Annotated in this window: 52 protein-coding genes and 4 pseudogenes (1 of these 56 cut by a window edge); 18 read left to right on the top strand and 38 right to left on the bottom strand. The window is 57.2% G+C overall.

All coding sequences use genetic code 11. The annotated features are described in order from the left end of the window. From KL786_RS05905 to glaH, 8 genes and pseudogenes are all read right to left on the bottom strand, one after another. On the bottom strand, positions 1-689 hold the 5' portion of the coding sequence (locus KL786_RS05905; RefSeq protein WP_024075421.1) for an ABC transporter ATP-binding protein. It extends 28 nt beyond the left edge of the window; 689 of the gene's 717 nt are visible here — the first part of the coding sequence; its start codon is at positions 687-689; its stop codon lies off the left edge, out of view. Next, positions 689-1,447 carry an ABC transporter ATP-binding protein gene (locus KL786_RS05900; protein WP_023048108.1) on the bottom strand — a complete coding sequence of 253 codons (759 nt, stop codon included), beginning with the start codon at positions 1,445-1,447 and terminating at the stop codon, positions 689-691. The genes KL786_RS05905 and KL786_RS05900 overlap by 1 nt, the downstream gene beginning before the upstream one ends. Then, positions 1,444-2,397 carry a branched-chain amino acid ABC transporter permease gene (locus KL786_RS05895; RefSeq protein ID WP_024075422.1) on the bottom strand — a complete coding sequence of 318 codons (954 nt, stop codon included), beginning with the start codon at positions 2,395-2,397 and terminating at the stop codon, positions 1,444-1,446. Before KL786_RS05895 ends, KL786_RS05900 begins: the two co-directional genes overlap by 4 nt. Next, positions 2,379-2,690: pseudogene (locus KL786_RS29460) on the bottom strand (endonuclease); the annotation flags it as partial. The gene KL786_RS05895 and the pseudogene KL786_RS29460, both read right to left, overlap by 19 nt. A gap of 786 nt (positions 2,691-3,476) precedes the next feature. Further along, positions 3,477-4,928, bottom strand: coding sequence for an NADP-dependent succinate-semialdehyde dehydrogenase (gene gabD / locus KL786_RS05890; protein ID WP_063542906.1), 1,452 nt, complete (start codon positions 4,926-4,928; stop codon positions 3,477-3,479). A gap of 109 nt (positions 4,929-5,037) precedes the next feature. Next, on the bottom strand, positions 5,038-6,405 hold the full coding sequence (locus KL786_RS05885; RefSeq protein ID WP_023048105.1) for an aspartate aminotransferase family protein: 1,368 nt from the start codon (positions 6,403-6,405) through the stop codon (positions 5,038-5,040). A 238-nt stretch (positions 6,406-6,643) separates the two neighbouring features. After that, a complete protein-coding gene (lhgD, locus tag KL786_RS05880) occupies positions 6,644-7,873 on the bottom strand; it encodes an L-2-hydroxyglutarate dehydrogenase (protein WP_023048104.1) in 1,230 nt (409 codons plus the stop codon). A gap of 84 nt (positions 7,874-7,957) precedes the next feature. Further along, positions 7,958-8,935 carry a glutarate dioxygenase GlaH gene (glaH, locus tag KL786_RS05875; protein WP_023628647.1) on the bottom strand — a complete coding sequence of 326 codons (978 nt, stop codon included), beginning with the start codon at positions 8,933-8,935 and terminating at the stop codon, positions 7,958-7,960. Between the two features lie 192 nt (positions 8,936-9,127). Between glaH and csiR the strand changes: the two genes are divergently transcribed. After that, a complete protein-coding gene (gene csiR, locus KL786_RS05870; protein WP_023048102.1) occupies positions 9,128-9,847 on the top strand; it encodes a DNA-binding transcriptional regulator CsiR in 720 nt (239 codons plus the stop codon). Between the two features lie 377 nt (positions 9,848-10,224). Here csiR and KL786_RS05865 read toward each other — a convergent pair whose 3' ends face one another. From KL786_RS05865 to KL786_RS05810, 12 genes are all read right to left on the bottom strand, one after another. Continuing rightward, positions 10,225-11,184, bottom strand: a complete 960-nt coding sequence (locus KL786_RS05865; RefSeq protein WP_033902870.1) for an AraC-like ligand-binding domain-containing protein — start codon at positions 11,182-11,184, stop codon at positions 10,225-10,227. A 97-nt stretch (positions 11,185-11,281) separates the two neighbouring features. Further along, positions 11,282-13,372, bottom strand: a complete 2,091-nt coding sequence (gene capA, locus KL786_RS05860; protein ID WP_064361164.1) for a caprolactamase subunit alpha — start codon at positions 13,370-13,372, stop codon at positions 11,282-11,284. 35 nt (positions 13,373-13,407) lie between these two features. Beyond that, complete coding sequence (gene capB, locus KL786_RS05855; RefSeq protein ID WP_024075427.1) at positions 13,408-15,153, bottom strand: caprolactamase subunit beta; 1,746 nt, start codon at positions 15,151-15,153, stop codon at positions 13,408-13,410. A 300-nt stretch (positions 15,154-15,453) separates the two neighbouring features. Next, a complete protein-coding gene (gene ltrA, locus KL786_RS05850) occupies positions 15,454-16,827 on the bottom strand; it encodes a group II intron reverse transcriptase/maturase (RefSeq protein WP_049950174.1) in 1,374 nt (457 codons plus the stop codon). A gap of 499 nt (positions 16,828-17,326) precedes the next feature. Further along, positions 17,327-18,499, bottom strand: coding sequence for a porin (locus KL786_RS05845; protein WP_031637015.1), 1,173 nt, complete (start codon positions 18,497-18,499; stop codon positions 17,327-17,329). A 153-nt stretch (positions 18,500-18,652) separates the two neighbouring features. After that, the gene (locus KL786_RS05840; protein ID WP_041025104.1) at positions 18,653-20,014 is read right to left on the bottom strand and encodes a purine-cytosine permease family protein; all 1,362 of its coding nucleotides are present in this window, start codon (positions 20,012-20,014) and stop codon (positions 18,653-18,655) included. Positions 20,015-20,660: 646 nt separating this feature from the next. After that, complete coding sequence (locus tag KL786_RS05835) at positions 20,661-21,605, bottom strand: electron transfer flavoprotein subunit alpha/FixB family protein (RefSeq protein WP_023662939.1); 945 nt, start codon at positions 21,603-21,605, stop codon at positions 20,661-20,663. After that, complete coding sequence (locus KL786_RS05830; RefSeq protein WP_023048095.1) at positions 21,606-22,370, bottom strand: electron transfer flavoprotein subunit beta/FixA family protein; 765 nt, start codon at positions 22,368-22,370, stop codon at positions 21,606-21,608. Positions 22,371-22,426: 56 nt separating this feature from the next. After that, on the bottom strand, positions 22,427-23,665 hold the full coding sequence (locus KL786_RS05825) for a CaiB/BaiF CoA transferase family protein (protein WP_023048094.1): 1,239 nt from the start codon (positions 23,663-23,665) through the stop codon (positions 22,427-22,429). 26 nt (positions 23,666-23,691) lie between these two features. Beyond that, a complete protein-coding gene (locus KL786_RS05820) occupies positions 23,692-24,894 on the bottom strand; it encodes a 3-oxoadipyl-CoA thiolase (RefSeq protein WP_023048093.1) in 1,203 nt (400 codons plus the stop codon). A 9-nt stretch (positions 24,895-24,903) separates the two neighbouring features. After that, positions 24,904-26,445: a 3-hydroxyacyl-CoA dehydrogenase gene (locus KL786_RS05815; RefSeq protein ID WP_023048092.1), complete on the bottom strand. Its 1,542-nt coding sequence runs from the start codon at positions 26,443-26,445 to the stop codon at positions 24,904-24,906. 3 nt (positions 26,446-26,448) lie between these two features. Beyond that, the gene (locus KL786_RS05810; protein WP_023628973.1) at positions 26,449-27,234 is read right to left on the bottom strand and encodes an enoyl-CoA hydratase; all 786 of its coding nucleotides are present in this window, start codon (positions 27,232-27,234) and stop codon (positions 26,449-26,451) included. Positions 27,235-27,470: 236 nt separating this feature from the next. On the opposite strand from KL786_RS05810, the gene KL786_RS05805 reads away from it, so the two are divergent. The 4 genes and pseudogenes from KL786_RS05805 (at position 27,471) to KL786_RS05790 (ending at position 30,654) form a co-directional block, all read left to right on the top strand. After that, on the top strand, positions 27,471-28,337 hold the full coding sequence (locus KL786_RS05805; protein WP_023048090.1) for an IclR family transcriptional regulator: 867 nt from the start codon (positions 27,471-27,473) through the stop codon (positions 28,335-28,337). A 61-nt stretch (positions 28,338-28,398) separates the two neighbouring features. Further along, entirely contained in the window at positions 28,399-29,553 is a 1,155-nt protein-coding gene (locus tag KL786_RS05800; RefSeq protein ID WP_023048089.1) for an acyl-CoA dehydrogenase family protein, read from the top strand. Between the two features lie 214 nt (positions 29,554-29,767). Beyond that, a pseudogene (locus KL786_RS05795) lies at positions 29,768-30,223 on the top strand (IS5 family transposase); the annotation flags it as partial. A gap of 233 nt (positions 30,224-30,456) precedes the next feature. Continuing rightward, a complete protein-coding gene (locus tag KL786_RS05790) occupies positions 30,457-30,654 on the top strand; it encodes a tautomerase family protein (RefSeq protein ID WP_023048087.1) in 198 nt (65 codons plus the stop codon). A 39-nt stretch (positions 30,655-30,693) separates the two neighbouring features. On the opposite strand, the gene KL786_RS05785 is transcribed toward KL786_RS05790, so the two are convergent. Then, the gene (locus KL786_RS05785; protein WP_023048086.1) at positions 30,694-31,638 is read right to left on the bottom strand and encodes a LysR family transcriptional regulator; all 945 of its coding nucleotides are present in this window, start codon (positions 31,636-31,638) and stop codon (positions 30,694-30,696) included. An 88-nt stretch (positions 31,639-31,726) separates the two neighbouring features. Here KL786_RS05785 and KL786_RS05780 point away from each other — a divergent pair. The 3 genes and pseudogenes from KL786_RS05780 to KL786_RS05770 form a co-directional block, all read left to right on the top strand. Beyond that, positions 31,727-32,371: pseudogene (locus tag KL786_RS05780) on the top strand (NADPH-dependent F420 reductase); the annotation flags it as partial. Between the two features lie 83 nt (positions 32,372-32,454). Further along, on the top strand, positions 32,455-32,859 hold the full coding sequence (locus KL786_RS05775) for a DoxX family protein (RefSeq protein ID WP_023048084.1): 405 nt from the start codon (positions 32,455-32,457) through the stop codon (positions 32,857-32,859). A gap of 291 nt (positions 32,860-33,150) precedes the next feature. Next, positions 33,151-33,325, top strand: a pseudogene (locus tag KL786_RS05770) (transposase); the annotation flags it as partial. A gap of 308 nt (positions 33,326-33,633) precedes the next feature. Here the strand turns inward: KL786_RS05770 and KL786_RS05765 are convergent. After that, positions 33,634-34,428 carry an SDR family NAD(P)-dependent oxidoreductase gene (locus tag KL786_RS05765; protein ID WP_023628975.1) on the bottom strand — a complete coding sequence of 265 codons (795 nt, stop codon included), beginning with the start codon at positions 34,426-34,428 and terminating at the stop codon, positions 33,634-33,636. Positions 34,429-34,522: 94 nt separating this feature from the next. Next, the gene (locus KL786_RS05760) at positions 34,523-34,879 is read right to left on the bottom strand and encodes a putative quinol monooxygenase (protein ID WP_023048080.1); all 357 of its coding nucleotides are present in this window, start codon (positions 34,877-34,879) and stop codon (positions 34,523-34,525) included. 162 nt (positions 34,880-35,041) lie between these two features. Here KL786_RS05760 and KL786_RS05755 point away from each other — a divergent pair, with 162 nt between their 5' ends. The 5 genes from KL786_RS05755 (at position 35,042) to KL786_RS05735 (ending at position 38,524) form a co-directional block, all read left to right on the top strand. After that, the gene (locus tag KL786_RS05755) at positions 35,042-35,941 is read left to right on the top strand and encodes a LysR family transcriptional regulator (protein ID WP_023048079.1); all 900 of its coding nucleotides are present in this window, start codon (positions 35,042-35,044) and stop codon (positions 35,939-35,941) included. Between the two features lie 462 nt (positions 35,942-36,403). After that, complete coding sequence (locus KL786_RS05750; RefSeq protein WP_023048078.1) at positions 36,404-37,219, top strand: DODA-type extradiol aromatic ring-opening family dioxygenase; 816 nt, start codon at positions 36,404-36,406, stop codon at positions 37,217-37,219. Continuing rightward, entirely contained in the window at positions 37,216-37,887 is a 672-nt protein-coding gene (locus tag KL786_RS05745; protein WP_023048077.1) for an alpha/beta hydrolase, read from the top strand. The genes KL786_RS05750 and KL786_RS05745 overlap by 4 nt, the downstream gene beginning before the upstream one ends. A gap of 9 nt (positions 37,888-37,896) precedes the next feature. Then, a complete protein-coding gene (locus KL786_RS05740; RefSeq protein WP_223194054.1) occupies positions 37,897-38,229 on the top strand; it encodes an ArsR/SmtB family transcription factor in 333 nt (110 codons plus the stop codon). A gap of 10 nt (positions 38,230-38,239) precedes the next feature. Next, positions 38,240-38,524 carry a LysR family transcriptional regulator gene (locus KL786_RS05735; RefSeq protein ID WP_071576115.1) on the top strand — a complete coding sequence of 95 codons (285 nt, stop codon included), beginning with the start codon at positions 38,240-38,242 and terminating at the stop codon, positions 38,522-38,524. A 298-nt stretch (positions 38,525-38,822) separates the two neighbouring features. On the opposite strand, the gene KL786_RS05730 is transcribed toward KL786_RS05735, so the two are convergent. Beyond that, the gene (locus KL786_RS05730) at positions 38,823-39,812 is read right to left on the bottom strand and encodes a site-specific integrase (RefSeq protein WP_023628979.1); all 990 of its coding nucleotides are present in this window, start codon (positions 39,810-39,812) and stop codon (positions 38,823-38,825) included. A 117-nt stretch (positions 39,813-39,929) separates the two neighbouring features. Between KL786_RS05730 and KL786_RS05725 the strand changes: the two genes are divergently transcribed. Next, entirely contained in the window at positions 39,930-41,048 is a 1,119-nt protein-coding gene (locus KL786_RS05725; RefSeq protein WP_028688847.1) for a site-specific integrase, read from the top strand. A 329-nt stretch (positions 41,049-41,377) separates the two neighbouring features. Here KL786_RS05725 and KL786_RS05720 read toward each other — a convergent pair whose 3' ends face one another. From KL786_RS05720 to KL786_RS05705, 4 genes are all read right to left on the bottom strand, one after another. Further along, positions 41,378-41,611, bottom strand: a complete 234-nt coding sequence (locus KL786_RS05720; protein ID WP_023048074.1) for a hypothetical protein — start codon at positions 41,609-41,611, stop codon at positions 41,378-41,380. Between the two features lie 232 nt (positions 41,612-41,843). Further along, positions 41,844-43,088, bottom strand: a complete 1,245-nt coding sequence (locus KL786_RS05715) for an ATP-binding protein (RefSeq protein WP_023628980.1) — start codon at positions 43,086-43,088, stop codon at positions 41,844-41,846. Between the two features lie 240 nt (positions 43,089-43,328). Next, positions 43,329-43,529, bottom strand: a complete 201-nt coding sequence (locus KL786_RS05710) for a hypothetical protein (protein ID WP_370694611.1) — start codon at positions 43,527-43,529, stop codon at positions 43,329-43,331. Positions 43,530-43,930: 401 nt separating this feature from the next. Beyond that, a complete protein-coding gene (locus tag KL786_RS05705; protein WP_023628983.1) occupies positions 43,931-44,368 on the bottom strand; it encodes a hypothetical protein in 438 nt (145 codons plus the stop codon). 82 nt (positions 44,369-44,450) lie between these two features. On the opposite strand from KL786_RS05705, the gene KL786_RS05700 reads away from it, so the two are divergent. Beyond that, positions 44,451-44,741 carry a helix-turn-helix domain-containing protein gene (locus KL786_RS05700; protein WP_023628984.1) on the top strand — a complete coding sequence of 97 codons (291 nt, stop codon included), beginning with the start codon at positions 44,451-44,453 and terminating at the stop codon, positions 44,739-44,741. An 897-nt stretch (positions 44,742-45,638) separates the two neighbouring features. Here the strand turns inward: KL786_RS05700 and KL786_RS05695 are convergent. The 8 genes from KL786_RS05695 to KL786_RS05660 all read right to left on the bottom strand — a co-directional run bounded on the left by KL786_RS05695 (position 45,639) and on the right by KL786_RS05660 (position 52,867). Continuing rightward, entirely contained in the window at positions 45,639-45,956 is a 318-nt protein-coding gene (locus KL786_RS05695; protein WP_024075430.1) for a DUF3325 family protein, read from the bottom strand. A gap of 96 nt (positions 45,957-46,052) precedes the next feature. Next, on the bottom strand, positions 46,053-46,883 hold the full coding sequence (locus tag KL786_RS05690; protein ID WP_196448527.1) for a PepSY domain-containing protein: 831 nt from the start codon (positions 46,881-46,883) through the stop codon (positions 46,053-46,055). Positions 46,884-46,894: 11 nt separating this feature from the next. Then, complete coding sequence (locus KL786_RS05685; protein WP_196448528.1) at positions 46,895-47,035, bottom strand: PepSY domain-containing protein; 141 nt, start codon at positions 47,033-47,035, stop codon at positions 46,895-46,897. Further along, entirely contained in the window at positions 47,022-47,411 is a 390-nt protein-coding gene (locus tag KL786_RS05680) for a PepSY domain-containing protein (protein WP_090515957.1), read from the bottom strand. The genes KL786_RS05685 and KL786_RS05680 overlap by 14 nt, the downstream gene beginning before the upstream one ends. A gap of 278 nt (positions 47,412-47,689) precedes the next feature. Continuing rightward, the gene (locus tag KL786_RS05675; protein WP_023628987.1) at positions 47,690-47,848 is read right to left on the bottom strand and encodes a TonB-dependent receptor; all 159 of its coding nucleotides are present in this window, start codon (positions 47,846-47,848) and stop codon (positions 47,690-47,692) included. A gap of 1,462 nt (positions 47,849-49,310) precedes the next feature. Then, positions 49,311-50,171: a TniB family NTP-binding protein gene (locus tag KL786_RS05670; RefSeq protein WP_024075431.1), complete on the bottom strand. Its 861-nt coding sequence runs from the start codon at positions 50,169-50,171 to the stop codon at positions 49,311-49,313. After that, entirely contained in the window at positions 50,168-51,985 is a 1,818-nt protein-coding gene (locus tag KL786_RS05665; RefSeq protein WP_024075432.1) for a TnsB C-terminal domain-containing protein, read from the bottom strand. Before KL786_RS05665 ends, KL786_RS05670 begins: the two co-directional genes overlap by 4 nt. 264 nt (positions 51,986-52,249) lie before the next feature. Beyond that, positions 52,250-52,867, bottom strand: a complete 618-nt coding sequence (locus KL786_RS05660) for a dTMP kinase (protein WP_215516985.1) — start codon at positions 52,865-52,867, stop codon at positions 52,250-52,252. Between the two features lie 151 nt (positions 52,868-53,018). Here KL786_RS05660 and KL786_RS05655 point away from each other — a divergent pair, with 151 nt between their 5' ends. After that, complete coding sequence (locus KL786_RS05655; RefSeq protein ID WP_211365085.1) at positions 53,019-53,675, top strand: TetR/AcrR family transcriptional regulator; 657 nt, start codon at positions 53,019-53,021, stop codon at positions 53,673-53,675. Between the two features lie 10 nt (positions 53,676-53,685). Here KL786_RS05655 and KL786_RS29925 read toward each other — a convergent pair whose 3' ends face one another. Both KL786_RS29925 and KL786_RS05645 read right to left on the bottom strand, forming a co-directional pair. Continuing rightward, the gene (locus KL786_RS29925) at positions 53,686-53,802 is read right to left on the bottom strand and encodes an Atu1372/SO_1960 family protein (RefSeq protein ID WP_215516984.1); all 117 of its coding nucleotides are present in this window, start codon (positions 53,800-53,802) and stop codon (positions 53,686-53,688) included. 46 nt (positions 53,803-53,848) lie between these two features. After that, positions 53,849-54,319, bottom strand: a complete 471-nt coding sequence (locus KL786_RS05645) for a VOC family protein (protein WP_215516983.1) — start codon at positions 54,317-54,319, stop codon at positions 53,849-53,851. 158 nt (positions 54,320-54,477) lie between these two features. On the opposite strand from KL786_RS05645, the gene KL786_RS05640 reads away from it, so the two are divergent. Together KL786_RS05640 and KL786_RS05635 are read left to right on the top strand one after the other, a co-directional pair. Continuing rightward, positions 54,478-54,858 carry a RidA family protein gene (locus KL786_RS05640; protein WP_215516982.1) on the top strand — a complete coding sequence of 127 codons (381 nt, stop codon included), beginning with the start codon at positions 54,478-54,480 and terminating at the stop codon, positions 54,856-54,858. Positions 54,859-54,952: 94 nt separating this feature from the next. Beyond that, a complete protein-coding gene (locus tag KL786_RS05635) occupies positions 54,953-56,947 on the top strand; it encodes a peptidase U32 family protein (RefSeq protein ID WP_215516981.1) in 1,995 nt (664 codons plus the stop codon). Positions 56,948-57,151: the final 204 nt, after the last annotated feature.

The raw sequence follows: 57,151 nt of genomic DNA, 5'->3' as shown, positions 1-57,151 counted from the left end.
TGCGGCTGGCACTTCAGCTCGACGCTGGGCCCGTCGAACACCACCCGTCCCTTGACCATGATCATGCTGCGGTCGGTCAGGTCGAGCAGCACGTTGACGTTCTTGTCCACCACCAGAGTGGCGATACCGCTGGCCTTGATCAGGCGGATCACGTCCCAGATCTCCTTGCGGATCAAGGGCGCCAGGCCCTCGGTGGCCTCGTCGAGGATCATCAGTTCGGGGTTGGTCAGCAACGCGCGGCCGATGGCGACCATCTGCTGCTCGCCGCCGGAAAGGTTGCCGCTCAGGTGGGAGAAGCGCTCGGCCAGGCGCGGGAAGGTCGCCAGCACCCGCTCCAGGTTCCAGTCGCGGCGCCCGTCCAGGCCCGGGCGGGCGGCCATGATCAGGCTCTCGCGCACGCTCAGGTTGGGGAACATGCCGCGGCCCTCTGGCACATAGCCGATACCGCGGCGGATGATCTGGTGGGTGGCGCGGCCGCTGCAGCGCTCGCCGCGGATCAGCACCTCGCCGCGGCGCGCCGGCGTCAGGCCGAGCAACGAGCGAATGGTGGTGCTCTTGCCCATGCCGTTGCGGCCCATCAGCGCCAGGGTCTCGCCCGGCTGGATCTGCAGGTCGACGCCATGCAGCACATGACTGTTGCCGTAATAGGTGTGCAGGCCGGTGGCCTGCACCAGGGCTTGTGCGCTCATCAGAATTGCTCCTCGCCGTCGCCCAGATAGGCCTGCTGTACCGCCGGATCGTTGCGCACCTGGTCCAGCGGGCCACTGGCCAGCAGCTCGCCGTTGACCATCACGGTGAGACGGTGGGCGATGCTGAACACCGCATCCATGTCGTGCTCGACCAGGACCATGGCGTACTGCTGCGACAGTCTGGCGAGCAGTTCGACCACCCGCGCCGATTCGTCCTTGCCCATGCCGGCCATGGGTTCGTCGAGCAGCAGGAAGCTCGGCTCGGTGGCCAGTACCATGCCGATCTCCAGTTGGCGTTGCTCGCCATAACTCAGGGCATCGGCCAGGGTGTCGCGGTGGGCGGCCAGGCCGCAAAGCTCCAGCGCCCGTTCGGCGCGCTCGCGTACCTCGACATAGGCCTCGCAGCGGCGGAAGAAACGAAAGGAGTTCTTCAGCCGCGACTGCGCCGCCAGCCAGCAGTTTTCCAGGCAGGTGAAGCTGGGAAAGATGTTGGTGCGCTGGAAGCTGCGGCCGATGCCCAGGTGCGACACCCGGTTGGGCGCCAAGCCGGTGATGTCGCGGCCGTGAAAGAGGATCTGCCCGGCGCTGGGCTGAAGATGGCCGGACAGCAGATTGACCATGGTGCTCTTGCCGGCGCCGTTGGGGCCGATGATCGCGTGTACCTCGCAGGGCGCCACGCTCAGGGAAATGTCGTTGACCGCACGCAGGCCGCCGAAGGCCTTGCTCAGTCCGCGGGTTTCTAGAACATGGGCGGTCATACGCCGGCCTCCTTCTTCATCGCGTCGGGGGTGGATACCGTACTTGCGTCGCAGGCCGTGGCTGTGCGCCGGTCGCAGAGCTGCAGCAGCAACCCGGCGAGACCGCGCGGCAGCAACAGAACCATGGCGATGACCACCAGCCCCATGGGCAGCTCCCAGTGCGGGGTCAGGCCGGCGAACAGATGGTGCAGGCCCTCGAAGGCGAAGGCGCCGAAGATGGCGCCGAACAGGCTGCCCATGCCACCGAGGATGACCATCACCAGGGCGTGGGCCGAGAGCTGCCAGCCGACCTGGTCGGGGCTGACGAAACCGTATTGGGTGGCCGAGAGCATGCCGGCGTAGCCGGCGATGGTGCCGGCAATGACGAAGGCCGCCAGCTTGTAGAACAGCGGGTTGTAGCCCATGGAACGGACCCGTTCCTCGTTGTGCTTGATGCCCAGCAGCACCCGGCCGAACGGCGCGCGCAGGAAGGTGCGCAGCAGCAGATAGACCAGCACCAGGGAGCCGAGCACCAGGTAGAACAGGCTGCGCGGGTTCTCCAGGTCGAGCAGATGCACCCCGGCGATGGCCACCTCGGGCTTGAGGAACAGGTAGATGCCGTCCGAGCCGCCGGCGAAGGCCGAGTCGTGGAACAGGTAATAGAGCATCTGCGAGAAGGCGATGGTCGCCATGATGAAGAAGATGCCCGAGGTGCGGATGATCAGCAGGCCCATCAGCAGCGCAGCTGCGGCGCTGACGCCCAGGCACAGCAGCAGCGCCAGCCAGAAGTTCACCGCCTCGAACTCCGGGGCGAACAACACCAGGCTGTAGCCGGCGATGCCGAAGAAGGCCGCCTGGGCCAGGCTGACCATGCCGGTCACGCCCACCAACAGGTCGAGGCTGAGAGCGACCAGGGCGAGAATCATGATGTGGGTCAGTTGCTGCAGGTGGAAGGATACTGTCGATCCCAAGCCATAAGCAATTGCTGTTGCTGTTGCTGTTGCTGTTGCTGACAGGACATGGACATGCCATAGCGATCCTACGTGTAGAAGGTCGGGCAAGCGACCAAGCCTTTCACTTCATCACGCGGCACTGCTGCTCGCCCTACGAAATCAATGCGGGTACTACACGTTCCGTAATAAGGGACTGTGGCACCATGCCATAAAGGAAGTTGCTTCGCCTCACCGACTGACGGATAGCGGTTGGTCAGGTCAACTTTCATGGCACGGAAGACGGGGTCACCAGCTACGCAGTTCTTACGACCTTATGTGCCTCTGCTTGAAGATTTCTGCCAGTGGCTATTACGACTGGAGGGATCGTGATCCAAGCCCCGAATGCTCGCCTGATTGCGACCGAGCGAATTCAATGATGGTAAGTACGCCAACGGCCTGCTTTGCCAACTGCCCTACCCGACCGATGACACGCGTTTGATCATTGCAGCGGCACAGGAGGGAATCAAAAGGCTGTAACGAGAGGGTTTCAGCTATGCCAAAGCCCAAGTGTTGCTGCTAGACCTGTGTAAGCGTGATGAGTACACACAGGATCTATTCGCACAGGAACAGCCAGCTCGAACAGAAAAGCTAATGAGCACATTGGATGCAATCAACGGTCGCTGGGGCGCCTTAAATCATCGCACCAAACCATCTTAGAGAGAGTTCACCGTCGCCCCTAACATGGCATAGGTGATGGATATCACCTTTATCCATACCAGCAGGACTGGCTGTGAAGGCAGCATTACTTCGCCTAATCTAGCGCGGCGGGATTAAAAAGGCGCAGAGCCTAGGTGTAGGACTCCGCGCAACGCTCAATCGTTAGAAATGTTAGGCACCTAGCTCGAACAGGGGGCGCTGTCGACGCGGATACAGGCCTCCAGACTCTGGTTGCGCGGCAACAGCCGTGAGAAGTAGACGGTGACGTAGAAATAGCCCGCGTCAATCTTTGTCTGCGCCACAACCGATGTAGCATGCCCGGGTTTTATAGACCGGGCCAAGATTAATGATGCTCGCCAAGTGGGGCCTGAGCGAGAATCACGTGCCTATTCGCCGGGCTCTTAGATACCACCCAGGCAGAGGTACTTGATCTCCAGGTAATCCTCAATGCCGTACTTGGATCCTTCGCGACCCAGGCCGGATGCCTTGATACCACCGAAAGGCGCAACTTCATTGGAGATCAGCCCAGTATTGACGCCGACCATACCGTATTCTAGGGCTTCGGCCACACGGAACACGCGCCCCATATCGCGGGCATAGAAGTACGAGGCCAGGCCGAACTCGGTGTCATTGGACATCGCGATCACGTCGGCCTCGTCCTTAAAACGGAACAGCGGCGCCAGCGGACCGAAGGTTTCTTCCTTGGCTACGGCGGCGTTATTCGGTACGTCAATGAGGATGCTCGGCTCGAAGAAAGTGCCACCGAGGGCGTGCGGCTTACCACCAGCGAGTAGCTTGGCACCCTTGCTAATGGCGTCGGCAATGTGCTCCTGGACCTTGGCCACCGCCTTGGCATCGATCAGAGGGCCGGTGGTGATACCTTCGTCCAAACCGTTACCAATCTGCAACTTAGCTACCGCGATTTTCAGCTTCTCGGCGAAGGCATCGTATACGCCGTCTTGGATATACAGGCGGTTGGCGCACACGCAGGTCTGGCCATTGTTGCGGTATTTGGAGATCAGTGCGCCTTCCACTGCCTTATCAAGGTCGGCATCATCGAATACGATGAACGGCGCGTTTCCGCCCAGTTCTAGCGACACCTTTTTAATGTCCTTGGCACATTCGGCCATTAGCTGGCGACCAATTTCGGTGGAGCCAGTAAAGCTCAACTTGCGCACGATCGGGTTGCTAGTCAGTTCGCTGCCGACTTCGCCAGCACTGCCAGTGATTACACTGAACACGCCTTTGGGGATCCCGGCACGCTCGGCCAGCACTGCCAACGCCAGCGCCGAATAAGGCGTTTGCGACGCTGGCTTGAGCACCATGGTACAACCGGCGGCCAGGGCCGGGCCGGCTTTACGGGTGATCATGGCTGCCGGGAAGTTCCAGGGTGTAATCGCTGCCGTTACGCCGATGGGCTGTTTGATCACGATCAGGCGTTTGTCCGGTTGGTGGCCGGGAATTACGTCGCCATACACGCGCTTGGCTTCTTCGGCGAACCACTCAAGGAAGGACGCCGCAGAAGCAATTTCGCCCTTGGCTTCGGCAAGTGGCTTACCTTGCTCCATGGTCATGAGACGACCCAGGTCGTCCTGGTTTTCAATCATCAGTTCAAACCAGCGGCGCAGTTTGTTGGCGCGGTCTTTAGCTGTCAGTGCACGCCAGGCTGGCAGGGCATGATCTGCTGCTTCGATGGCTCGACGGGTTTCCGCTGCCCCCATCTTCGGCACACTACCCATAACTTCGTTGGTGGCCGGATTGGTGACCTGAATGGTCTGGCCGCTGTCCGCGTCCAACCAGGTTCCGTCGATATAAGCCTGTTGGCGGAACAATTGGGTATCTTTGAGTTGCATGGCGTGCTCCTTCGCAGACTGCATTCAGTGCTGCTCAGCTATTTTCCAAGCTATGAATTTAAGCCGAGGAGAGCCACATAAAAGCAATTCTCTCCTCCCCCGGATTGATCTAACCAACCCACTGAGTGGTGTCGTCCAGCGCCCTGGCAAAGCGCTCTACAATCATTCCGACTTCCTGTTCGTTGACGATTAACGGCGGGCAGAAGGCCACGGCATCACCCATGGCGCGAGTAATCATGCCGTGTTCCTGGGCTCTGCCGGCCATGTAGCGTCCGAGGGTGCCTAGCGCCTGATACGGCGCCTTGCTCACGCGATCGCCAACTAGTTCTACCGCAGCGATCAGTCCACAACCGCGAATTTCGCCCACCAAGGGATGATCGATGAAATGCTGTAGGCCGCTGCGCAACAACTGGCCCATTTGCGCCGCATGCTCGACCAGGCTCTCCTCTTCAATAATCTTCAGGTTCTCCAAGGCCACGGCAGTAGCTACCGGATGACCGCTGCCGGTGAACCCATGCCCAAGCGCGCCAAGCGCTTGGCTCTGATCAGCGATGCCCTCAAATACTGGGGCATTGATCAGAATCGCCGCTATCGGCTGATAAGAAGATGACAGTTGCTTGGATAACACCATGATGTCCGGCTGGATACCAAAGGTCTGGCTGCCAAACATCTGCCCGGTACGCCCAAATCCACAGATTACCTCATCGGCGATAACCAGGATGTCGTACTTACGGCAAACTTTCTGGATCTTCTCCCAGTAGGTACGAGGCGGCACTATGACACCGCCAGCGCCCATCAATGGCTCGCCAATGAACGCTGCGATAGTCTCCGGGCCTTCGGCGAGAATCTTCTGCTCGAGCTCGACGGCAAGGCGGTCAGCGAAATGCTCTTCACTTTCACCGGCAAGGGCGAAACGATAATGGTGCGGGCAGCCGACATGCAGGAAGCCTGGAAGCGGCAGGTCGAAACCGCGCTGGTTGCCTGGAAGGCCAGTCAAGCTTGCGCTGGCGACGGTGATGCCGTGGTAGCCGTTGACCCGACTGATGAACTTCTTCTTGGCTGGTTTGCCTAGAGCGTTATTGAGGTACCAGACCATCTTCACTACAGTATCGTTAGCCTCGGAACCGGAGTTGGTGAAGAACACCTTACTCATAGGCACCGGCGCCATCTCGATCAGCTTTTCGGCTAACTCGATACTCGGGCGATGCGATTTGTGACTGAACAGGTGATAAAACGGCAGGGTGTTGAATTGCTGCTCAGCTGCCTTGATCAGACGTTGATTGCTAAAGCCAAGCGCGGCGCTCCACAACCCAGCCATCGCCTCGATATAACCCTTGCCCTGATCGTCATAAACATAGATACCCTCCCCGCGCTCGATGATCAGCGGGCCAAGCTCCTGATGAAGGCGAGCATTGGTGTAGGGGTGCAGTTGATACTGAATGTCTTTTTCTGGCAGCGAGGATACTGACTGGTTCATGGGGCGCTCTCAATATGACTAACAAGCATGGTTTCTGGGAGTAGCCTTATAAGTAGGCATCCGGCTTTTGATCACAATCACACACTTCAATTCGGTAACGAGTTCAGTAACGATGACTTGGCTCGGGGACGTTAAGTGCACTAGCCGATAGCCTATTAGACTGAGCCGGTGCGGGGCTTGTCGTCTTGCGCACAGTCTTGTTCGTTCCAGTGCACTGCCGAATTCGCCCCGCACTGCCTCATGCGGGATGTTGGTTTTTTACAAACCTGGGTAGCCCCTGCAGCTGTGCATCAATCTGCTTGATGATGTAGGCGCCTATGGGAATTGCAGAGGTAGCCGCCGGCGATGGTGCATTGCAGACGTTGACGCTACGGCGGGTATTGCGGAACAGGAAGTCCTCGATCAACTTGCCGTCCGCTGAAACCGCTTGGGCGCGGACGCCGGCCGGGTAAGGCTTGAGATCCTGCAGCGTTAAGCTGGGGCAGTACTTGCGTACTTGCTGTAGATAACCACGCTTGAACAGCGAGTTTTTCATCTCGATCAGGCCGGGCCGCAGATTGTCCTTGAGCACTTTAAGAATGCCCGGATTGGTGAGCATTGCGAACGTGTCGGACAAAGATATGTCACGCTTGCGATAGCCCTCACGCTTGAGTGCCAGCACAGCATTGGGACCGACTGTCACACTGCCGTCGATCATTCGCGTCAGGTGCACGCCGAGGAACGGCATGGAGGGATCGGGAATCGGGTAGATCAGGTGATTGACGATCCGGTTGTGCTGCTCAGGCAGCAAATAGTATTCGCCACGGAACGGGCAAATGCTAAAGCCAGGATCTAAGCCCAGTAGACATACAATGCGGTCGGCCATCAGACCCGAGCAGGTCACCAAAAAGCGTGCAATGACTTCTTCATGCTGGGTTTTAACCCGCATCTCCGTGGCGCGCTCTTCCAGGCCGATGACTTCGCTGTCGTAGCGAATCTCGCCACCGTGCCTCTGGAACTCGCGAGCCATGGCAGCGGTGACCTCGGCATAGTTAACGATACCACTGGAGGGCACGAAGATCCCGCCGATTCCGGTGATGTTCGGTTCGCGTTCCTTCAGTTGCTCCGCAGACAGCCACTCGCGCTCCAGACCATTGGCTGCAGTGCGCTCCCAAAGCGCGCGCATGCGCTGCATTTCCACCTCATTGGTGGCGACCAGCAACTTACCGCACTCATCGTAGATAATGCCGTGCTCGTTACAGAACGATTTGGTAGCACGGTTGCCTTCCAGGCAGAACTTCGCCTTCAAGCTACCCGGCGTGTAGTAGACGCCGGCGTGGATGACCCCGCTATTGTGCCCCGTCTGATGCTTAGCTGGCCCGGACTCTTTCTCGAGCAACAAGATTTTCGACTCTGGGTAGGCCTTGATTAATTGCATGGCAGTCGACATGCCGATAATGCCGCCCCCGATGATCACAAAATCGTACACCGCTATCACCTCTACTCGATCTGTTTTGCCCCGTGGACAAACGACAAGGGCTAAACCGCGCAGCCCCTGTTCAATTAATGGCAATTATTGGCCTTGCTGATGGCCGAGTTTGGGGTAACTGAAGTAACCGCGCTGGCGCATCAGTTCACGGCGCAGCCCAGGGTGAGGGGTGAAACGATCGCGGCCATGCAGCCAATACAGGTTATTAATCAGCAGGAAGCAGCCAACTGGCACCGGCACGGAAAGCTTCTGTTTACTGCCCTCCAGGGAGATAGACAGGTCGGTCAGCCAGTTGCCCTCGTCGAAGTCTTTGGGCTGAACAAATTGATCGATATAGCGAATAGTCGGCCGCCCTTCGGCGTCGACATCAAAGATCGAATGGAACACGTCCGTATCGACCCTTTTACTCGGCGGCGCGGTCCAGCGCATGACGCGCCGTGCTAGCGGATGATGGAAGAAAGCATGGCGATCCTCCCAGTCGTCCAGATGCAGGATCAGCGAGTTGCCACCTTCGATATTCTGCTCATCGATCTTCATCATCAGCACGTAGTCGGTGATCTGATCGACGAAAGTACCATCGTTGTGCAACTCCATTACCCGGTGAGGTTGGCGCAGGTAGCTGTCCGAATTATCGACGTTCTCGACCACGAAGCGTGCGTAGAACTGGCCGCTCATCGCATCAAAGTTCGACCGCCCCAGCAGGTGGGCCACAGCAGTCGAGAATTTGACCATATCATCAGCTTGTGCCACATCATTCAGGGCCTCCTGCTTGATTAACAGCCCTCCGGTGGCACGATCCATTAGGGCGTTGAGTAGCACCGGGCGCAGGCTGTTACCGCAGAGATCGTCAAGAATTTTGGCGAAGCGAAATCGCAAGAAGGACTTGTATTCCAGCGCCTGCACCGGCCACTCGGCCACTGCTACACAGAAAGCCTCTATCGTCGCCTTAGTGAAGGTCAGCTCGAACAAACGGGGCGACTGAGCGGAGGGTGAAAGAGAAAACCCCTTAACGGCGGTCGGTAGCGGCATCACAAGATCTTTGAGCTGGGTAAAGGCATTCATGGCAGAGTCCTGACGAAAAAATTGTCTGTACGCCGCCCCGAGATTTACCAGAACAGCCGGACTAAAAATATAGCTATTTTATAAAAATGTCTACGCTTTTATAAAATAGCGACACTCGGCAACTGCATCTCCACTTAGTAAATATTTCTGCAGTTGCGTATGATGGATAAAACCCGTTGAGGAGCATGGTTTATGGATACGCTCGCCCCCCGCCAAAACTCAGCAGTCAGCGGCTATGAGTGGCTCAAGCGGGACATAATTCAGGGCATGTTCAAGCCCGGAGAAAAACTGCGAATGACTGCGCTTAAGGAGCGCTACGACCTAGGCGTAGGCCCTCTGCGTGAAGCGCTATCGCATCTGATTGCGGAAAATCTGGTAGTAGCTATCAGTCAGCGTGGCTACCGCGTCGCTCCTATGTCGCTGAGCGAAATGCAGGACATCTATGACGCACGGGCCAATCTCGAAGCGCTGGTACTTAAGCTCGCCATCGAACGCGGCGATGACGCCTGGGAGGCCCAGGTGTTGGCCTATTCGCATACATTGGCCAAGGTAATGGAGGTCAAGACCCAGGAGCAGATGCTGGAAATATGGGATGCCCGACACAAGGCCTTCCATACAGCTATAGCCTCCGGCTGTGGGTCTAGACACCTGCTGCAGGCGCGCGCCTATCTGTTCGATCAGGCCGAGCGCTATCGCCAGCTGTGGCTGCGGCGCACGGTGCTATCCGAGGAGGCCTTGTCCCTGAAACGTCAAGAGCACAGCGAACTGGTAGAAGCTATCCTTGCCCGTGACGCAACGCGAGCAAGCGCCATGATGCAGGCTCATCTGATGACACCAGTACCGATCATCGAAGGGATCATGCGCAACAGCAACCTGAGAGCATCCCAGTCCGCCCCTGAAATCATGGGATAGTTACCGTGTCTCGCCCTTAGAGGGGGTGCCTGCGGAATTTCAGCATGTTTTTTGCAGGACAGACCTGAAGCAATTACTACCCAACACCATAGCTTTGCACCTAGCATGGTTCCGTCTTACGCTTGTGAAGCCTGCGCCGCTCTCAGCCCGCTCGCGTGAACCTAAAACAATAAGCTTGGCTTGATCAGCAACACCAGCTACGCATGAGTTTGCCAATGCAGACGACAAAGGCTTACCCAAGTTAGCGCCCGTATGGAATATCAGACGCCGATATATAACTGGTACTCCCGCAACGGTGAAAAGGCGTGGAGCCTTTATGGGGAGCTACGCCGAGTGACTTCTAATCCCCCAGAGCACATTGACAATAAAGTAACCGGCTACGGCTTTAACGAAACGGCTCGGGCTTCACTGGCAGTACAACTAAAGTGCTGGCGAAAATGCCGGGAAAATTGTGCCTGATCACTGAACCCCCAACGATATGCCAGCTCACCGATTGATAGGTGGCAGTGGGGATCACGTAGGCGTTGATATACAGCCTCCAATCGTTTCAGGCGAATCCATTCACCGAGACTGTAGGGCGTACTGAAAAATAATTTATGCAAATAGCGAACCGATAAGCCGCAGGCCTGAGCAATATGCTGCGGGTTTAGTTCAGCTGAACACAAGTTTCGGTCGATGTAGTGCTCGATACGCTGCAAATGCAGGGCAGCTAGACTCGAACTCTCACTATTAAGGACGCGCTCATCTTGGCGCAGAGCCATTAACAACGTCGAAAGCACCTGTTCCAGCAGCATATGACGGGCATCCGCATCGCATTCGTCGAAGCGCGCGGCACACATCGCCAGTTGATCAACAAAAATTCGTCCCAATCCACGCCGAGCCTCGAAACAGAAACGGGTGTAGCGCTCGGCTCCACGTATCTGTCCATGTAGCGCGCGCTCAGGCAGCTTGAATACCCAAAGGTCGTTGTCGCAGGAGTAGTGAAAACGATAAGGCGCATCGCCTCGCTCGAAGATGAACCCACCTGGCTTACAATGGAGCTCACGACCGTCTTGCTCGAAGTGTACTTCGGTAAGGCGCGGCACTGTTACAAGGTAACAGGGTTCAGTATCTTCGCTAACCTGGCTCTCGCTGCGCGAATAGCCTAGCTGACTGGAGCGCAGGCGCGATAACGCCAACGGCGTACTGCCCGTTTTCCAAATTTTCAGGCTGCCTTGGAAAATGGCGCTGGAATTGAACTCCAACGACAATGGAAAATATGTATTGCCGATGGCTTCGGCCCAACGCGATTGCCTTTCTCCCTCAGGCCAATACCGCGTAGACAATTGATCTGTCATGAAAGGTCCTCAATTTGTAGTTATTATGAGGGCGGCACCAACGGTGAATGCCGTCGGTGCCGTTGTTACACAATCCTTTGTTAAAAATCCCTGACGGTCAATGACCGGGAGTCAGTTCATATGTGGCCGAGGGATCCAGACTGACCCGCCAGCCCGGTGGAACAAGGATGTTTGTGGTCGCTTCCTCAATCACACAGGGACCTTGAATAATCTGCCCTACTTCTATGCGGTCGCCGTTGTACACAGGCGTGTCCTGCCAATCGTCTTGCGCATTGAACAGCATCGGACGATGACCAGCCGGAATCGCGGCCGTTGCCTTGAGCGGGGTTGCAAGTTCAGGCATTGGTGGACGCTGTAACCGCGCGATCACCGAGCACTCTAGATTAACTAGTTCGACCGGGCTGTTAGGCTCACTGTAGGAAAACAGCGCCTTGTGCCGCTGGTGGAAGGATTCGCGCAGGGCCGCCAGGCTGCTACGGTCGAGCCGGTCGCAGCTCAGTTCGACGCTGCACTCGTGGATCTGTCCGAGGTAACGAATCTCCAGGCTGTACTGGCATTCAATACGATTGTCACCACCGAAACCATCGTCTCGCAGGTTCGTCATACCACGCTCGCGTAACTGCTGCAGGGCCTGGTTTAGTTGCTCCAAATCGACGAACTCGTCATCCAAACGCATCGGCAAAGTAGTCAGCTGATCATAGCGGATGTCAGAGAGAATCTGGCCGAAGGCGCACAGCCCCGAAGCCACCTTGGGAATCAGCACAACCTTGCTGCCGATTTCCTCAGCTAGTCGCATCACGTGCATGCCCGCTGCACCACCGGCACCGATCAGGGCGAAGTCACGGGGATCATAACCACGCTCAATGGACACGCGGCGGATACCACTAACCATGCTCAGGTTAACCAGGGTAATGATACCGACGGCCGCGCGCTCGACACTGATACCCAGCGGTTCGGCAATTTTACTGCGGATCGCATCGATCGCGGCTTGTCGATTTAGACGGATGCTGCCACCGAGCAGTGCACCATCAGCCAGATAACCGAGCGCCAGGTTAGCATCGGTTACAGTCGGCTCGACCCCACCCTTTCCATAACACACAGGCCCGGGGTTAGCCCCGGCACTGCGTGGACCGACCTGGAGCATGCCGAAGTCGTCAAGGTGGGCGATCGAGCCACCGCCGGCGCCAAGGGTTTCCACCTGAATCATTGGCACGCCGATACGGTAACGGAGGAAGTCGCTGTCTTTGCTGAAGTTGGTGCGACCGCCTTTGCTAAGAGTGATGTCGAACGAGGTACCACCCATATCGACGGTGATTACGTTGTCGATACCGAATGGCTGGGCCACGCACAAGCCGGCTTGCGGGGCAGATGCCGGACCGGAGTTGATCGCGTTGACCGCCCGCTCACGCATTACCACGCCAGGAGCCAGACCTCCGTTGGACTGGAAATAGCGGGTAGGCTGCTGCGCGCCCAGCTCCTCGAACAGCGCGTCGATGCGTTCGATATAACGACCCATCACTGGGCTAAGGTAGGCGTTGACCACGGTTGTCGAGGTGCGTGTGTATTCGCGAATCTGCGGGAACACCTCGTGGCCGCTGCAGACAAATACGTCAGGTAAAGCCGCACGCACCATAGCCATAGCGCGCTGCTCGTGACTAGGGTTGCGCACCGACCAGACGAAGGAGATCGCCACCGCCTGCACCTGTTGTTCGCGGAAGTAGTCGATGGCGGCATGAATCGCCGCCTCGTCTAGCGGGCTGAACTCGCTGCCGTCACTGATAATACGCCCGCCGATTGGACGGCGCAGGTGGCGCGGCACTAACATATGCGCCGGTGGATAAGTGGCGTCATAGCGATGGCCATCTTCTTTGTGGCCAAGGCGAATTTCCAGGCTGTCTTCATGGCCATCGGTACACAGCAGGCCCACCTTGACCCCGGTCTTTTCGATCAGTGCGTTGAGCGCCACAGTCGTCCCGTTGATGCACAGATCGCAGTCGGCAATGATCTCGGCTGGTGTACGGCCGAGGGCATCGGCGATTTGCGCCAGACCGTTGCGTATGGCCAGGGTGCCGTCATGTGGGGTGGACGGCGCCTTGAACAACTGCACGTTGCCCTGATGGTCGGCGAGGATGAAATCAGTGAAGGTGCCGCCGGCATCGATGCCCAGGCGATATTGTTGTTTGCTCATTTTCGAATTCTCTGCATTGCTCAAAGGGGCTGTGCTCAGTGCGCGGCTCGGTGTGCGTGGGTTGCGGCTTCATCGAGTTGGCCGTTGCCGTCAATCACTACGCCGTATTCAAGGCGCGCGCCGTCAATCGAGACCAAGCCGTTGCGCACATCGGCTAGAACCGTGGCCAGCGGACGACGTAGTGGGTCGCCATAGCCACCACCGCCCGGGTTGACGTTGATTACGCGCTCACCTGGTTGTGCGGTCAGCAGAGTGTTCTGGATGTAATGGTCTTCCTCACCGTCGACATGTCTATGGATCAAGCGGCCGAGCTTGGGCTCGAGCAGAACATTCTTCGCCCCTGCCGCACCGGCGGTAGGCAGCTGCCGGCCCTCACCGAAACCGACCACGGTCATGGCGTGCTTCAGCGGCTCGAGCTCCAGGCGAGTACCAGAGCCACCGCGGAATTCACCGGCGCCACCACTGTCGGTCATCAGGCTGTAGCGGTGTATCAGTACCGGATAGGAGTACTCAAGCAGTTCGATATCGCCGGACATCAGCGCGCCGAAGCAGCACAGCGGGCCGCAAGCAGGCCAACCATCCATAGCCTTGTTAGCGCCAGCGCCGGAGATGACCGAGGCCAGCACCATGGTCACATATTCATCGTTGTTGTTGCGTGGGTCGTGCCCAGCGATATTGATCCCGCTGGCATGCCCCCAGGAGGCGGTCACACGCTCCGGAGCCGCCTGTTCAAGGGCCAGACGCACGGCATCGGCGAGGGTTTCCATCGGAGTAGTGGTGCAGTTGACGTGCGGTGCCGGCTCCTGGGCGTTGCACAGAGTACCGGACGGGCCAAGGTCTACACTCACGCAGCGATAGAGGCCTTCATTGTAGGGCGGTGGCACCTGGGCGAACATCATCAGTCCGAGGTAAACCCCGGAGATCGAATTGCCCGCGTAGGAGTTGATGAAGTAAGGCACCTGCGGCGGGCTCTCTATCAGAACGTGCGCCTCGTCGCCGCGAATTTCCACCTGGGCAGTGATCGACAATTCTCCCAGACCATGACCGGAGTCTTCGAGAATGGCAGTGCCGCTGTAGAAACCGTCTGGCACATCACGCAACAATGCGCGCATATGACGGTCTGCCATATCTTTCAGCTCGGTAATGCACGCTCGGACCTGGTCGACGCCATAGCGATCGAGCAACTCGATCAGGTGACGCTCGCCCACGCTGCAAGCACCGTACTGGGCATTCAGATCGCCTTCTTGATAGGCGCGGGCGCGCATGTTGGTCAGCAGCAGGTTGATTACGTCTTCCCGGCGCTGGCCCTGGGCCCACAACTTGACAGGCGGGATGCGCAGGCCCTCTGCGTAGATTTCTTTTGCGTCCGGGTTGTAGCCGGCCGGTACCGGGCCGCCAATATCGGTCAGGTGGCCCTTGCAGACCGTCCAGAACACCAGCTCGCCCTTATAGAACACCGGTTTGTACATGCAGCAGTCGAGGATATGACTGCCCATGTAGGCTGGATCGTTATGATAAATAACATCGCCCTCGGCAATCTCATCACCGAAGAAGCCAGCAACGCATTTCATCGCTGGGATAAGCGAACCGAGATGAATAGGAATGTCCTGGCCTTGCAGGATCATTTCCGGGAGGTGATCGAAGAGTGCGTTGGAATAGTCGTGGGCGAGGTTGAACACGCTCGAGCGACTGGTCTTTTCCAGCGTCAGGGTCATTTCTCGCTGGGCTGTTTCGAGCGCACCGCGCACGACTGCCAGGGTGATCGGGTCTACTGTGTTCATGGGTCACCACAAATCTTGTTTTTGTCTGGGGAGGCGTGACGGATGTCTTGCCCACATCGCTAAGGTACGCGCGGGCCTAGCGGCTGGCTTGTCTTCAAGCGCACCGTTTTTTGGCCTGAAGTGAACTGTTTCTACTGGTGCATCTACTCAAGATCTAATGCCGGGAGGCCGGAACGCTGCGATCGGGTAGGAGGCGGCCTCACGGCCGCCGTCCTCCCACACCACCGTGCGTACGGTTCCGTACACGGCGGTTCAGGCCATGCGGTTAAGCCGATTGATCGTATCCAGTATCGAGACCAGTCAAAGTCTGTCCCATAGCTTCTTCGGCAGCGCCTGATTCATATGCGGCGCTCCTGAGTTCCACCACGGGCCTCGGCCATTGAAGGCCGACTTGCAGGCACGCTCCTCGCTCAATCCCAGGCGCATCAGGTTGCGCGCCCTCGTAGAGGGCTGCTTCCATTGCCGCCAGATGACACAGCGAAGTTTGTGCCTGACCCAGCCATCCAGCTCTTCCAGTGGACGCTTGCTCTGGCTGAGCTTGAAGTAGCCTGCCCAGCCTCGCAGCACCGGGTTTACCCGCTCGATGACATTCGCCATCTTGTGGCCCCGCACCCCTCGCAGCAGTTCCCTGAGACGGTCGCGCACACGGCGCAGGCTCATGGTTGCCACTCGCAGTCTAGGCTGCGAGTGCCAACTCATCCCATACCCCAGGTAGTCGCATTTCCACGACCCAGCCACGCGACTCTTGTCCCGATTCAGTCTCAGTTTCAGACGGTGATTCAGGAACCGCTCGACACTGGCCAGCACTCGTTCGCCAGCACGCGGACTACGGACATAAATGTTCGCGTCATCGGCATAGCGCACGAAGCGATGGCCTCGCCGCTCCAACTCACGGTCGAGTTCATCGAGCAGGATGTTCGACAGCAGCGGCGAAAGCGGGCCGCCTTGCGGCGCCCCCTCCTGCCGATGGCTGACAACCCCGCCCGACATGACGCCCGCTTCGAGGTAACGGCGGATGAGTCTGAGCACCTGTTTGTCTTCGACATGGCGCTCAACACAGAACATCAGGATGTCGTGGTTGACCCGATCAAAGAACTTCTCCAGATCGAGTTCCACGCAACACCTATGACCCGCCGCCACATGGGTGCGGGCCATCTCGACAGCCTGGTGAGCGCTTCTGCCCGGACGGAAGCCGTAGCTATAGTCCGAGAACAGCGGATCGAAGATCGGCGTGAGCTGTTGCAGCAGGGCTTGCTGGATCAGGCGATCCACGACACTGGGAATGCCCAGTTGCCGCATACCGCCCTGCGGTTTGGGAATTTCGACCGCCCGCACTGCCTGGGGATGGTATTCACCTGCCAGCAGCCTGACCTTCAGGATGGGCCAATACTGTTTCACGTAGCCTGCCAAGTCGGCGACCGTCATGCCATCGGCACCCGGCGCCCCCTTGTTGCTGACCACGCGCTGATACGCACGCTTGAGATTGAGCGGCGCAAGCACCCGCTCCATCAGCGTGTCCGGCTCCGCGTTCATCCACGTCACCGACGCCGCCGATACCTCTGCGCTGTCAGGCGTCATCCTCGGCCTCTGGCCGGGACTCGGGGTGACAGTCTTCTCTTGGAGAAATTTCTGCATTTCGGTTATCGACGAGACGCTGACGCCTACTGGCGGCATGACCTGTTCGGCCCTTGATGGCGTGGTTGACCGCCACTTACTACGGCCTCGGCTGACTTCTGCACGCCCATCCCGTCGCCTCTCGACAATCGGTAGCACAATGGCAAGCGTACAGATCTCCCAGGGTAATTCGCGCGACCTTCCTGCTTATGCCTGTCGGATCTACGTCGCAGCGTTCCGTGCAAGTATCGGGCTTTGGCGATTATGGCCACCTCACCCCGCTGCGCCGCCTCATCCGCTTCCTGTTCGTCAGGCCAGCATTTTGTCTCGGGCTTCCTTCAGATTCGCAGTCGCCCGCGACACCCTTGCCTTCAGCTAACACTTCCCCTTGCCGGGTGTGTAGAGGACTTTCACCTCCAAGTCGCCAGGCTCACCACCACAGTGAACCCGACAGCGCCAGTCACGGCGCTACGCGCCATGCCTGGCGCACCATAAAAAAACGCCAGCACATGGCTGGCGAAAATAGGAGCGTGAGTGGTTGCTAGGGGCGCTTATTGCCTCAGAAGTAGTAACCGATATTGGTATACAACTGGTTTTCCCAGCGTTCGCTACCGCCGGCGCCCAGGCTCTGGGTGTAGCTACCGCCACCGATGTAGGGATCGTGCTTGCCGTGCAACCACTCGACGGCGATCCATAGGTCTTTCAGCGAGAAAGATGTGCCAAGGATGAAGCGCTGGGAATCCTCGAAGCTGGACTCATCCTTGTCGAACAGGCTGTAGTTACCGTAAACCTTGACACCAGAGAGCCACCCGAGTGAGCCAGGAATGTCATAGCTGAGGTCGGCTACATAGAGGTTACCCTTGGCGGCAACGTTAAAGGTGCCGTCGAAGCTGCCGAAGCTAACCAGCTTGTCTCTGCCGGGATTCTCCGGGCTCATGTCCTGGCGAGTGGCTTGCAGTTGCACGCCCCAGGGGCCATTCTTGCCCGAGTAGTGGACTGCTAGGGCATTTCGGCGGCCGCTATCACGACTGTCCTGGTTCTGCAGCGTCGAGGTCAATGCCGAGGCGCCGATCTCCGACTGCCAGCTCCCAAGCTTTAGGTTGCGGGCCAGACGCCCGACTAAGATGTCGCGCTCGTGGTTATCGCTGCCGTCGACGACGTAGTCATCTGCCGTAGCAACACTGGTTGCATAGGTCCGCCCGCCGCGGCTTGTACCTTGACCCTGATCAGCCGGGCTTAGGTAGTAAGCGAGTTGGAAGTTCCAGTCATCCTGCTGCTGGATGTATTTAACACCAAGGTTCGCAATGTCTTCCAGGCCGATCACGCTGCCCAAGGTCAAGAAGAAAGTGCTGCCGGCATAGGGCAGCAGGCCGAACGGAATCTTGTTTAGTCCCACCTGAATCTGACGCGACTCATCGAACTTGTAGCCGATCCATGCATATTCGGCGAAGGCGATGTCACCGATCTTGTCGGTATAGTCGAAAGGGTAAGCGTCGCCATAGAAACGGTATTTAGCCGCGCCGATCCAACTATCGGAGTTGTAGGTAGCGGTGAGAAAGGCAGTATCGAAACTCAGCTTCTCGATATCCCGGTCGGGGTCGTAGTCGATACGCGCACGCACGGCGCCGCCAATGTCCAAGTTGTCATTGATAGCCACCGCACCTGCGGGTAGCGCGAGCGATGCCAACAATGGAAGTAATATGAGAGTTGCTTGTGGGTGCAGGTTGATCATTTTCATGAATTGGCTCTTAGCATTGTTAGTCTTTTTTTCAGCTACGCAGCACTAAGCCGCTGCGGTGTTGCGGCTTAGTTTTGGATCGGGTTTGGTAGCTGCAGCAAGTTGCCGGAGCCGAATACATCGGCCCGGTGGGCGCCGATATTGGTTTCAGCTGCAGCTGGTGCGGACAAACCAGCTGCGTTTGGCGCTGTTGAGTAGCAGCCAGTAGCTGGCGAACGCGCAGACAAAGGTCACCGGCGCTGAGAAGGTCGCCAGCGTTGCTCCGCCGAAATTCAGCAGCACTATCCCCAGGCCAGCGGCAAAGAACCAGGCGATCAAGCCGCACGGGTTGAAGGCGTTGACTCGTTCGAGAGCGAATTCAATATTGCCCTCGAACAGCTGGGTATATTTCGGCGAGAAAATATGCGCCAAAGCGATCGCTACCCAAGCCACTACAAAGATGCTCTGGTATGCCAGGGCTTGCAGAATGTAGCTGAACACATTGAGCAACATCATTGTGTAGACCACGATGCCAACTACTACGGCCCATGCCATATAAGGCACAGCCGCCAAGCCAAAACGGCCGAAGAACGCATGCATGTTGCTAGCGGCCATGAAGAAATTTGCGGTATTGATACGGGTCTGGCTGACCCAAACGAACAACAACCCCCAGATACCCATCAGCTCGACAATGGCCAGCACCACCGAGACCTCAGACAGGCCGCCCTCTGTGGGAATGGTGGCGGCGAGAAAGATGCCGACCAGACCGTTAATAAGAAAGGTGAAGATATAGAATGGTAGGCCGAAGTTAAATTTAGCGTGGTAGCTGGCGTCCTGCTTACGACCGAAGCGTGCGTAGTCCCAGGTGTACATCATGAGAATCCACACTCCCATGAAATAGGTGAAACAGTCCCACCAGCCATTACTTACTGGCCCGCTCTCAGGCCCCATTTCCAACCAGGCAGAACTGTAGCCGTATTCACCGACGGCCATCGCTACTACGGCAATCAGACCAATCAGGTAGAGCGGCAGCAGCACGCCATTGAACTTATCCAGCCAGGTCTGCACGCTACCGAACACCAGTGGCACGCTGTATAGCACCACTATTAGGCAGGCTTGATTGAGCGTGATGTCGGACACGTAGTGTTGGATAGCAATGGCGATCACCGAGCCTTCAAACACGCTGTAGTAGATCGCCGTGGCGAAGAAAATCAGGGTGGCCAGTGCTGCGCCGGCGCGTCCGAATAGCACCCGGGAGAAGAGTGCGACCGATAATCCGGTCTTAATGGCGTAGCGGGCAATGACCCCGTTGATGGCCGCATAAGTTACGACCGACAAGAGTAAGCCGATTATGGCATTCATCGTACCAAAGCTCATTGCCAGGGTGGCGGACACCACCAGCCAAAACATAGCACTGCAGATGGCCCACCAAGCCATCGTCAGTGAGCCTTTGCTCATGCGGTGTTCTTCCGGAACCGCGACGGTGCTGTAGTCGATACTATCGACCTGTTTTTTGATGTTTCCGGCCATGGCTCTTCTCTTGTTTTTGTAATGAGTGGAGTCATGATCATAAGTACTTCAGGCGGGCGACCACTTGCTGCTGAGCGCACTCTCTTTTGTCATACCTGAAGCTTCTTGCTCTCTGGAAGATGGCCCACCCAGACGAAACTCCTCCAGCGGAAAGCGATGAGAAAATCTCTCAGGCTGTCCAAGTCAGAATAAAAGACCTCAATGACGCTATGGCTTACATCTCTTTCCGAGAGAGCGTTATTAGCGAGCGAGTCACCTAACAACACCTACACTCAGCGTGATAGCCAGACAGACAACATAGCGCTTAAACGTTTCAAGCCAGTAGGACTACAAGCAAAGCACTCAATGACGGGCTCGAGGCCGATTCAATCTCGGCACAACCACCCTAAGCCAGCAACCAGCACTACATGCTACAAGAAGTCAAAACCGGGTACAAAACCGGGTACAAAGAATAACGAAAACAACCAGAATGCCTAAGCTCAAACGCTCAAGCATCAGACTTACCGCATAACGTGTAAGTCAAAAAATTGTCTTTCCCGCACGTCAACTCTATGTTTCAAATGCATTAGCCCTGAAACCCGCACGCCACTTGAGTATGCACGCATAGCACAATTCTATAGGTATTGCAACACATTCCTTTAGGGCTTCAGATCACTTGCTGCAACTGCGGCACGACCTCGAACAAGTCACCCACTAGACCGTAATCCGCCACCTGAAAAATCGGCGCCTCTTCGTCCTTGTTGATTGCCACGATGACCTTGGAGTCTTTCATCCCGGCCAGGTGCTGGATGGCACCGCTGATGCCGACGGCGATGTACAGCTGCGGCGCGACGATCTTGCCGGTCTGGCCAACCTGCATGTCGTTGGGCACGAAACCGGCGTCGACCGCAGCGCGCGAAGCACCGACGGCGGCGCCGAGCTTGTCGGCCAGGGCATACAGGTGCTTGAAGTTGTCGCCGTTCTGCATGCCGCGACCGCCGGAGACGACGATCTTGGCCGCGGTCAGTTCCGGACGATCGGACTTGGCCAGCGCCTCAAAGACGAAGGCCGAGATGCCGGCGTCGCCGCCAACGGCCACGGCTTCCACGACAGCACTGCCGCCTTCGCCGGCCACCGGATCGAAACCGGTGGCACGCACGGTGATCACCTTCACCGCCGCCGAAGACTGCACGGTGGCGATGGCGTTACCGGCGTAGATCGGCCGCTTGAAAGTGTCGGCGCTTTCCACGGCGATGATTTCGGAGATCTGGTCGACGTCCAGCTGGGCGGCGACGCGCGGCAGGATGTTCTTGCCGTTGCTGGTGGCGGCGGCGAGGATGTGGCTGTAACCCTTGCCCCCTGCTTCTTGAACAAGAGCAGCTACCAGCGGCGCAACGTTTTCCGGCAGCTGATGGGCGAAGGCGGCGTTGTCGGCCACCAGCACCTTGGCCACGCCGGCGAGCTTGGCAGCCGCTTCGGCGGCGGCGCCACAGGCGGCACCGGCAACCAGGAGGTGGATGTCGCCACCGATCTTCTGCGCAGCGGCCACGGTGTTGAGAGTGGCCGGCGCCAGGGCGGCATTGGTGTGTTCAGCGATAACCAGGATAGTCATTTAGATTACCTTCGCCTCGTTCTTCAGTTTCTCGACCAGTTCCGCCACCGACTTGACCTTGATGCCGGCCTGGCGGGCAGCCGGCGCTTCGACTTTCAGGGTCTTCACGGTGGACGCGGTGGCAACGCCCAGGGCGTCCGGGGTGAGCACCTCCAGCGGCTTCTTCTTGGCCTTCATGATGTTCGGCAAGGAGGCGTAGCGCGGCTCGTTCAGACGCAGGTCGGTGGTGACGATCGCCGGCAGGTTCAACGCCACGGTCTGCAGGCCGCCGTCGATCTCGCGGGTCACGTTGACCTTGTCGCCCGCCACTTCGACCTTGGAGGCGAAGGTGCCTTGGCCGAAGCCGGTCAGCGCGCCGAGCATCTGGCCGGTCTGGTTGTTGTCGCTGTCGATGGCCTGCTTGCCGAGGATCACCAGCTGCGGCTGCTCCTTGTCGACCACGGCCTTGAGCAGCTTGGCCACGGCCAGGGAGTTCAGCTCGTCAGCACCCTCTTCCTTGACAGCCTCGACCAGGATGGCGCGGTCGGCACCGAGGGCCAAAGCAGTACGCAGCTGCTCTTGCGCCGCCGTCGGGCCGATCGACACCACGACGATTTCACTGGCAACGCCCTTCTCTTTCAGGCGTACGGCTTCTTCCACGGCGATTTCGCAGAAGGGGTTCATCGACATCTTAACGTTGGCGAGATCGACGCCGCTGTTGTCCGCCTTGACGCGAACCTTGACGTTGTAATCGACCACACGCTTGATCGCTACGAGGACTTTCATAAAGGCTCCATGGGAAAAATTGCCCCGGCAAGCTGGCTGGCCGGGGCATGGCAGGTTCAGCGTTCACCAAGCTGTTCGATGATGCCTTGTGCCTTCAACTCGGCCAGGCGCTCATCATCGAGACCCAACTGGCGCTTGAGCACCTCATCGGTATGCTCACCCAGCATCGGCGCGGGGCGCAGGTACTCGACCGGTGTGCGAGACAACTTGATCGGACTGCCGACCGTGACGAAGTCGGCTTTCAAGGGATGGGGAATGTTGACCAGCATGTTGCGCGCCAGTATCTGTGGTTCGTCCAGCGCCTGGGCAATGCTGTTGATGGCCCCTACCGGTACGCCCTGCGGGTGAATGCGCCCTACCCACTCATCGGCGAGCCCTCCGAGAAAGTGACGCGACAGGATGGCAACGATCTCCTCGCGGTTGCTGACTCGGTCGGCGTTGCGCGCGAAACGCGGATCTTTCGGCAGCTCTGGCAGGCCGATGGCGTCGCACAGTGCGACGAACTGTGAGTCGTTGCCGCAGGCAATGATGAAGTCGCGATCACTGGCGCGAAACACCTGGTACGGCACAATGTTGGCGTGGGCGTTGCCATAACGCCCGGGCGGCTTGCCGGAAGCCAGATAGTTCTGGCTCTGGTTGCACAGTGTGGCGACCTGAACATCCAGCAACGCCATATCGATATGTTGACCAAGCCCGGTCTTTTCTCGGCTGAGCAGCGCAGCTTGGATAGCCACCGTCGAGTACAGGCCGGTCATCAGGTCCGCGAAGGCAACGCCTACCTTTTGCGGGCCGCCACCGGGCAGATCGTCGCGCTCGCCGGTGATGCTCATCATTCCACCCATACCCTGAATGATGAAGTCGTAACCCGGTTCTGCGGCGCGCGGCCCGGTCTGGCCGAAACCCGTCACCGAGCAATACACCAGGCGTGGATTGAGCGCAGCGAGGCTAGCGTAATCCAGCCCGTACTTGGCCAAGGAACCGGCCTTGTAGTTCTCGATCAGTACGTCGCAACTGGTAGCCAGGGCCCGCACCATTTCCTGCCCCTCGGGGCTGGCGATGTTTAGCGCCACCGACAACTTGCCGCGATTGGTGGACTGGTAATAAGAAGCCTCGCCGGTGGACTCGGCGTTCTGCCCCTTCATCCATGGCGGCCCCCAGCCACGGGTGTCATCACCCGCGCCCGGCCGTTCGATTTTGATCACTTCGGCACCCAGATCGGCCAGAGTTTGGCCGCACCAGGGACCAGCCAGAATGCGGCTCAAGTCGAGCACGCGATACCCAGTCAAAGCACCCATTTCATTTCACCTTTGCTTGCGCGCACTTACACACGCTCCATCACCATGGCGAGGCCTTGGCCCACGCCGATGCATAGGCTCACCACAGCGTAGCGTTTGCCGCTCTGTTGCAGCGCGCGAGCGGTGCTCAGGGCCAGGCGCGCACCGGATGCACCTAATGGGTGGCCGACGGCGATGGCGCCACCGTGTGGGTTTACCCGCGGGTCGTTGAACGCAACACCCAGACCTTTCAGGCAGCCCAGCACCTGGCTGGCGAACGCTTCGTTGATCTCGATAATGTCCATATCCGCCAGGCTGAGCTGCGCGCGAGCCAATGCCTTATGAATAGCCTCCACCGGGCCGACGCCCATAATGCGCGGGGCCACACCCACGGCGGCGGCCGACAGAATGCGCGCCATCGGAACCAAGCCGTGCCGTTCGCCCGCCGCGGCCGAGCCAATCAGCAATGCCGCCGCGCCATCGTTGACGCCTGATGCGTTGCCGGCGGTAACCACACCACCTTCGGAGAGAGGATTCAGGCGAGCCAAAGCGATCAGGTCCGATTGCGGGCGCGGGTGCTCGTCCTGCTCCACCACATTGGGTGGCGTCTTGCGCCCGGTGGGCACGCTGACCGCGAGCAGTTCTTCCTGAAAGAAACCTGCGCTACGTGCGGCTTCATAACGGGCCTGAGAGCCGGCAGCAAAGACGTCGGCCTCAGCACGGGAGATGCCGTACTCCTGAGCCACGTTATCGCCCGTTTGCGGCATGCTGTCGTTGCCAAACTCGGCGACGATCTTCGGGTTGGGAAAACGGGCGCCAATGGTACTGTCGAACACCGTCAGTTCGCGGCTATAGGCCGCTTCTGCTTTAGCCATGACAAAGGGTGCACGGGACATACTCTCCACCCCGCCGGCGACAAACAGTTCGCCTTCGTTACAGGTCACTGCGCGGGCGGCATCGATCACCGCCGCCAGACCACTGGCGCACAGGCGGTTAACTGTCTGCCCAGGTACGGTCACGGGCAAGCCTGCAAGCAGTGCGGCGTGACGCGCGATGTTGCGGCTGTCCTCCCCTGCCTGGTTGGTATTGCCCAGAATCACGTCCTCGATGGCTTCGCCAGGGATGGCGTGGCGAGCGAGCAATTCGTGGATCACATGGGCGGCGAGGTCGTCTGGGCGTACCGAAGCGAGTGCGCCGCCGTGGCGGCCAAATGGCGTGCGCAGTCCCGCGAAGATGTAGGCGTCGAGCATGGGAAAATCCTAGCGTTGAGGTTCAGTCGGGAGTGGTTCGTTGTGACGCAATGAAAGGCCCAAGGCGGCCCGTCGCCGCAGCCAGGGACCCGGCCGATAACGGGGATCGCCCGTCAGTTCGGTCATGCGTTCAAGAGTGGTGAGCAAACGCTTGGGCCCGACACTATCGCCCCAGGCCAGCGGACCTTGCGGATAACCAAGACCACGGCGCACGCCTTCATCCAGGTCATCGACACTGGCGATACGCTGCTGAACGATATCGCCCGCCAGGTTGACGATCATGGCCAGTACCCTTTGGGCCACAAAGCCGACACTGTCATTGATCACACTGACGCCCACGCCATCGCGGCCCAACAGCGCATGGGCGGCATCGCGCATGTCGGCATGGGTAGCGGGATTTAGCATCAGCGTGCGGTAGCGGGCGATATCCAGCAGCGGGTCGATGCACACCGTGCGCTCAGGATCGGTGCCAAACAGGCCGACGGCGCCGGTGGCATCCAGACCGTAAGGTGCCAGCAAACACAGGGCCTCGCTGCTTGGGACCGTGCCCTCTTCGACCCGCGCGCCCACCTGCTGAAGAAGCTCGGTGAAACGTGCACGATCCTCGGGGTTTTCAGTGCCAAGCCAAACCGGCGGAAATGCTTCCAGCGCAGGTACTGCCTGTGCGGCGGGTGGATCGATCATCTGGCCGTCGGCGTATCGGTAAAACCCACGCCCGACCTTGCGCCCGACGTAGCCGGCATCCAGCATCTGGCGTGTTAGCGCTGCAGGCCGATACCGCGGTTCCTGGTAGAACTGGTTGTAGATCGACTCAATGACTGGATGGGAAACATCAAGAGCCGTCAGATCAAACAGCTCCAAGGGCCCCATGCGAAAACCCAGACCCTCGCGCAGGATACGGTCTACCTCGGCGGGTTCGGCTACGCCTTCCTTGAGAATTTGCAAAGCCTCAGTGCTATATGCACGGCCGGCGTGATTGATGATGAACCCTGGTGTGTCCTTCGCCCGAATACCCCTATGCCCCATGCGGGCAGCCAGGGCTCGGAGGCTGTCGCCTACCTGCGGGTCAGTCGCCAGACCATCGATGACTTCCACCACTTTCATCAGCGGCACAGGGTTAAAAAAATGAAAGCCAGCGATGCGTTGGGGAAGTCGGCAATTGCGAGCAATGCTGGTGACGGAGAGCGATGAGGTGTTGGTAGCCAGAATGCAGTCATCGGCAACCACGGCTTCCAACTCGGCGAGCAAGCCCTGCTTGGCGTCGAGGCGCTCGATAATGGCTTCCACTACCAGGTCGACGTCGCTCAGTTCCGTAAGGGCGCTCGCCACTTGCACGCGGGAGAGCGTGGCCAGCGCATCGGCGTTGGCAATCTTGCCTTTGTCGACCAGCTTGTCCAACGTGCCTTTCAAGCTTTCGCGGGCGCCCTGCGCAGCGCCTTCGCGACTATCAAACAGCGTGACGCGAATGCCCGCCTGAGCGGCGATCTGAGCAATACCTGTACCCATGACTCCGGCGCCAACAACCGCCATCCGGTTAATTTCACGTGTCATCGCTCATTCTCCTGAGAAGATCGCTTTGCGTTTTTCCAGGAAGGCTTGAGCGCCCTCTTTCTGGTCGCTCGAATCGAATAGCAATTGGAAGGCCTTGCGCTCCAACACCAGCGCGCTCTCCAGCGGCAGGTCAGCACCGGCCAGCATCACTTCTTTGATCTGCGCGACGGCTAGCGGCGGCAAGGCGGCGATTTCAGTGGCCAGCTCTAGTGCACGGACAATGGTCTGCTCGTCGCCCACCACTTCACTCAGCATGCCCATGGCCAAGGCTTGCTGGGCCGAGACCAAGCACCCGGTAAGGGCAATGCGCATTGCCTGGAACTTGCCGACCGCGCGGATCAGACGCTGAGTACCGCCGGCGCCCGGCATCAGGCCGAGTTTGACTTCTGGCTGGCCAAAGCGCGCCGACTCGCCGGCGACGATGATGTCGCAGTGCATGGCCAGCTCACAGCCGCCGCCAAGGGCGAAACCATTCACTGCAGCGATGACCGGCTTGGGGCAGCGGGAGATGGCTTCCCACAGCAGCTCGGTATGGCGCAGGTACATTTCAATCGGGCGCGCTTGGGCAAACTCGCGGATATCGGCTCCGGCCACAAAACAGGTGTCACCGCCGGTAAGTACAATCGCCCGCACCTGCCCATTGCGAGCCAGTGCCCGAAAGTGCTCGGCGAGTTGTTCACGCACCGCGCTATTGAGCGCGTTCTTGGCTTCTGGCCGGTCGATGCGTACGACGGCAACGCCGTCTTCTCGAATTTCCAGGTTCACTACAGATTCAGGTTCGTGACTCATACCCACCTCTAAACACGTTTCGCTATACGAAATTGCATTTCGTATTTACGAGATATCATAGGTAGGGTCGCGAATTCATGTAAATCAGAAATCTGAACTATTTTATTATTTCTTTATTAATCAATATATTATCTATCTAAAAATGAGCGTTTTGCATTTCATCTCGGCTCAAATATAATTTCGCCTGACGAAACGTACTTTTATTTGCTTGCAATTTCCAAAAATGAGGTTCTACCATGGCACGCAACAAAGCGGATCAGCAGAAGGCTGAGAGCAGCACTGGAGCGGATGAAATCGCTTTACTGAAGATGGGCATGCTCGACCCGGCCAGTGCGTCGAGTGAGGACGAAACCAGCGGCCAGTTCGTGACTGCGCTGGCACGTGGGCTGGAGCTGATGCGGTGCTTTACCCCGCGCGACAACGTGCTGGGCAATCAGGAACTGGCGCGGATGACCGGGCTACCCAAGCCGACCGTGACGCGCTTGACCAACACCCTGATGCGCCTTGGCTGCCTCAAGCGTGAGGTGCACTCGGGCAAGTACCAGCTGGATGTCGGTGTGCTGGGGTTCGGCTACGCCATGCTGTCGAATCTGTCGATTCGCTCGGTGGCGCACCCGCTGATGGAAGAGCTGGCCAATCACGCTCAAGCCGCAGTGGCAATGGCGGCCCGGGATCGCCTGCAGATGGTTTACCTGGACGTCGTTCAGGGCCAAGGCAATACCACGATGCGGCGGCAGATCGGCAGCTACTTGCCACTGGCGCAAAGCTCGGCGGGACGCGCATGCCTGGCGGCGATGCCAGAGAGCGAGCGAGAGTTTCTCCTCGACCACATGCGCCAACGCGAAGCAGCACAGTGGCCGGTGATCCGCAAGGGCCTGGATCGCGCGTTTCGCGATTACACCGATTACGGCTTTTGCCTATCGATCGGCGAGTGGCACCGCGACGTCAACTCAGTCGCCGTGCCGCTGTTACACCCGCAGTTCGGGTTACTGACCTTCAACTGCGGTGGACCGAGCTTCCAGCTTCCACGGGACAAGCTCACTGACGATATCGGGCCTCGCCTGATCAACATGGTTAACAACATCGGCGCCGCCGCTCGGTAACCCTTCAGGGTGACGGTGCACCGTACTACATCGGCCCACTTCCGGGCCCAGAGGAGCGCACATGATCCGTGATACCGAAACCCTGCAGATTCTGCTGGATTCTCTTCGCCAGTTCGTCGGTGAGGTACTGATTCCTCGGGAAAACGAGGTGGCTGAAACGGATGCGATCCCTAAGGACATCGTCGATCAGATGCGCGAGATGGGCCTGTTCGGGTTAACGATTCCGGAAGCCTATGGCGGCCTGGGCGTGACTATGGAGGAAGAGGTAAACATCGCCTTCGAGTTGGGTCGCACCTCACCGGCTTTCCGTTCCTACATCGGCACCAACAACGGCATTGGCTCAATCGGCATTTTGCTTGACGGTACAGAGGAGCAGCGCAACCAGTACCTGCCGCAACTGGCAAGCGGCGAGCTGCTCAGCTCGTTCTGCCTGACCGAGCCAGATGCCGGCTCCGATGCGGGCTCGTTGAAAACCAATGCTGTGCGTGACGCTGACAGCTACATCCTCAACGGTACCAAACGTTACATCACCAACGCGCCACACGCGGGCATTTACACGGTGATGGCCCGTACCAACCCGGAAATCAAAGGCGCCTCCGGTATCAGCGCCTTTATCGTTGAGCGCGGCACACCCGGCGTGTCGCTGGGCAAGACGGACCACAAGATGGGCCACAAAGGCGCCCATACCTGCGACGTGATCTTTGAAAATGCGCGAGTGCCCGCCAGCCAGTTGATAGGCGGCGTCGAAGGCGTTGGTTTCAAGACCGCGATGAAGGTGCTGGATAAGGGCCGCCTGCATATCGCTGCACTGAGTGTCGGCGCAGCCGAACGCATGCTGGACGATGCCCTGCACTATGCGCTGGACCGCAAACAGTTCGGCCAGCCCATCGCGGAGTTCCAACTGATCCAGGCGATGCTGGCTGATAGCAAAGCCGAAATCTACGCGGCCCGCTGCATGGTGCTGGATGCCGCGCGCAAGCGCGACGAGGGCAAGAACGTCAGTACCGAAGCCTCCTGCGCGAAGATGTTCTCCACCGAGATGTGCGGTCGTGTCGCCGACCGCTGCGTGCAGATCCACGGTGGCGCCGGCTACGTCAGCGAGTACGCCATTGAGCGCTTCTACCGTGACGTGCGGCTGTTCCGTATCTACGAAGGCACCACACAGATTCAGCAGGTGGTTATCGCCCGTAACATGATCCGCGAAGCGCAGCGGTGACACGGCACCTGCTCTGACACCAGTTGGGCTCCAGTCGCGCCGAGACTCAATAGCGCCACATCCTGGCTTCAAGGTAGTTGTTCGACATGAGTGCGTGTTCCACTGGTGTGGTCCCGAAAGCCTCAGCCTGCGAGCTTCCCGTCAACCTACCCCCAGATGAACTGCGGGGTAGCTGCACGAAACTGGAATTCCAACTACGCCACAGTAGGTCGCACAGCACAGTGCAGGCGCTGCCAGCGGCAACGATGAGGCTATAGGGAAAAGTCGAGCTGGCAATACCAGCAAGATTCACCTGGCGGTGGACGCCCACGGCTTGCCCATCGAGTTTGAAATCACAGGTGGCCAAATCAATGACTGCACTCAGGCACCCGCGTTGATTTCCAAGCTCCCGGCGGCAGAAACCATCGTCGCGGATAAGGGCTATGACAGCGAGAGAATCCGGGAGCAGGTTGAGCTACAAGGGGCCAAGGCCGTGATCCCGAGAAAGCGTAACTCCGTGAAAGGCAACGCGGATCTGGACAGAGGTCTTTACCGCAATCGGCACCTGGTGGAAAACGCCTTTGCCCGGCTGAAGCATTACCGGGCGGTGGCATCTCGATTCGACAAGCTCAAGAGAAATTACGAGAGCGTGGTGGCCATGGCCTGTGCCTTCCTATGGCTACCCATGTGAAATGGCAACAGCCCCTAGCGGTACTTAGCAACTGTTGATCGCCGGTGCGCCGGTAAATGGCGGGCTGATTGGAGAAATAATTTCTACATATAGGCGATTTACAGCGTGTTTATCGCCTTCTGTATCTCTCCTATTCTCTCTCGACTGCTCTGCTGCATTGATTGGCTGAGCCCGGACTGACCGCATGGTTAGCCCTAATCGCGCTAAACCCAACCTGAATAGAGGATCACTCCATGCCCGTTGTACGAGTCAGCTGGTTCGAAGGAAAAGACCACGCCGCGAAGGAAGCTGTCGCTGCAGAAATCACCCAGAGCATCGTGAAAAACACCGGTACCGATGCCAATTACATCTACGTCATTTTTGAAGACGTGGCGCCATCGGATTGGGCCGGTGCAGGCAAGCTGTTCGGCGACGATCCGAAGAAGACCTAAGGTCATTCGGCGTTAATGGCCAGTGGGCTGCAAGGAGTGTTACATCTTCTTTGCAGCCCGGGCTTGGCTCTTTTGTGCTGGGTAGCCGGACTCCCAGTCGACCTGCTCAAACTGTTCGACCAGAAAATTGATAAATGCCCGCACCTTGGATGCCAGGTGTTTGCGGGTTGGGTAGACGGCATAAATACCCAGTTCTACCGAGCGATACTCCGGTAGCAACTCCACCAGATCACCCCGCCGAAGATCCTCACTTACCATAAAGCTTGGCTGCAGCAAAATGCCGCCAGCAGTCAACGCAATAGATCGGCATGTATCACCGTTATTGCAGCGAATGACCGAACGCGTGTTGACCTTATGCTCGCCATCGGGCCCGGTAAAACTCCATTCGTTCCCACTGGAAAAGTTGCTATAGGCAATCACCCGGTGCTCGGCCAGGTCTTGCGGCACTTCTACTGGTGCATGGCTTTTGATGTAGCTCGGGGCTGCACACAGGCGCATCCGCGTGCTGGCAAACCGGCGCCCCACCAGTGAAGAGCTTTCCAACCGGGCGATGCGCACCGCGACGTCATACCCCTCCTCCACCAAATCGACCTGGCGATCGTTCAGGCTGATATCCAGCTCAATCTTCGGGTTTTGCTCCAAAAAGGCAGTCCACAGCGGCGCCAGGTGCAACACACCAAAACTCACCGGCGCATTGACCCGCAGCACGCCGGCAGGCTCATGGTTGCCCGAAGAAACAGCGCTTTCCGCCTCCCCCATCAACGCCAGCACTTCCCGCGCTTGCTGGTAGAAAACCCGTCCTTCTTCGGTCAGTGATAAGCGTCGCGTGGTGCGTTGCAGCAGGCGTACGCCCAGGCGTTCCTCCAGCGCATTTACATGCCTGGAAACGGCGGCCTTGGACATTTCCAGCGCATCGACGGCACCGACAAAGCTGCCCTTGTCGACCACGGCGCAAAACACCTGCATCTCCAACGCGCGATCCATTATTGCCTCACTTATCGGAACTATAAGTCACATTAAATCATGTTTATCTCGTAAATCGAATCTTTAAACTGGATCCCATCACACACAGCACGAGGCAAAAGACATGAACATTACCCTTATCGGTACCGGCAACATGGGCTCGGCTTTCGCTCAACAGTTGTCCCAGTTTGGACACCATGTTCGTATCACCGGCCGTGATCTGGACAAGGCGCACGCCCTCGCCGCGCAGCATCAAAACGTCGAAGCATTCGCCGCTGATCAGGCCCTTGGCCAGAACGAAGTGGTGATCGTCGCCACTGCTTACCAGGACGCCTTAACCGCGCTGAAAAGTCTGGGCAGTCTCGAAGGCAAAGTGGTCATCGACATCACCAACCCGCTGACAGCCGACTACATGGGTCTGACCATCGGCCACAGCACCAGTGCAGCGGAGGAAATCGCCAAGGCGCTGCCAGGTGTGGAGCTGGTCAAGGGCTTCAACACCCTGTTCGCCCAAGTGCTGGCCAGCGGTCCCACATTTGCCAACGAGCAGCAAGGCAGCGTGTTCCTGGCCAGCGATAGCGCACGAGCCAAACAAACCGCCGTTGCTCTTGCGCAAAGCCTGGGTTGGAAAACCGTGGATGCCGGCGGTTTGGTAAACGCGCGTTATCTGGAAGCGTTGGCCGGGTTGAACATCTACCTCGGCTATGGCGCAGGGCTCGGCACGCAGATCGCGCCGGTCTGGCTCAATCGTTAATTCCCACTTACCCAATGCCTGGCGCCACGGCCGAAACAGCTGTGGCCCCGGGCAACCCACACTCCCCGTATTGGAAAACACCCATGACCGCCGCTAGCCGCACCCTCCCCTATGCCGCCCTGGTACTACGCCTAATCCTTGGCGTGATGTTTCTCGCTCATGGCCTGACCAAGCTGCTGGTGTTCACCCCGGCCGGCACAGCAGGTTTCTTTGAGTCCGTTGGCTTCTCCGGCTTTCTTGCCTATCCGGTCATTGCCTTTGAAGTGGTCGGCGGCCTGTTCCTGATCCTTGGTGTACTCGCTCGCTGGGTAGCGGCCCTAGCCACCGTGCAACTGCTGGTGGCAGCAAGCGTGCACTTCGGTAATGGCTGGAGCTTCACCAACGCCAATGGTGGCTGGGAATACCCGGTCTTTCTGGCATTCACTGCACTGGCCTTGGCGCTGCTGGATGACGGAGCCTTCGCCTTGAAACGTTCAGCACGTAACTAACCGCTCGCTGCTTTCGGCCAGGTTGCCTTTGCCGGGTTCTCGCCAAACTTGGCAAGGGTAAAATCCAGAAAGCTTTTCAGCCTTGGTGTCATGCCCCGGTCCGGCGTACGCAGCACATGAAAGGGTCGAGTGGGCATGGGATATCGAGGCAGTTGGACGATCTATCCGCTTGGCTTTCAAGTCTTAAATAAACAAGGTAATCCCCCGGCTTAGCCGAGGGACTCCTTGAGGTTGACCGTGTGATGCGGTCATCAGGAACCTTCTATCTCGACCAAGAGATAGGGGTACCCAATGAGAGATTACCAAAGCCTTGCTCACACGAAGTGGGACTGTAAGTACCACGTTGTATTCATCCCGAAGAGGCGTAAGAAGGCGATCTTCGGAGCGATCCGCAAGCACCTGGGGGGAGGTGCTACATGAGTTGGCGAGGCAGCGTGAGTGCCGGATCGTGGAGGGTCACTTGATGCCAGAGCCGAGCCCGAACGATAATTTCAAGATGGAGCCGGACTAATGCGACGCGTCGTTCAGCCGACGCGTATCCGGACTTTCAATCCGTAATTCACTAACCCACCGACTTCAGTCGGTGGTTGTTTAGTGCTACCACCGGCGTAGACGAACTGATGATTGATGCGCGCATCTACGACCCGACGGCGCGTTGCCGTTCGTATCAACTGGCAGCGGAATCGATTGGAGATCTGCTCACTCACTGACAGCGTGCGCGCCGGTGACCTTCAGGTCACCCGTGCGGAACACACGTGCCAGGTAGTCAAGGGTTCAGAGGATATCGTCCACCACGCCGCCATCGACCCGCAGCGCAGCGCCGCTGGTGGCTGACGCCTGGGTGGAGCAGATATAGACGACCATATTGGCGACCTCATCGACCGTGGCCGCACGTTGAATCAACGAGGTGGGACGGTGGGTCATGACGAATTCGGCAGCGACGGCCTCCAAGGATTTGCCGGAGCGGGCAGACTCTCCTTTGAGCAGCTCAGCCAAGCCATCAGACAGTGTCGGGCCTGGCAGCACGCTGTTAACGGTTACGCCGCTGCCGGCCACACGTTTGGCCAAGCCACGCGACAACGCCAGTTGCGCCGTCTTGGTTACGCCGTAATGAACCATATCGGCCGGGATATTTCGGGCTGACTCCGAGGAGATAAACACCACCCTACCCCAACCTCGTTGGACCATGGCTGGAACCAACGCGCGGCTCAGGCGAACACCGGACATTACGTTAGTTTGCCAATAGTCTTCCCAGCAGTCGTCATCGGCCTCGAAGAAATCGGCCAAACCATAGATGCCGGCGTTGTTGACCAGAATGTCGATGGTGGGAAGCGCAGCTGTAAGAACGCCAACGCCGTCGGCATTGCCCAGATCAGCCGCGACTCCGCTGAAGGTGGCCTGCGGTACCGCTTCGCTCAAACGTGCCAGGGCTTTTTCGACCGAGCTGTCACTCCGCCCGTTGATGATCACGATAGCGCCGGTGAGCGCCAGGCCATGGGCAATGGCGAAGCCGATGCCGCCTGTGGAGGCAGTAACCAAAGCGGTCTTGCCGGCAAGATTGATGTGCATGCGTATTGACCCTCTAGCGCCAGGTAGTACCCGGCAGGTTAGATCGGTTGCTGAATAGTCAGCGGTCTTGTCCGCCGGCTACTGACTGGCGGTGTCAGGTCCGGGTAAACCCATCAAACGGATTCATGTACACCGCGCCAAAGGCATCCAGGTGCTTGCGCGTCGGCGCGTCTGGGTTGCCATAAACTAGCAGGCTGGTGATTTTCACCAGCTCGAGAAACTTTTCGCCGAACGGCGCGAAGGTTTCTTCAATATGGTTAACGACAGCATCGGCACGGTAACGCTCGATAATGTGCACCTCAGTGCGAGCCTCGTTGACGCTGTATTCGTACATCAAGGTGCCAGGCTCTTCGCTCGTAGCGGCGACAATCTTGGCAACCAGCGTTTTAAATTCAGGGAAGTCTTCCGGAGCCAGGCTTAGGGTAAAAATGCTGATGACTTCGTCTTTCATGGGGCGTCCTCACAGAAGTAAATGACCAACCCCATGCGATAGATGCAGAGGGTTGCTGAGTCAGCAGCCATGCTAAGGTAGAGCAGCAAGCTGATAAACAACCTTGAAATCACAGATAGGTAGCGTAATTTGCTACCAACTCTTGCGCCTAGGAAAACGGCAATGACCTCCGAAGATTCCTTCAGCGGCATCCATATTTTTCTCGCCACCGCCCGCTCTGCGACCTTCACAGAGGCAGCCGAGCGCCTGGGGCTGTCCAAGTCGGCCGTAGGTAAGGCGATTGCACGGCTGGAGGCACGGGTGGGTACCAGCCTGTTTTATCGCTCGACCCGCCGCTTGTCCCTGTCTCCGGATGGCGAGGCCTACTTCACCGTGTGGTCCAATGCGCTGGAGGAGATCAAGGCCACCGAGAGCAACCTCGGCAACAAGTTAGGCGTGCCCACAGGGCGCTTGCGGGTGGACATGCCGGTCGCGTTCGGTAAACAGGTGGTACTGCCGGTGCTACTGGAGATGAGCAAACGCTTCCCGCAGTTGCAACTGACCTTGACCTTTAGCGACCAACTGGTGGACCTGACGGAAGAAGGTATCGACCTGGCCATTCGTTTTGGCAGCGTCGACAACGTCCCCGGCCTGGTGGCCAGACGCCTGACGTCACACCGCTGGGTAACCTGTGCAGCGCCGGGTTATCTGGAAGAATATGGTACGCCGTTGACGCTCGAGGACATGGGCCAGCACCGCAGCATCGTCGGCTATCGCCGCGGCAGCCTAATGCCCTGGAAAATGGCCCAGGCCGGGCAATCCTTGAAGTTCTCGCCACCACCGACCTATCAGTTTGACGATGCCGAAGCGATGATTGAAGCCACGCGAGCCGGCCTCGGTATTTGCCAGATGCCGCTCTGTCTATTTGAAAAGGACATCGCCCAGCAGGTTGTTGTTACGGTACTCGAGCCCTTTGAACCGGCGCCTGTCGAGGTCCACGCACTATGGTCGAAGAGCAATCATCTGCGGCCCAAAATTCGTTACCTGGTCGACGAGTTATTGAAGCTGTATGGCCACAGCTAACGGCAGAACGGACAGCTACTGCGCGACCTTGGCGCGGGGTTGATCAACGCCAGCCCCATTAACTCAGGGTGCCACTCAGCAGCCATAGCGATGAGCGCGGACTGATCTGTAACAAAGCCAGGGAGCCCCCAAATACTAGAGCCCGCCGACCAGGGATCTACTCACCAACCTGCGTTCTGGCCAGGCGCAGGGGGCAATATTGGCACCTTGATGTGTAGCTCAGCGCTCCGGCTGGCAGCGGCCTGAAGAGTCGACAAGTGACCGCCAATTATCCCGGTTTTCGAGATAGTTATTCACCAATATCTGAGTTTATCTCCAAAATCGAATCTATAAACTTTGAGCCATCCCCAGCCAATCAGTGCGCTGTGGGTAGGCAGGTCAGTGAGCGGCGCACACGCTTTGCAACGCCGATCAGTCCACCTCTTGCTGCTGCGGCCCCAATATCTAAGCAGGATTTCAACCATGAGTCTGGCCTATCCAGTGTTGTTCGTGTCCCACGGAGCACCAACCTTTGCCATCGAACCCGGCCAGGCCGGGGCACGCCTGGCTGAGCTAGGCCGAGCGCTGCCACGGCCTAGCGCCATCGTAATCGTCTCTCCTCACTGGATGACCCGTGGGAGCGTGCGTGTAGGCAGCAGCAAGGCGCCGGAAACCATTCACGACTTCGGAGGCTTTCCGCAAGCACTGTATCGCCTGCAATACCCTGCAACCGGCAATCCTGCATTGGCCGAGCAAATCTGCAACCTGCTTTCCCGCAATGGGATTGCCGCAACTACCGAATCGAATCGAGGCCTGGACCACGGCGCCTGGGTGCCGTTGCTGCACCTATTGCCCACTGCGGATATCCCGGTGGTCCAAGTGTCCATGCCCCACCCGCTCAATCCATTGGGTGCCTGGCAGCTTGGCCAGGCACTCAAGCCGCTGCGCGATCAGGGCGTGCTGATCATTGGCTCCGGCAGTCTGACCCATAACCTTTATGAGTTCCGTAGCAACTACGGCGACCCGGCTGAGTACGTAGCGCGTTTTTCCGACTGGATCCGTGACGCCCTGCAAGCCGGTGACCTGCCAGCGCTGCTCGCCTACCGCCGCAATGCCCCGGAGGCCGAGCGTGCGCACCCCAGTGAAGAACATTTGTTGCCGCTATTTCTGGCGCTCGGTGCCGCAGGCGAGCACTACGCCGTGGATGTGCTAGAGGGCGGTGTCGCCGACGGCGTACTGGCTATGGACAGCTACCTGTTCAAAAGCCCAACCGCCACTCAGGAGATTACTCAAGCATGAACCTGCCACTAGCCATTTCAGAACTGCAGCAAGAACCGCAATCCGGCCTTGTCTATCGTCGGGTAATCCGTGCTGCTGCCCCTCGTGCACGTCTCCTGCTATTGCATGGTGTAGGCGGTAATGAAACCAATCTGGCAGGCCTTTCCGGCTTTATCCCAGAAGGAATTGAAATATTGCTGGTACGCAGCCGCCTGCAAATCGCAGCTGAGGGCTTTGCCTGGTTTCAGGTAAATTTCACCAACGAAGGCCCGGTGATCGTTGAAGAGCAAGCGGAAACCAGCCGCCAGAAACTAGTGGAGCTTGTAACTGCCTTACCACAAATGCCTACAGTGATAGCTGGCTTTAGCCAGGGCGGTATTCTCAGTGCAAGCGTCGGGCTTAGCGCCCCTCATTGCGTGCTAGGCTTTGGCTTGTTCAGCGGCAGAATTCTCCCTGAGCTGGCACCACACATTGCCAGCGCTCAAGCATTGAGTTCGCTATCGGCGTTTATTGCTCATGGCTATGGTGATAACAAGCTCCCCGTGTCTTGGGCACAAAAAGCGGATGCCTGGTTGCACCAACTGAACGTGCATCATGAAACATACCTGTACGACATGGGCCACGAAATCACCAATGAAGAAGTGGAAGATTTCATTCAGTGGCTGAAGCCTGTATTGAACATCGCCTGAGCGACCTTGATGGTGAACTCCCGCAGTAAACTTACGGAAGTGGATCTACTTCTTAAAGCGTTAGCCAGCCCCCAGCGCCGGTTGATCCTTGAGTGGCTCCGTGACCCAGAGAAACACTTTCCGCAGCAGGAACATGCATTCCTGCTCGGTGTGTGTGCCGGCCAGATTGAGCGCAAGTGCAAGTTGGCCCAATCGACCGTGTCCGATCACTTGCGCACGCTGCATCGCACAGGATTGATTACTTGCCAAAAGCTCGGCCCGATCCATTTTTTTCAAACGCTGCGAATACACCATCGAAATGCTGGTGAAAACATTGAAAGCGATGCTGTAAAGGGGATTTGAGAGCTCTGCCATGACTATTCGCGAGGACACATTTGCATCCATCGATCTCAATTTATTGGTGGTTTTTATGTGTATTTACAAGGAACAAAGTATAACGTTAGCAGCCAAGAGTCTTGGCGTAACACAGCCAGCCGTAAGCAATTCGCTGGTCAAGCTACGTGACAAATTTAATGATCCGCTCTTTACTCGTTCGGGCAGGGGTATTGTGGCAACACCGAAAGCGAAAAAAATTGCTTCTGAATTATGTCCAGCGATGAGACTGATTACAGCCACACTAGCATCGAACTTTAGATAATCCTCTTTGCAGCAGAGCACTATTGGCCTGCTCTAACCTCTCATGACTGGCGGTGTCAGGTGGACTGACAGATGACTGGAGTCTATGTCGCTGGTGGCATCATGTTATGCCGACGCAAGCTGAACATTCCTGTCTGTAATTGAGCAATCATCTGATGGCGAACTCTCATGGTTTACCGTCGCCCTTTCGATACGTATCAATAACACCAGCCACATCAAGGCCAAAGCCCAGCATTGGGTGTAATTGCTCCGCGGAAACAAAGCAGCCATCACCGGAAGTGCTGAATGGCTTGAGGCGGTCAACTGCCCGGCAGTGCAATTGGACGAGGCAAACTCGACAAAGCCTCCGCCTCCAGGCCTGGCACCATCGGCCGCAGTTGCCCGGGGAAAAAGCCGGTGCTGTCCACATAGAGCAGTACCGACTTGGCATCGCGCCAACCGACATAGCCCATCAACGCCTTCTGGTCCCAGCCACTGCGCGTGGCCCAGGTGGCAAAGCCACGGCGTAGGGAGTGGCTGCTATACAACTCGGCGGGCAATCCGGCCGCTTTCAGTACCGCCCGCAGCAGCGGGATGACGCTGTGCGGGTGCAGGCCCTGCTCGCGCAGGTGACCCCAGCGGTCAATGCCGCGGAACACCGGACCGCGGGCGATGCCGGCGACACAGATCCAGTCGTTGTAGGCCTGCACCGGGCAGAGGCGGGCCAGCGCCGGCGCACTGTAGGTCTGTCCCTGGTTGTCACGGTCGCCCTTGCTCCACGGCAGGAACAGCTGCATGCCCTCCCCCGGCCGTACCTGGATGTGCTCGACCTGCAGGCGGCACAGTTCGTCGCTGCGAAAGGCGCGCCAGAAGCCGATCAGCAGCAATGCGCGATTACGCCAGCAGCGCAACAGCTGCGGCAGGTCGCCCTCGTCCAGTGCTTTCTCGCCCGCCCGCTCCAGCCACGCCACGCACTGCTCCAGTTCGCGCAGCTGCAGCGGTTCGGCCTGCTTCTCCGGCTTCGGGTGCAAGGTACGAATGCCCTTGAGGATCTGACGAACCAGCGGGGTCTTGGTCGGATCCGGGAAGCCCTGGCTGACATGCCACTGCGCCAAGGCCGCCAGGCGCAGCTTGAGGGTGTTGCTGGACAACGTGGCGGCGTGATCGACCAAGTAACGCACGATGGCATCGCTGGTCGCCGGCAGAAAGCCGCCCCAGGCGACCTCGAAGTGCTCGAGCGCTTGCCGGTAGCTGCGCCGGGTGTTGGGGCGGGTACCGGCCTGCAGGTACCGCTCGATCTCGTGGCTCATCGACGCACATCCCCTTGATGTACTGGTGAGCGACTGCCAAACGACGAAAAAATCGCCTCACCTTGGATAATTAAAGATTATCCGACCTTATTTATTGGATAGTGGAAATATAATACGTTGGACGTATCATATATTACTGATCAGATGCCGTTGATCGACGAGCCCACCCTAGACCCCAGTAGATTGGCGTTGAAGGCTCAGGAGGCGGCCGCAGGCTTTGTTGCCAGCGGCACCGCCGAAAACACGGTACGGAGCTATCGCAGCGCCCTCGCCTACTGGTCGGCTTGGCTGCACCTGCGCTACGGCGTTGCGATGGGCGATGCGCCTGTACAGTCGACTGTAGTCATTCAGTTCGTGGTGGATCACCTGGCGCGCCCACTGGCAAATGGTGCATGGACCTATCTGCTACCGCCGACCATCGATGCCGCGTTAGTCGCGGCACGTGTGAAGGCAAAGCCGGGACCTCTGAGCTACAACACGGTATGTCATCGGCTTTCGGCACTGGGCAGGTGGCATCGCTTCAACAACTGGGAAAGCCCAACTGAAGCACTGGCAGTGAAAACGCTGCTGCGAGATGCGCGAAAAGCCCAGGCGCGCCAGGGGGTAGTTGTCCGCAAAAAGACGGCAGCTGTGGTGGAGGCTCTGGAGGCCATGTTGGCGACCTGTACGGATGGCATTCGCGGTACTCGTGATAGCGCCCTCCTCCTGATGGCGTGGAGTGGCGGCGGGCGTCGTCGATCCGAGGTGACCGGCCTGCAGGTCGACGATGTGCGCAAACTGGATGAAGACACTTGGCTCTATACGCTGGGCGTCACCAAAACAGACACCACGGGATCCCGTCGCGAAAAACCTCTGCTGGGTCGCGCTGCACACGCGTTGACGGCTTGGCTCATCGCCGCGCCCGCCGATACCGGTCCGCTTTTTCGGCGCCTCTACAAGGGCGGCAAAGTCAGCCCGTTCGGACTATCGTCTGATCAGGTAGCACGGATCGTTCAGCGCCGCGCCAAATTGGCTGGCCTCGACGGCGACTGGGCCGCGCACAGCTTACGCTCGGGCTTTGTAACGGAAGCGGGTCGCCAGGGGGCCCCATTGGGTGAAGTGATGGCCATGACTGAACATCGCAGTGTCGAAACCGTTATGGGCTACTTCCAAGCCGGAGTGCTGCTGAGCAGCCGCGCCTCGATGTTGCTTCAACCCCTGCCCGCCCCATCAGGCCCAACCAACCAGCCTGACTAGCGGTCGACGCACCGCGTCGGAAAATGCCGCGCACGCGTGTCCTATTGAGAGGTGGAGCTCCTGGTTATGAGTCCATTGCACGGTAGCGGAATTGATGCGCAACCCCAGCTGGGCACTCGCAACTCCGGGTGTAACCAATACATGACCGCATGGCGACGCCCAAGCAGCCAGCATCTCAGCATGCTTCGTCTACTCGGGTAGTTAAGCAAACAGCTGGCGGCCCTGCGCTAGACAGCGAAGGCTCCGTCGCAGGGGCAAGATAGTCAAGTGCTTACCAGTCGCTGTGGCCTGCGCTCGCCTTATGAATACGCCTGGTCGGCAGGTGCGCTTCAAATACCCACACTGAAAGTCTTACCAGACTCGACCCTGTGCTTGCTGCACAAGTCGCGAAGCTTTTTTTCCGAACCGTCAGGATGAATTTGTACGAGCACGCCATCCTTCGCCATTATCAGTGAATGCCCTGCGGCAACCGCACGCAGATACGCAGCATTAGTGGCGACGGCGGCCAGCTTAGGAATCATTGCCTCTAGTCGGTCTATTTCATCATCACTGAGTTCGCTCATGCTCTGTTCTCTGCTCCTGCCAGCCTGATGTCGATGCTGCCCGTAGAAAAGATATCCATGAGCGACCCTACGCCCCGATCACAGGTAAGTCGATCCCATTTTTGACGCACACAGTGAAGCCTCGACTTAGCCGCTCAGCACTCCACAGCGTACGTGCAAATTCGAGTCGATGTGACAGCAGCCTTGATGTGAACAAACCATCGTAGCCGTAGCAAGATGAGTGCATTCGCTTCTAAGCATCTGAGCCCTCTTCAGGTGGACAAAAAATGCCGTCAGCCCTTGGAAGGCTAGACCGCCAGCTGTCACCGGGCATGATCCGGCACATGTACAGATCGAACAGCGGCGCGGTAAAAGCGGCGCCGTTGTGGGGCGGCGACCAGATCATCCCTTTGCTAATCAGGGAGTTGCGAATTGAGGTGAGAGATCGGCTTGTACGGCCCAGGGATGCCGCAATGTCGCCCGAACGATGAGGCCCCTCCCCAAGCGAAGCCATGGCGCGCAAATAAATGTGTTCTGCCACGGTCATTCGGTCGAGTCTTACCCTAAAAAAACCTTCGTCCAGAGCAGCAATAACGTGCCCGGACGCCTTCTGGACGTCTGCAAGCGTGATGTGGTTATTCTGCCCTGCGTCCCAGACATGACTGCCCCACTCTTGAATGAAATAAGGGTAGCCGCGTGTGAGGTGAGCAACCATGTCGGCCGCTTCTGAGTCTACAGTCACGCCCTCGGCCTCCGCTGGTTTTACAAAGGCCAGACGCGTCTGGTGTGGCTCCAGCGAACCGACCTCTAGGTAGTCGAAGAGGCGCTTCGCGTGGTTTTTCACATGTCCAGCAGGGTGTCGGAGTTGTGGGAGGCCTGCACCGACGAGGGCAACCGGCAAGATCAATCGCGAGACGCGATGCAGCGCTGCGATAAGCGCGGCGAGCTGTTCTTCTGCTACGTTTTGCAGCTCATCCACGAAAATAACAAGGACGGTGTGAGCTGCTTTGGCGGCTTCACCGAGTTTAGTCAGCAGGGTTGTAAATTCCTCCTCGAGATCACCTTTGCCCGCCAGAGCTGCCTCGGCTTCGTAGTCAATACCGACCTTGAGATCGCTGAACTTCGGCTCCAAAGCCTTGGCAAAACCGGCTAAGGCTCGCAGTCCAGTTATCGCTGCGTTCTTGGCAGGTACGATACAGCTCAGCCGCAGCAAGGCGAGACGGAGCTGTGGCGCGAGTATCGCTGGCAGAGAGCGATACTCGGATGACTCAACGTAGACGGCGAGATTGCCCGAGGCTTCGGCATCTCGCAGCATCTGGTTCAACAGTACTGTTTTGCCGACACCCCGCACCCCAACCAGGATTACGCTTTTGGCAGGTCGGCCCACGCGAATTCCCCCGATCGACTGACGGACCCGCTCGCGCAGTTGATCGCGACCTGCCAGCTCAGGTGGAGGCGTACCAGCGCCAGGGGAGTACGGATTGCAGACGGGGTCCATATGCACCCGCGTTAATAGGAATAGCGAACAGCGGGAATGGGCCGATAAACAGCTAAATCCAAGCTTTTCACCCCGCCATCACCTGCATACCCGAGACTCGGCAAATGTTGGTCCAGCTGGAGTTACCTATCAAGCCAAGCTGCCTCCGTCATTGAAAAAAATCATCGCGAGCGACCCGTCCGAAATTGCCTAAGTCTTCGTCGACGTCGATGAACATGGTATTCACCATCCGCGCGCTCTTCAGGTCGGCCATTGTTCTGAAAAAAAGGGTTCGCAGAGATGGACCTCATAACGCTCACCATCATGAACCGAGCCGAATCCCCAACTGCCCTGAAGGGTCCCAAATTGCAACCCATATCCTTCAACACGCGTACTATCGCCGCAAACATCACAAAGGACGTCACTGACGCATTCGAACTGTTCCGCCGCTGTGATTTTCATTGAGAGGCTCCTTTGGGTCCAGTGAATCAGCTTGCTGCAGCGAGCCTGCGACCCGCCAGCATCACTCCGGTAACCGCCTGTACGGTCAGGCGTCGCCAACGCCTGGCACAGGCGGACCACAATGAGCCCGGATCCCGCCCTATCTCGCCATGCGTACCTTTCGGCATGGCCTGTTGTACGGTCGGCAGATCGAGTTAATGGCGGACGCCATTTTGTGCAGCATTTGCGGCGCAGATAAGACCGCACTTGGGGCAGTGCTGATCGGCGACAGACGATCCAAGCTATCCGTTCTGGACGAACTAGCAAATTGCATGTGCGCGATGCGCGCCACTGATGCCATGGCGCTGACGTGGGCGTCTTTAGCACTCCTTCAAGGCTTGCTCCAGTCAGCGACCCCTCCTTCAAACAAGACGCATCGAAGAGCAGTAAATTTGTTGCTTTGCTGCAGCCAAGGTGTGGCGGCAGTCTCTTTGAGAGTAGGTATGGCCCGAGGCCGTCTTAAAGTCGTAACCCATGACTCGCTCGTCCTGATCATAGACCCTAACGAGCTCTATGAGCATCTCCATCGTCCAATTACCGGATCCATTCAGCCGCGATGGCAACACCACCTGAACTGCCTCAATCAGTGTTCCTTCAGCGCGTTTCACTAGCATCTGCTCGAACTCATCCTCCGTTGGAATCAAGAGCATCGTCCTCCATGCGGCTGCCTTCTGGCGGCGGTTAATCATCACGTAAAACCAAGGGCGATGATCATCGAGCTCGACGAATCGCCACATCTGGGAGTCGTCTCCAAACAGCGCTGGATACATGATTTCAGCGCGCTTGTACGTAATAAACATCAGCACACCCTCTTTTAAGCTGTATATAGCATAGCTCCAGAAGCACTAAAAAGGCTTCATCGTTCCTTTTGCGAGACAGCAAATGGAACTGAATGAAGCGCTTGGTTTGGTGATCAGGAATCTACGTATTTCGAAGGATATGCCTCAGGAAGGGCTTGGGCCTAGTCAGAGCTATATCAGTGCGATCGAGCGCGGCAAATGGAAACCATCGATTGAAAAGGTTGAGCAGATTGCTGAGATCATTGGCATTCATCCCCTAACGCTTCTGTTCCTGGCTTATCAAAGGCAAACACCCGAACTAAAACCCGAAGACTTACTGAAAAAAATCCATCGAGAAATCACGAGCTTGAAGGGTTGCCTGAGACTTGAGTAGGTTCGACATGGAATCGAATCGGCAACCGATCCCAAAAAGCATTTGATCGCAACGTCGCCAGTTGCTCTGCTGCCCGGCGCGCGGGCTTTCTTGCTCGCAATCAACAGCGAGCATGAATTCAGTCGCGAATAGCCACTGCATGAATTCGAGTGATAGACCTCGCCCATCGCAACAAACATCGATGACACGTGCTTAGCGTGACGCAAGCCTTGAAGAGTCACGCCTCCACTGATCCGGCAAGGCTACTCCCCAAGGGACCTTCGGCAGGCGTTCCATGCTGTTCCGGAGGGCCTGTGCACATGCGATGTCTAACCCTTCGAGGGCGCCTGAGATAGCGACACGCCGACCATCTGCTCTTGATATGGGAAGTGTTCGGTACCGCCGTTCTGAATGGTAAGGTGTGATGTCGGCCATTTTGCCGCAGGGAACAGGGTATTGAACGGAACATTCTTTCCCGATTGCGGCGGGTGCTCCAGCAGGCAGATCTGCCCAAGGGACGCTCTGACGCCTACGAACACTTTTCACCGTAACAGTGATCCTACTGTCGGGCTAAATACCTCTAGCTTCCGCAAACGGCCAGAAGCGGACGGTACAACCCGGATTGCGACTTCAACACAGTTCCTGCCAGAATGTCGTTCGGCTCGACCTGCATCGCGTCTAGCGCCTTTAAACGTTGGGGGCGGGTGTTAGCCGGAAACGAACCGAGGTCAGCCAACTGTTGCCGACGCTAGAGCGCAAATACGTTGGTAAGAGTTCGCGTCGCTCGATCCTGCAAGCATCCCACAACGAGGTGACATGGGATGGTCGGCGTATCCAGTGTGAACAAGCTCGCCCGGTTTGAGGTGAGCAGTACGATCGGATCAACCACAATGTTGCAGATACAGAAGCCGCGCACTCTTATCGAGTGCGCAGAAATAACGGGCAAAACAGGCGCAGCAGCCCCAGCCGGTAGCTCAGCGTTATGGCCGTTGCTACGGCGGCGACCGGCAACAGGGTGAGCCAGACCAGCACCGCCATCGACGGATGGTCAGCCTTGAAGCAGCACACAGCCGATACCATCAGCGCCAGCCAGCCCAGGCTGCGTAGATAGTCCGGCGCAACCTCGTCGGCGCTGAACACCTGGCGCCAGTGCGCCGGCAGGGACAACGCCAACCAACTGGTCGCCAAGCCCATGCTGGCGGCGGCACCCAGCAACCACAGACCTGCATTACTCATAGGCCACCCCACCGATGCGAGTCCGGTCCGCGACCTCAACCGGCCTTGCCAGACGACGCGCGGTGAGTAGCGCTATCAGCGCGCAGGCCAACAGGCTCAGATCGACGCCGGCCACGGCCCAGTAGGGTTCAAGCAGCATCCTTTTGACCAGGTGGTCCCCCGTGGTGATCCAGTTGAGCAGCACCGCAGCGACGCAGAGCAGCGCCAGGCCGGATTGTGCCGCGCCTGGGCCACTGGTGCACTACGCAACAGCGCATGCAGCAAACTCAGCAGCCAGGCACCCCAGAACACCCACTTTTCCCATTCGCCACGGCCAGGCATGGGCTCAGGCAGCAGCCGGTTGGCCGCCAGCATGGCGACCGCTGCCAGCAGCATGCCGGTAACCGTGGTGACTGCCATGGCGTCAACCAACCGACAGCCCTGCAGCCCGAGTCGGGCGTGCTCCTGCTTGCGTATCTCGACGAAGAACACAAAACCGCTGGCGATGCACACACAGCCGAGCAGACCGCCCGCCACGTACAGCCAGCGCAGCGCCCAGTGTTCGAAGTGCTGCAGGTGCAAGCCGGTGAGAAATTGATTGACGGAACCAACCGGGTCACTCGGCGGGTCGTTGCGCAGTAGCTCGCCGGTACTGGCCTTGAAGTGAATGCCCTCCCCGACCAGCGCCACACGATCACTGCCGGCGCGGTAGATGCTGACGTAGCCGTTGGCGTCATTTAGATGCTCGATAGTCAGCAGCCCGACCTCTCCCGGCATATCGCGCGTAGCCCAGATGCGCTTGGCCTCGGCCACCATGGCATTGGCGGAGGCCATCTTCGCGGGCACACCGGCCTCATCATGGGGCAAGCCGGTATGCGCCGCCTCGATCACCTCATGCCGATTATGCAGCGGTTTGAGCAAGGTCCCGGAGACCGGGAAGTAGTACATCGACGCGAAGATCACCAACCGGTGAAGGCAAAAAAGAAGTGGAACGGCAACGCCACCACGCCAGTCATGTTATGCAGGTCCAGCGCGCTGCGCTGGGTCCGCTTGCGCGGACGGAAGGTGAAAAACTCCTTGAAGATCTTACGATTGATCATCCGCTGGGTCCTTTGGCTGGTTGGGGATACCAAACTCGCCACCAATGCTCAGCACGGGATCTCGGTGGGTGGTGTAGGCATAGAGCGAGACCATGGGCATGGTTTCCGGCGCCGGCAGGTCGCCGATTACCCGCCCTTTGGTTGCCGCCATATCCACCGGATGCGGTTTGAGATCGGCAAATACCTGTTTCAGCAGGTTGTTGTAGGACGGCATAGGCTGCGGCTCGAAGCGCGTATCGGGGATCGCCCAACGATCGATCTCGCGGTCGAACACCGACAGTGCACCGAAAAAGAAGACGACCATCAGCACGAAGCCCAGCACCAAACCGAACCAGGTGTGTACCCAGGCCATGGATTGGCGAAAGTTGTTCAGCATGGCTCTGCTCCTATCCGATGATCATGCGCTGCAGCTGCCAGGCAACAGCCAGCATCAAGACGCTGCCGAGCGCCAGTACCATCGAGACCCGCCACAGACTGGCTGCGGAAACAGCGCGAGATACAGGACGAAGGCCAGCATCATCATCGCCTGCTCGGCGGCATGGTAATCGACCCCAACCCCATTCAGCGCCGCCACGCCCTAGACGAATGCATAGCAGCCGAAGATCGCGGCCAGAACACGAGATACCACCACAACAGGAGCCATTACTGACAGGCTCACCAGCTGTAGCTCAGCTTGGCGGTGAGTTCTCGGCCCGGATTGTAGTAATCCGCAGTTCCGGAGCCCACGACATGCTGCTCATCCAAAAGATTACTGACATTGACCGCCAGATCCGTGTCCTTGGCAATCTGGTAATTGAAGGCTGCATCAAACAAGGTCGTCGCCTCGCTCTCGCCGGTGTCATTGAAATACCTTGAACTGAACCGTCAGCCCAAGCGAAAGAGCAGGATTGCGCTGTTCTGGAAATCCAGCCAAGCTCTTCTGAGGAAACGAATAGCTGCGGAGTCGTGGGTATGCCGTTCTCTCCAAAGCAGCCATCGCTTAGCACCCAAGCATGCAAAAAGATCAGCATAGACGCTCGCAGGTATGACGCAGGAGGGGCAAGGCGCAAATATATAAACTGCTTTATATCAATAATATACAGGTCTTATGTCCTGATTTTCCTTAATCTCGGCATAATCCTTACATTAACTAGCAGGAAATTAAATGTTAAAAGCCCTGCGTGCATCTAGCATGTGGAGTTTTTCTCCTTGCAGCCAGCCGGCAACGATAGGCATGCGCATTTAATAGCTCATTGTGAGTATCCGAATAGACGCTTGCCAAGGACACCATCTTGAACATACGAATGTTCTTGAAGTTGAAGATGGCGATCTAGCAACGGAAAATCTTTCCTAGGGAAACCCCCTAAAAAACGGTACAAGGTTTCATAGCCTGCCCTGTTGATATATGGAAAAATCGCTGCCTTATGCAGGTCTCTTGGGATCAGCATCCCGCCCCTTCTTTTCTCACACAGTTTAGTAAATATCAAAAACCTTGAGTAGGGGATAATCTCCAGTAGTGATGCGGTTAAGACCAAACTACCAAATCTACTTGATGGATCGGCCGTGGACGCCCCCAATAATATACTCTGCTCAAAAGAGCTTGCGTCGGGTGCTCGTGCATCTTTCCTCGTTTGCAAGTGGATTCTAGCGATTCCGCCTCTACTACCACGAAAGGGACATTGAAGGAAAATATTGAATAGCCTATAAAATAAATCGTGCAATGTAGGTTGTTGATTGTCTCTACTGATCAGAGCATGCTCAATCTTTGTGAAGGTACTTGAGCAAAAACGAAAGAATAGAGTTTCCTCTATGGAGGCATTGTTTGATATCGAATTGCAGCTTTGGACAAACGCATCCCATGCCCTTGAGTAACGCGGTGTATCAACTAGTCTCACCAACTCTCGATCATGGGCAGCGCAGACACAAGAATAAATGTAACACCAGTCCTTCCGCCATATAGGCAAACGACCATTCGCCACATCATCGCGTAAGCAATCAGGGCAAAAAAAACGGCGATACCTCCATTCGACTAATTTATCGCCTCGAAGGCAAAAAAAATTTCGTAATAGTTCAGGGGTAATGTCCCCGGCTACACAACTTAATCGCTGGCTGGCGGATAAGAATTCTGAGTCTGGGTCCGAATATTTGATCTCCACACCCTCCCACCAATACGCTGGGCGTTCTGTTGATGATAATCGAGGGAAGCCAGCGGCGTTTGGATTAATGCTGCATCGAAACAACCAAGATGAAAGTGTTTCTTCAGAACTTGGTGTTGGCAAGCCAGAGAAACTCACTACTAATAGCCCCAAGGATTCTTGTTTGCTCGCCGCAGCATATCAACATCCACCTTCTCCCCCCCCATTTTTATGGCATAACAGGCAGCCGCCCTTATCAATTCGAGTGTTTTGTCCATGCGCCCATTCGACATAGATAAAATAGTGCCTACCATCTCCTCAGAGTACAAATGTGATGGCTGTTTTAGCGGTAGGGACTCCTCTACCTCCAAGAGGAATGACCTGAACTCCTCACTCTCTATCCAGTCATCAAGAGCAACTTCGTGAAAACGTCTCTTAAATTCATAATTGGATTTAAGTGCGTTGCGCGCACTAGCAGTGCCAAAGCAAAATAGTTTCAATCCATATTCAGGGCCGAGCAGCTTTTTAAGAATAGACATGTTAAAACGCTGCTCTTGCTTCGAGCGTAGCAGTGCATCATGAAACTCGTCGATCACCAGCCCCCAAATTTGCCTCAGCCTAATAACCTCTCTAATCTCGCTTGGCAGGTCAGAGCTACTTCGGCGACTTGAGCCAGAGCCAACTGGTATTCCGAGCGCTAAAGCTATCTCATCTTTAAGGCTTTTTTTGGTATCTATTTCTGGGGATGCAGCCAAGGAGACAAAAATCAACCCTGCACTCCTTTTTACATGGTTTGGAATCTTAGATATTATAGCCGTCTTTCCAGAGCCACCTGGGCCAACCACAAGCAAAGCAGGCGCACTCATACGATCTGGTACATCCGCGATATTATTCATCATGCGAAAAACAGCTGCACTAGAGTTATTGTTCACCCATATTTCTTGATGAATTAAGGCTATTCGCGTATCAATATTAGAAGACAAATATTTTCTGATGTCCGACCGGACGTGCTCATCACTCATGACTCATCCCCAGGTCGAAATTTTTTTGGAGAGGCTGAATAATTTGGCTTGATATGTTCCCTGTCAGCGTTAAAGCTACTACTTCTAGGATTTGGATTTGCCTCAGTATAGACTTTTTCAGCGGCCTCTCGGCGTCTTTCCTTCTGCGTTAACTTTTTACTTTCCTCTTCAATTTTTTGCTTCCCTCTGTAGGCTTTTAACCCGCCATCACTATCTATGGCTCCGATGCGGACTGGGTGACGATAGAGCTTGCCGGCACGATATTCCTCATAGGTAGGAGCCTCAACGGTTACGTCAGACAGGTGTATTGGGCAAAATTGGCCATCCAATTTCACCCATACAACATTCATATCGTACGGGTCATATTTGACTATGACATTTCTAGTCCCCACATGAGACCCCAATATAGGATCCCAATAAACTTGGCCATGCAAATTAATGCCACCAGGATTAATTTTTCGGTCTTCTTGAGGCATGAACCAAATCTTTAATTGCTCGGAATTCAAGCCTGCCGGGGGGTAAGGAAGCCCTCCGTTGGGCGCGAAATAGTTTGTCCACGCTTGTCGCGGGCTACACTTTAATGCGCTATGAACTGTTGAGTGATAGACAACTACTTCGCGAGAGAACCAGCGAAAAAAATCAGAGAAGGTCATGGTTGCATTTCTTTCGCTGTTAAGTCCTCTGCGCGCAACAGAATTTGACATTGTAGTCCCCGGCAAGAAATGCACCTTAGTAGTCATGAACGTGCCTATCAGCCGTTCAACATGACCGCCAAAATGTTTTCTTCCTACAGGTCGGTATTCGGGGGAAATCCCAAAAGATTCACACCCTACTTTAAATTTTGGGCTGGTGAACTCTGCGGCATTGTCCATATGAAGGACTTCAGGCTTTCCATAGTAGGGGTAGTCTTCTGGATCCAAGCCAACACTTGCCGAAAAGTTTACTTTAGGAAGGACAGAATGACTAAGAGCGCAAGCCACTGAAACAGTAGACGGGACGTAAAGGCTAAGATAGTAACCAAGAATAACCCTGGTATAGACATCAATTACAATTGTCAGCCACGGGCGTCCAATAATATTTATGCGATCATCAGCCAACAGAATTATATCGACGAGGGTGTGATCCATCTGTACCCATTGCAGCGGCCTTTCAAGATTTTTTTTACCCGGGCGAGCTGAAAATTCTTGCGTCGCGGCATCAGGACCTTCTTTAATTCTCATTCTTGTTTTTTCTGAGAGGATTAAGCGTACACGCCTCAATACCGTATCTTTGGAAGGGCATGAAAAACCTTGCTCCTTACATGCAACATCCACCTCGCTCCACACTTTGCTGTAGCTGGCTCCTTTCGACTTGAATTTTTTAGCAGCCTTGAAAATTATGACCTCAACCGACTCATCCAGTCTCGTAACGCCTTTCTTGACACCCCGTGTCTGCGCAATTAAAGATAGTGGGCCTACGTCAGCGTCAAAAATTTTAGCCAAACGATAGAAGTAACTCTTTGATACACCCAGTAAAGAACAGTACTTAGTGACTACCCCTCCCTCAACCTTCCACTTTCTGATAATTTCAAAACGCTCAGCTGCCAATGAAAGTTGATCAACGGTGTAATCATTGACATTCAAACCCTCCCCATGATCACTACCATTAATTGCCGTAACACTAGGGATTCGCTGAATGTCGCGCGCCGACACCAGTATTACTTCACCAGAGTCGACAATTGTTACCCTTATCGTTTTGTCACTAAATACCTGTTTGACTTTCGCAACTTTTCCCTTGGCGACAATGAGTTCCCCAGGGGTTAGCTGATTTGCCATGGATGTACTCTCCACAACGCTAATCTAGGCGAAGTCTGCCGAGCGGCGACTTACATCAGTCTCTATCAACGATCGAAATTGGCTGCCGAACACGATACGACGTCACGTTCAAAAAATAGACTATTGCTAGCTTTTCTGCCGCGTCAGTCTATTTTTTAAAAGTTAATCAAGGTATGTGATTGATTATTAGAGATAAATGATATTCTTTTTTTTGATCGGGCATCACAGTGGTGACAAATCACCTCTTCGGTCCAGCTAGGACGGCTATCGGGCACGAAGGACTTTATAGATCTCAGAAATCACCTGCATCGTTGCGTCTTCGATCGTTCCTTCATTACGGCATAAAACCCAGCCGTGATCTGTCACCGCTCGCTCGAACCCATTGGTACAAGCGACATGTTCTTCCAGCTTATGGATCACAGTACTGCTCAGCCCACGCCGTCGTGCCGCGGCCCTCGCCCATGAAATGTCAGGGGCGGTGACAACCCCGACATGCAGGTCTGGCACTCGCACGTTTCGCTCAAGGTTCAACTGTAGAATCTCTGCAAACGGGATGGTCCGGCGAAACGCGGCATCAGATGGGTACCAGCGATCGATCAGGATGATGCTGCCTGGTGGCTGTTTAGTCAGTACGTGCTGGGAAATCCAGGCGCGGCTATCAGCAAGGCGCTCACAAACCCTCAACTCCAGATCCCGGGTGGGATTTCTGACGAGTTTGTTAACGAGGGTCATTGTTTCCCCCCTATAAGGATCGCTTTTTTTCTCACAAAGCCGGATCACCGTGTTGTTGTCTGCCCTCAGCAGTTTCGTCACGGCCTCCAACAGTGTGGTTTTACCGGTTCCCTTGGGCCCATCTAGAGAAACAAACAGTGGACGATTCATTATTCACATGACGATTGATAAACGGTTTTTTGAGTTGGCCATGTTCGCGCCGCTAAGGTGTGAATGACGGCCGCGATACGGGCCCACGGTGATGGCTGCAACGCGTATGATTCTGTCACGCTTTCTAGATGTGGCACTGCATAGGTCGACAATGGCAAAAATCAGCGTTAGCAACAAGGCGACCACACCCAGCCGAAAAAATCTCACGGCTGCCGATCGTCAGCAGCAAATTGTCGAGCGGGCAATTACCCTCTTCGCTCAGAAAGGCTTTGCGCTGACCACCCGGGAGCTGGCCAAAGGGTTGCAAGTGACCCAGCCCCTGCTCTACCGCTACTTTCCCAGCAAGCAATTATTGATCGAGCAGGTCTACCAGCAGGTGTTCATGAATCGCTGGGACCCGGAACTGGAGCAGCAGCTCAAGGACCGTACGCGTCCTTTAAGGGAGCGGCTGATTGATTACTTTATCGGCTACACCCGCACGATACTGAGCAATGAATGGGTCCGGATCTTTCTGTATGCCGGCCTGCAGGACCCGGAGTTGAACCAGCGCTATCTCAAGCAATTGCACGAGACGGTGTTCCTGACAATCATTGAAGAGTTGCGCCATCAGAGGCAACAGACCACCGCGCTGGATGGGCCGGCGCTGAGCCTTGAGATCGAAGTGCTGTGGGGCTTTCACAGCAGCTTCTTTTACCTGGGGGTGCGCAAGTGGGTGTATCAGATGCCCGTTGCGCAGAACCTCACCGAGCTGATTACCCTGCGGGTCAATGCCTTCCTTGATGGTGCCCTGCATTGCGACCCACAGTGAGTACACGCCACTAAACGTCTATTTCCGCAAACAGATAGACCAGACAAAAGCCATCCATGGGTATGACCGGGTTGGTCCAGATCATGCGCGAATGCCGGGCTTGCTCAGCGAAGACTTCGACCAGCACATTGTTCCTGTTTTTTATAAGTTCAACCTGGCGGTATTCCCCACCATCAGCGACCTTCCGCCGCCGGCCCAATGGCTAGATTTGCCATGGCCTGGCCGACAATCCGGGCCCCCGGCACATAGTCAAAAATCATCTCGATGGTGATGCCGTTGGGGTCTTCGAGAAACAACTGGTGCTCGCCAATCTGCGGGATAACCCGCTCGCGAAAGGCAATGCCCAGCGATTGCAGGCGGATCTGGACAGACTCCAGCCCTTCGCAACGCAACGACACATGATCGAGCGCACCTGAACCGTAGCCCCCCTTCTTCTCGCCGAGGTAAGCCTGTAGGTCCTTGTCGCCGCCCACGATACTGGCGATATGCAAGAGCGGACGCCCACCGGCATACATCCAGCAGCCGGGAAAGCGAAAGTCCGGACGCGGGCCGGGGGCCAGGCCAACGACGCGCTCAAAAAACTCGGCGGTCTTGGCCCATTGTTCGGTGCGAATGGTGAAATGGTCGAGCGCGAGTACACCCATGATTTCTGCTGGCCTTTTTCAAGCGATGGGATTGCCGTTACGGGACGGCGCAGCTGCATATTTTATCATCCGATAATTTATTTCAAGCGATAATTTATCGACCGATAACTTGCGCACAGCGTTTACTATCACGCCCTTCAATCCACCCAGGGTTCCCCATGGCCAACCACGACCTCAGCTTCACTCCCGACCTCGATCCAGACTCGATTTCTTCAGACGTCATCGGCTTCAATGGCATTCTGGTTTCCACGCAAATCCCGGTGCGGGCCGACGGCAGCCTGGAACTGGGCGATATCACCGTGCAAAGCGAGTGCACGCTGCAAGCCCTCAAGGTCGCGCTTGAACGTGCCGGCAGCTCCATGGACCGGGTCATGCACTTGACGATCTACCTCACCGACATGGCCGATCGCGCCGCATTCAACGAGGTCTACAAACGCTTCTTCGCCAAACCCTGGCCAGTCCGCGCGGCCGTAGGCGTGGCGTCGTTGGCGGTCGAAGGCATGCGAGTTGAAGTCACAGCGATGGCAGCCAAAGGCTGAGCCCGGCGCGTTATCGGGCATCCAGCGGGTGCCGGTCAGGCGAATCACGGCTACAATGCGCACCTCAACCGTGACAAGCCTGACTAAAAAAACTATGTCCTTGCCCAAGCATCATCTGGAATTGCTCAGCCCTGCCCGCGATGTCGCCATCGCGCGCGAGGCTATCCTGCACGGCGCCGACGCCGTGTATATCGGCGGCCCAAGCTTCGGTGCGCGCCACAACGCCTGCAACGACGTGAGCGAGATCGCCCAACTGGTGGAGTTCGCCCGTCGTTACCACGCCCGGGTGTTCACCACCATCAACACCATCCTGCACGATGACGAACTGGAGCCGGCGCGCAAGCTGATCCACCAGTTATACGATGCCGGCGTCGATGCGCTGATCGTCCAGGACCTGGGGGTGATGGAGCTGGATATCCCGCCCATCGAGTTGCATGCCAGCACCCAGACTGATATCCGCACCCTGGCCCGGGCCAAGTTTCTCGATCAGGCCGGGTTCTCCCAACTGGTACTGGCCCGCGAGCTGAACCTGCAGGAAATCCGTGCGATTGCCGATGAGACCGATGCCGCCATCGAGTTCTTCATCCATGGCGCGTTATGCGTGGCGTTTTCCGGCCAGTGCAATATTTCCCATGCACAGAACGGCCGTAGCGCCAACCGTGGCGACTGCTCCCAGGCCTGCCGCCTGCCCTACACCCTCAAGGATGACCAGGGCCGGGTCGTGGCCTTTGAAAAACACCTGCTGTCGATGAAAGACAACAACCAGAGCGCCAACCTGCGCGCCCTGGTAGACGCTGGCGTGCGCTCGTTCAAGATCGAGGGCCGCTACAAGGACATGGGTTATGTGAAAAACATCACTGCCTATTACCGCCAGCGCCTGGACGAGATCCTCGAAGACCGCCCGGACCTCGCTCGTGCTTCCAGCGGCCGTACCGCGCATTTCTTCCTGCCGGACCCGGAAAAGACCTTCCACCGTGGCAGCACCGACTACTTTGTCAGTGATCGCAAGATCGATATCGGCGCCTTCGACACCCCGACCTTTACCGGCCTGCCGGTAGGCGTGGTGGAAAAGGCCGGCAAGCGCGACTTGCAGGTGATCACCCATGAGCCGCTGTCCAACGGCGATGGCCTCAACGTGCTGATCAAGCGTGAAGTCGTGGGTTTCCGGGCCAATATCGCCGAGCCCAAGGGTGAATTCGAGGAAGACGGTGAGAAACGCTACCGCTACCGCGTCGAGCCCAATGAAATGCCGGCGGGCCTGCACCAATTGCGTGCGAACCACCCGCTCAATCGCAACCTGGACCATAACTGGCAGCAAGCGTTGCTCAAGACGTCGGCCGAGCGCCGGATTGGCGTGTCCTGGCAGGCCAGCCTGCGTGAAGATCAACTACAACTGACCGCCACCAGCGAAGAAGGCGTGAGTGCCAGCACCACCCTGCCCGGCCCGTTCGGCGTGGCCAACAAGCCGGAGCAGGCGCTGGACACCTTGCGTGATCTGCTTGGCCAACTGGGCACCACCCAGTATCACGCCACGGCGATTGAACTGGACGCACCGCAGGCGTACTTCATTCCAAACTCGCAACTCAAGGCCCTGCGCCGTGACGTGATCGAGGCGCTGACGGTGGCCCGTGTCGAGGCCCATCCTCGCGGTGGTCGCAAAGCCGAAACCACACCGCCGCCGGTGTATCCGGAGTCGCACCTGTCTTTCCTGGCCAACGTTTATAACCAGAAGGCACGCGATTTCTATCATCGTCATGGCGTGAAGTTGATCGACGCGGCCTACGAGGCCCATGAAGAAACCGGTGAAGTGCCGGTGATGATCACCAAGCACTGCCTGCGCTTCTCCTTCAACTTGTGCCCCAAGCAGGCCAAGGGCGTGACCGGCGTGCGGACCAAGGTCGCGCCGATGCAACTGATTCACGGTGATGAAGTGCTGACGTTGAAGTTCGACTGCAAGCCTTGTGAAATGCATGTGGTGGGCAAGATCAAGGGGCATATCCTTGACTTGCCGTTACCGGGCAGTGGCCCGGTGGTCGGACATATCAGTGCTGAAGATCTAATGAAGACTATTGCTCGCGGCACCCACTGAAAAAAGGGCGCAGGCTAAACCAGGCTTGCGCCCCGCTACCAATAACTCCGACCGTATTGTCTGTAATGGCACGGCGCAAAATGTATAGAAAACCCCACCCAAACCACTGAACCTACACAGGGTCTTGATGTAGGTTGGGTCTGTTAACGTGTAGAAGTCTCGACTTAATCTGACACCCCTCTTGAAAAAGAGCGGGGCTACCGG

It is taken from the genome of Pseudomonas sp. TAE6080 (genome assembly GCF_018732265.1).
GTDB lineage: Bacteria > Pseudomonadota > Gammaproteobacteria > Pseudomonadales > Pseudomonadaceae > Aquipseudomonas > Aquipseudomonas brenneri.
The sequence above is the reverse complement of the archived record's forward strand: the minus strand, read 5'-3'. Positions and strand labels throughout refer to the sequence as shown.

Excerpts from the sequence above, each read along its gene's own strand:
- capB (WP_024075427.1), bottom strand. The coding sequence starts at position 15,153 with ATGAACACAGTAGACCCGATCACCCTGGCAGTCGTGCGCGGTGCGCTC.
- KL786_RS05830 (WP_023048095.1), bottom strand. The coding sequence starts at position 22,370 with ATGAAAGTCCTCGTAGCGATCAAGCGTGTGGTCGATTACAACGTCAAG.
- KL786_RS05865 (WP_033902870.1), bottom strand. The coding sequence starts at position 11,184 with ATGACAGATCAATTGTCTACGCGGTATTGGCCTGAGGGAGAAAGGCAA.
- KL786_RS05685 (WP_196448528.1), bottom strand. The coding sequence starts at position 47,035 with ATGATCAATCGTAAGATCTTCAAGGAGTTTTTCACCTTCCGTCCGCGC.
- KL786_RS05785 (WP_023048086.1), bottom strand. The coding sequence starts at position 31,638 with ATGGATCGCGCGTTGGAGATGCAGGTGTTTTGCGCCGTGGTCGACAAG.
- KL786_RS05815 (WP_023048092.1), bottom strand. The coding sequence starts at position 26,445 with ATGACACGTGAAATTAACCGGATGGCGGTTGTTGGCGCCGGAGTCATG.
- KL786_RS05750 (WP_023048078.1), top strand. The coding sequence starts at position 36,404 with ATGAGTCTGGCCTATCCAGTGTTGTTCGTGTCCCACGGAGCACCAACC.
- KL786_RS05695 (WP_024075430.1), bottom strand. The coding sequence starts at position 45,956 with ATGAGTAATGCAGGTCTGTGGTTGCTGGGTGCCGCCGCCAGCATGGGC.
- gabD (WP_063542906.1), bottom strand. The coding sequence starts at position 4,928 with ATGCAACTCAAAGATACCCAATTGTTCCGCCAACAGGCTTATATCGAC.
- KL786_RS05825 (WP_023048094.1), bottom strand. The coding sequence starts at position 23,665 with ATGGGTGCTTTGACTGGGTATCGCGTGCTCGACTTGAGCCGCATTCTG.
- KL786_RS05645 (WP_215516983.1), bottom strand. The coding sequence starts at position 54,319 with ATGGGTGTACTCGCGCTCGACCATTTCACCATTCGCACCGAACAATGG.
- KL786_RS05710 (WP_370694611.1), bottom strand. The coding sequence starts at position 43,529 with ATGAAAATCACAGCGGCGGAACAGTTCGAATGCGTCAGTGACGTCCTT.
- KL786_RS05665 (WP_024075432.1), bottom strand. The coding sequence starts at position 51,985 with ATGGCAAATCAGCTAACCCCTGGGGAACTCATTGTCGCCAAGGGAAAA.
- KL786_RS05705 (WP_023628983.1), bottom strand. The coding sequence starts at position 44,368 with ATGTTTATTACGTACAAGCGCGCTGAAATCATGTATCCAGCGCTGTTT.
- KL786_RS05755 (WP_023048079.1), top strand. The coding sequence starts at position 35,042 with ATGACCTCCGAAGATTCCTTCAGCGGCATCCATATTTTTCTCGCCACC.
- KL786_RS05660 (WP_215516985.1), bottom strand. The coding sequence starts at position 52,867 with ATGAATCGTCCACTGTTTGTTTCTCTAGATGGGCCCAAGGGAACCGGT.
- ltrA (WP_049950174.1), bottom strand. The coding sequence starts at position 16,827 with ATGCCGCCAGTAGGCGTCAGCGTCTCGTCGATAACCGAAATGCAGAAA.
- KL786_RS05745 (WP_023048077.1), top strand. The coding sequence starts at position 37,216 with ATGAACCTGCCACTAGCCATTTCAGAACTGCAGCAAGAACCGCAATCC.
- KL786_RS05775 (WP_023048084.1), top strand. The coding sequence starts at position 32,455 with ATGACCGCCGCTAGCCGCACCCTCCCCTATGCCGCCCTGGTACTACGC.
- KL786_RS05790 (WP_023048087.1), top strand. The coding sequence starts at position 30,457 with ATGCCCGTTGTACGAGTCAGCTGGTTCGAAGGAAAAGACCACGCCGCG.
- KL786_RS05885 (WP_023048105.1), bottom strand. The coding sequence starts at position 6,405 with ATGAACCAGTCAGTATCCTCGCTGCCAGAAAAAGACATTCAGTATCAA.
- KL786_RS05700 (WP_023628984.1), top strand. The coding sequence starts at position 44,451 with ATGGAACTGAATGAAGCGCTTGGTTTGGTGATCAGGAATCTACGTATT.
- KL786_RS05805 (WP_023048090.1), top strand. The coding sequence starts at position 27,471 with ATGGCACGCAACAAAGCGGATCAGCAGAAGGCTGAGAGCAGCACTGGA.
- KL786_RS05690 (WP_196448527.1), bottom strand. The coding sequence starts at position 46,883 with ATGTACTACTTCCCGGTCTCCGGGACCTTGCTCAAACCGCTGCATAAT.
- KL786_RS05760 (WP_023048080.1), bottom strand. The coding sequence starts at position 34,879 with ATGAAAGACGAAGTCATCAGCATTTTTACCCTAAGCCTGGCTCCGGAA.
- glaH (WP_023628647.1), bottom strand. The coding sequence starts at position 8,935 with ATGAATGCCTTTACCCAGCTCAAAGATCTTGTGATGCCGCTACCGACC.
- KL786_RS05680 (WP_090515957.1), bottom strand. The coding sequence starts at position 47,411 with ATGCTGAACAACTTTCGCCAATCCATGGCCTGGGTACACACCTGGTTC.
- KL786_RS05735 (WP_071576115.1), top strand. The coding sequence starts at position 38,240 with ATGACTATTCGCGAGGACACATTTGCATCCATCGATCTCAATTTATTG.
- KL786_RS05835 (WP_023662939.1), bottom strand. The coding sequence starts at position 21,605 with ATGACTATCCTGGTTATCGCTGAACACACCAATGCCGCCCTGGCGCCG.
- KL786_RS05655 (WP_211365085.1), top strand. The coding sequence starts at position 53,019 with ATGGCAAAAATCAGCGTTAGCAACAAGGCGACCACACCCAGCCGAAAA.
- KL786_RS05900 (WP_023048108.1), bottom strand. The coding sequence starts at position 1,447 with ATGACCGCCCATGTTCTAGAAACCCGCGGACTGAGCAAGGCCTTCGGC.
- KL786_RS05820 (WP_023048093.1), bottom strand. The coding sequence starts at position 24,894 with ATGCTCGACGCCTACATCTTCGCGGGACTGCGCACGCCATTTGGCCGC.
- KL786_RS05670 (WP_024075431.1), bottom strand. The coding sequence starts at position 50,171 with ATGAGTGATGAGCACGTCCGGTCGGACATCAGAAAATATTTGTCTTCT.
- KL786_RS05840 (WP_041025104.1), bottom strand. The coding sequence starts at position 20,014 with ATGGCCGGAAACATCAAAAAACAGGTCGATAGTATCGACTACAGCACC.
- KL786_RS05730 (WP_023628979.1), bottom strand. The coding sequence starts at position 39,812 with ATGAGCCACGAGATCGAGCGGTACCTGCAGGCCGGTACCCGCCCCAAC.
- KL786_RS05715 (WP_023628980.1), bottom strand. The coding sequence starts at position 43,088 with ATGGACCCCGTCTGCAATCCGTACTCCCCTGGCGCTGGTACGCCTCCA.
- KL786_RS05810 (WP_023628973.1), bottom strand. The coding sequence starts at position 27,234 with ATGAGTCACGAACCTGAATCTGTAGTGAACCTGGAAATTCGAGAAGAC.
- KL786_RS05800 (WP_023048089.1), top strand. The coding sequence starts at position 28,399 with ATGATCCGTGATACCGAAACCCTGCAGATTCTGCTGGATTCTCTTCGC.
- csiR (WP_023048102.1), top strand. The coding sequence starts at position 9,128 with ATGGATACGCTCGCCCCCCGCCAAAACTCAGCAGTCAGCGGCTATGAG.
- capA (WP_064361164.1), bottom strand. The coding sequence starts at position 13,372 with ATGAGCAAACAACAATATCGCCTGGGCATCGATGCCGGCGGCACCTTC.
- KL786_RS05640 (WP_215516982.1), top strand. The coding sequence starts at position 54,478 with ATGGCCAACCACGACCTCAGCTTCACTCCCGACCTCGATCCAGACTCG.
- KL786_RS05845 (WP_031637015.1), bottom strand. The coding sequence starts at position 18,499 with ATGATCAACCTGCACCCACAAGCAACTCTCATATTACTTCCATTGTTG.
- KL786_RS05740 (WP_223194054.1), top strand. The coding sequence starts at position 37,897 with ATGGTGAACTCCCGCAGTAAACTTACGGAAGTGGATCTACTTCTTAAA.
- KL786_RS05765 (WP_023628975.1), bottom strand. The coding sequence starts at position 34,428 with ATGCACATCAATCTTGCCGGCAAGACCGCTTTGGTTACTGCCTCCACA.
- KL786_RS05720 (WP_023048074.1), bottom strand. The coding sequence starts at position 41,611 with ATGAGCGAACTCAGTGATGATGAAATAGACCGACTAGAGGCAATGATT.
- KL786_RS05635 (WP_215516981.1), top strand. The coding sequence starts at position 54,953 with ATGTCCTTGCCCAAGCATCATCTGGAATTGCTCAGCCCTGCCCGCGAT.